Origin of the sequence: Shewanella electrica, from assembly GCF_022321485.1 — a bacterium.
GTDB classification, from domain to species: Bacteria; Pseudomonadota; Gammaproteobacteria; order Enterobacterales; family Shewanellaceae; genus Shewanella; species Shewanella electrica.
Genome location: NZ_JAKOGG010000011.1, coordinates 56,967 through 114,504 on the forward strand (window position 1 = coordinate 56,967; position 57,538 = coordinate 114,504).

46 protein-coding genes, 1 other RNA gene and 1 pseudogene (1 of these 48 running past the window's edge) are annotated in these 57,538 nt (G+C 49.9%); 20 read left to right on the forward strand and 28 right to left on the reverse strand.

Annotated elements, in window-relative coordinates:
- Positions 1–636, forward strand: partial view of an NADH:flavin oxidoreductase/NADH oxidase gene (locus L9G74_RS14460; RefSeq protein ID WP_238897127.1) — the 3' portion only. 462 nt of this gene lie to the left of the window's left edge; the window shows 636 of its 1,098 coding nt (coding positions 463–1,098); the start codon falls outside the window, past its left edge; it ends in the stop codon at positions 634–636.
- Between the two features lie 22 nt (positions 637–658).
- Here the strand turns inward: L9G74_RS14460 and L9G74_RS14465 are convergent, their stop codons facing one another.
- Positions 659–1,249, reverse strand: coding sequence for a TetR/AcrR family transcriptional regulator (locus tag L9G74_RS14465; protein WP_238897128.1), 591 nt, complete (start codon positions 1,247–1,249; stop codon positions 659–661).
- Between the two features lie 180 nt (positions 1,250–1,429).
- On the opposite strand from L9G74_RS14465, the gene L9G74_RS14470 reads away from it, so the two are divergent.
- The gene (locus tag L9G74_RS14470; protein ID WP_238897129.1) at positions 1,430–2,089 is read left to right on the forward strand and encodes a DJ-1/PfpI family protein; all 660 of its coding nucleotides are present in this window, start codon (positions 1,430–1,432) and stop codon (positions 2,087–2,089) included.
- Positions 2,090–2,290: 201 nt separating this feature from the next.
- On the opposite strand, the gene L9G74_RS14475 is transcribed toward L9G74_RS14470, so the two are convergent.
- The gene (locus L9G74_RS14475; RefSeq protein ID WP_238897130.1) at positions 2,291–3,694 is read right to left on the reverse strand and encodes an HD-GYP domain-containing protein; all 1,404 of its coding nucleotides are present in this window, start codon (positions 3,692–3,694) and stop codon (positions 2,291–2,293) included.
- A gap of 521 nt (positions 3,695–4,215) precedes the next feature.
- Between L9G74_RS14475 and L9G74_RS14480 the strand changes: the two are divergent.
- From L9G74_RS14480 to L9G74_RS14490, 3 genes and pseudogenes are all read left to right on the forward strand, one after another.
- Positions 4,216–4,974, forward strand: a pseudogene (locus L9G74_RS14480) (PAS domain-containing protein); the annotation flags it as partial.
- Between the two features lie 138 nt (positions 4,975–5,112).
- Positions 5,113–5,514, forward strand: a complete 402-nt coding sequence (locus L9G74_RS14485) for a methyl-accepting chemotaxis protein (RefSeq protein ID WP_438944577.1) — start codon at positions 5,113–5,115, stop codon at positions 5,512–5,514.
- Between the two features lie 585 nt (positions 5,515–6,099).
- Positions 6,100–7,059: a ribonuclease Z gene (locus L9G74_RS14490; protein ID WP_238897131.1), complete on the forward strand. Its 960-nt coding sequence runs from the start codon at positions 6,100–6,102 to the stop codon at positions 7,057–7,059.
- Between the two features lie 98 nt (positions 7,060–7,157).
- On the opposite strand, the gene L9G74_RS14495 is transcribed toward L9G74_RS14490, so the two are convergent.
- The 3 genes from L9G74_RS14495 to rsmI all read right to left on the reverse strand — a co-directional run bounded on the left by L9G74_RS14495 (position 7,158) and on the right by rsmI (position 9,109).
- The gene (locus tag L9G74_RS14495; RefSeq protein ID WP_238897132.1) at positions 7,158–7,574 is read right to left on the reverse strand and encodes a hypothetical protein; all 417 of its coding nucleotides are present in this window, start codon (positions 7,572–7,574) and stop codon (positions 7,158–7,160) included.
- A gap of 295 nt (positions 7,575–7,869) precedes the next feature.
- An RNA gene (gene rnpB, locus L9G74_RS14500) (RNase P RNA component class A) lies at positions 7,870–8,225 on the reverse strand.
- Between the two features lie 41 nt (positions 8,226–8,266).
- Entirely contained in the window at positions 8,267–9,109 is an 843-nt protein-coding gene (gene rsmI / locus L9G74_RS14505; RefSeq protein WP_238897133.1) for a 16S rRNA (cytidine(1402)-2'-O)-methyltransferase, read from the reverse strand.
- Between the two features lie 88 nt (positions 9,110–9,197).
- Between rsmI and L9G74_RS14510 the strand changes: the two genes are divergently transcribed.
- From L9G74_RS14510 to L9G74_RS14525, 4 genes are read left to right on the forward strand one after another with little or no spacing between them, the layout of a single operon-like run.
- Positions 9,198–11,042, forward strand: a complete 1,845-nt coding sequence (locus tag L9G74_RS14510; protein WP_238897134.1) for a penicillin-binding protein activator — start codon at positions 9,198–9,200, stop codon at positions 11,040–11,042.
- Positions 11,043–11,054: 12 nt separating this feature from the next.
- The gene (locus tag L9G74_RS14515) at positions 11,055–11,381 is read left to right on the forward strand and encodes a YraN family protein (RefSeq protein ID WP_238897135.1); all 327 of its coding nucleotides are present in this window, start codon (positions 11,055–11,057) and stop codon (positions 11,379–11,381) included.
- Between the two features lie 56 nt (positions 11,382–11,437).
- Complete coding sequence (locus L9G74_RS14520; protein ID WP_238897136.1) at positions 11,438–12,031, forward strand: phosphoheptose isomerase; 594 nt, start codon at positions 11,438–11,440, stop codon at positions 12,029–12,031.
- Complete coding sequence (locus L9G74_RS14525; RefSeq protein WP_238897137.1) at positions 12,028–12,603, forward strand: BON domain-containing protein; 576 nt, start codon at positions 12,028–12,030, stop codon at positions 12,601–12,603. The genes L9G74_RS14520 and L9G74_RS14525 overlap by 4 nt, the downstream gene beginning before the upstream one ends.
- A gap of 65 nt (positions 12,604–12,668) precedes the next feature.
- Here the strand turns inward: L9G74_RS14525 and trpS are convergent, their stop codons facing one another.
- Genes trpS through rpe form a run of 3 tightly spaced genes read right to left on the reverse strand, consistent with a single transcriptional unit; the run spans position 12,669 to position 15,048 of the window.
- Positions 12,669–13,676: a tryptophan--tRNA ligase gene (trpS, locus tag L9G74_RS14530; RefSeq protein ID WP_238897138.1), complete on the reverse strand. Its 1,008-nt coding sequence runs from the start codon at positions 13,674–13,676 to the stop codon at positions 12,669–12,671.
- Positions 13,673–14,377 (reverse strand): phosphoglycolate phosphatase, encoded by a 705-nt coding sequence (locus L9G74_RS14535; protein WP_238897139.1) that lies wholly within the window; start codon positions 14,375–14,377, stop codon positions 13,673–13,675. Before L9G74_RS14535 ends, trpS begins: the two co-directional genes overlap by 4 nt.
- Positions 14,377–15,048, reverse strand: a complete 672-nt coding sequence (gene rpe / locus L9G74_RS14540) for a ribulose-phosphate 3-epimerase (RefSeq protein ID WP_238897140.1) — start codon at positions 15,046–15,048, stop codon at positions 14,377–14,379. The genes L9G74_RS14535 and rpe overlap by 1 nt, the downstream gene beginning before the upstream one ends.
- A gap of 255 nt (positions 15,049–15,303) precedes the next feature.
- On the opposite strand from rpe, the gene L9G74_RS14545 reads away from it, so the two are divergent.
- Complete coding sequence (locus L9G74_RS14545; RefSeq protein ID WP_238897141.1) at positions 15,304–15,657, forward strand: hypothetical protein; 354 nt, start codon at positions 15,304–15,306, stop codon at positions 15,655–15,657.
- 4 nt (positions 15,658–15,661) lie between these two features.
- Here L9G74_RS14545 and L9G74_RS14550 read toward each other — a convergent pair whose 3' ends face one another.
- From L9G74_RS14550 to L9G74_RS14590, 9 genes are all read right to left on the reverse strand, one after another.
- The gene (locus tag L9G74_RS14550) at positions 15,662–16,525 is read right to left on the reverse strand and encodes a Dam family site-specific DNA-(adenine-N6)-methyltransferase (protein ID WP_238897142.1); all 864 of its coding nucleotides are present in this window, start codon (positions 16,523–16,525) and stop codon (positions 15,662–15,664) included.
- A 45-nt stretch (positions 16,526–16,570) separates the two neighbouring features.
- Positions 16,571–17,962 carry an AAA family ATPase gene (locus tag L9G74_RS14555; RefSeq protein WP_238897143.1) on the reverse strand — a complete coding sequence of 464 codons (1,392 nt, stop codon included), beginning with the start codon at positions 17,960–17,962 and terminating at the stop codon, positions 16,571–16,573.
- A 15-nt stretch (positions 17,963–17,977) separates the two neighbouring features.
- Positions 17,978–19,060, reverse strand: a complete 1,083-nt coding sequence (aroB, locus tag L9G74_RS14560; protein ID WP_238897144.1) for a 3-dehydroquinate synthase — start codon at positions 19,058–19,060, stop codon at positions 17,978–17,980.
- A complete protein-coding gene (aroK, locus tag L9G74_RS14565; RefSeq protein WP_238897145.1) occupies positions 19,060–19,575 on the reverse strand; it encodes a shikimate kinase AroK in 516 nt (171 codons plus the stop codon). Before aroK ends, aroB begins: the two co-directional genes overlap by 1 nt.
- 196 nt (positions 19,576–19,771) lie before the next feature.
- Positions 19,772–21,823 (reverse strand): type IV pilus secretin PilQ, encoded by a 2,052-nt coding sequence (locus L9G74_RS14570; protein WP_238897146.1) that lies wholly within the window; start codon positions 21,821–21,823, stop codon positions 19,772–19,774.
- 20 nt (positions 21,824–21,843) lie between these two features.
- Positions 21,844–22,359: a pilus assembly protein PilP gene (locus L9G74_RS14575; protein ID WP_238897147.1), complete on the reverse strand. Its 516-nt coding sequence runs from the start codon at positions 22,357–22,359 to the stop codon at positions 21,844–21,846.
- Positions 22,356–22,979, reverse strand: coding sequence for a type IV pilus inner membrane component PilO (locus L9G74_RS14580; RefSeq protein ID WP_238897148.1), 624 nt, complete (start codon positions 22,977–22,979; stop codon positions 22,356–22,358). Before L9G74_RS14580 ends, L9G74_RS14575 begins: the two co-directional genes overlap by 4 nt.
- The gene (locus L9G74_RS14585; protein ID WP_238897149.1) at positions 22,979–23,566 is read right to left on the reverse strand and encodes a PilN domain-containing protein; all 588 of its coding nucleotides are present in this window, start codon (positions 23,564–23,566) and stop codon (positions 22,979–22,981) included. The genes L9G74_RS14580 and L9G74_RS14585 overlap by 1 nt, the downstream gene beginning before the upstream one ends.
- Entirely contained in the window at positions 23,554–24,636 is a 1,083-nt protein-coding gene (locus L9G74_RS14590; protein ID WP_238897150.1) for a pilus assembly protein PilM, read from the reverse strand. The genes L9G74_RS14585 and L9G74_RS14590 overlap by 13 nt, the downstream gene beginning before the upstream one ends.
- 178 nt (positions 24,637–24,814) lie before the next feature.
- Between L9G74_RS14590 and L9G74_RS14595 the strand changes: the two genes are divergently transcribed.
- Positions 24,815–27,334 (forward strand): penicillin-binding protein 1A, encoded by a 2,520-nt coding sequence (locus L9G74_RS14595; protein ID WP_238897151.1) that lies wholly within the window; start codon positions 24,815–24,817, stop codon positions 27,332–27,334.
- 281 nt (positions 27,335–27,615) lie between these two features.
- On the opposite strand, the gene acnB is transcribed toward L9G74_RS14595, so the two are convergent.
- A complete protein-coding gene (gene acnB, locus L9G74_RS14600) occupies positions 27,616–30,213 on the reverse strand; it encodes a bifunctional aconitate hydratase 2/2-methylisocitrate dehydratase (protein ID WP_238897152.1) in 2,598 nt (865 codons plus the stop codon).
- Between the two features lie 340 nt (positions 30,214–30,553).
- Here acnB and hxpB point away from each other — a divergent pair, with 340 nt between their 5' ends.
- Positions 30,554–31,219, forward strand: a complete 666-nt coding sequence (hxpB, locus tag L9G74_RS14605; protein WP_238897173.1) for a hexitol phosphatase HxpB — start codon at positions 30,554–30,556, stop codon at positions 31,217–31,219.
- A gap of 73 nt (positions 31,220–31,292) precedes the next feature.
- Here the strand turns inward: hxpB and L9G74_RS14610 are convergent, their stop codons facing one another.
- The 9 genes from L9G74_RS14610 to ampD form a co-directional block, all read right to left on the reverse strand.
- Complete coding sequence (locus L9G74_RS14610) at positions 31,293–33,350, reverse strand: M13 family metallopeptidase (protein ID WP_238897153.1); 2,058 nt, start codon at positions 33,348–33,350, stop codon at positions 31,293–31,295.
- Positions 33,351–33,719: 369 nt separating this feature from the next.
- Positions 33,720–35,936, reverse strand: coding sequence for a patatin-like phospholipase family protein (locus L9G74_RS14615; protein ID WP_238897154.1), 2,217 nt, complete (start codon positions 35,934–35,936; stop codon positions 33,720–33,722).
- Positions 35,937–36,008: 72 nt separating this feature from the next.
- A complete protein-coding gene (locus L9G74_RS22395) occupies positions 36,009–40,361 on the reverse strand; it encodes an EAL domain-containing protein (protein WP_238897155.1) in 4,353 nt (1,450 codons plus the stop codon).
- A 332-nt stretch (positions 40,362–40,693) separates the two neighbouring features.
- A complete protein-coding gene (gene lpdA / locus L9G74_RS14625; protein WP_238897156.1) occupies positions 40,694–42,124 on the reverse strand; it encodes a dihydrolipoyl dehydrogenase in 1,431 nt (476 codons plus the stop codon).
- Positions 42,125–42,270: 146 nt separating this feature from the next.
- Positions 42,271–44,241 (reverse strand): dihydrolipoyllysine-residue acetyltransferase, encoded by a 1,971-nt coding sequence (gene aceF, locus L9G74_RS14630; RefSeq protein WP_238897157.1) that lies wholly within the window; start codon positions 44,239–44,241, stop codon positions 42,271–42,273.
- 12 nt (positions 44,242–44,253) lie between these two features.
- Positions 44,254–46,920 carry a pyruvate dehydrogenase (acetyl-transferring), homodimeric type gene (aceE, locus tag L9G74_RS14635; RefSeq protein ID WP_238897158.1) on the reverse strand — a complete coding sequence of 889 codons (2,667 nt, stop codon included), beginning with the start codon at positions 46,918–46,920 and terminating at the stop codon, positions 44,254–44,256.
- Between the two features lie 62 nt (positions 46,921–46,982).
- Positions 46,983–47,735, reverse strand: coding sequence for a pyruvate dehydrogenase complex transcriptional repressor PdhR (pdhR, locus tag L9G74_RS14640; RefSeq protein WP_238897159.1), 753 nt, complete (start codon positions 47,733–47,735; stop codon positions 46,983–46,985).
- Positions 47,736–48,133: 398 nt separating this feature from the next.
- Positions 48,134–48,979 carry a beta-lactamase regulator AmpE gene (ampE, locus tag L9G74_RS14645; RefSeq protein ID WP_238897160.1) on the reverse strand — a complete coding sequence of 282 codons (846 nt, stop codon included), beginning with the start codon at positions 48,977–48,979 and terminating at the stop codon, positions 48,134–48,136.
- Between the two features lie 22 nt (positions 48,980–49,001).
- Entirely contained in the window at positions 49,002–49,559 is a 558-nt protein-coding gene (ampD, locus tag L9G74_RS14650) for a 1,6-anhydro-N-acetylmuramyl-L-alanine amidase AmpD (RefSeq protein WP_238897161.1), read from the reverse strand.
- A 145-nt stretch (positions 49,560–49,704) separates the two neighbouring features.
- Here ampD and nadC point away from each other — a divergent pair, with 145 nt between their 5' ends.
- Positions 49,705–50,607: a carboxylating nicotinate-nucleotide diphosphorylase gene (gene nadC / locus L9G74_RS14655; protein ID WP_238897162.1), complete on the forward strand. Its 903-nt coding sequence runs from the start codon at positions 49,705–49,707 to the stop codon at positions 50,605–50,607.
- On the opposite strand, the gene L9G74_RS14660 is transcribed toward nadC, so the two are convergent.
- A complete protein-coding gene (locus L9G74_RS14660; RefSeq protein WP_238897163.1) occupies positions 50,555–50,857 on the reverse strand; it encodes a hypothetical protein in 303 nt (100 codons plus the stop codon). The genes nadC and L9G74_RS14660 overlap by 53 nt on opposite strands.
- Before the next feature lie 785 nt (positions 50,858–51,642).
- Here L9G74_RS14660 and L9G74_RS14665 point away from each other — a divergent pair.
- The 7 genes from L9G74_RS14665 to mutT all read left to right on the forward strand — a co-directional run bounded on the left by L9G74_RS14665 (position 51,643) and on the right by mutT (position 57,380).
- Complete coding sequence (locus tag L9G74_RS14665; protein ID WP_275297450.1) at positions 51,643–52,071, forward strand: pilin; 429 nt, start codon at positions 51,643–51,645, stop codon at positions 52,069–52,071.
- 16 nt (positions 52,072–52,087) lie between these two features.
- Entirely contained in the window at positions 52,088–53,794 is a 1,707-nt protein-coding gene (gene pilB / locus L9G74_RS14670; protein WP_238897164.1) for a type IV-A pilus assembly ATPase PilB, read from the forward strand.
- A gap of 70 nt (positions 53,795–53,864) precedes the next feature.
- Complete coding sequence (locus L9G74_RS14675) at positions 53,865–55,133, forward strand: type II secretion system F family protein (RefSeq protein ID WP_238897165.1); 1,269 nt, start codon at positions 53,865–53,867, stop codon at positions 55,131–55,133.
- Positions 55,134–55,176: 43 nt separating this feature from the next.
- Entirely contained in the window at positions 55,177–56,091 is a 915-nt protein-coding gene (locus L9G74_RS14680) for a prepilin peptidase (RefSeq protein ID WP_238897166.1), read from the forward strand.
- On the forward strand, positions 56,091–56,702 hold the full coding sequence (coaE, locus tag L9G74_RS14685) for a dephospho-CoA kinase (RefSeq protein ID WP_238897167.1): 612 nt from the start codon (positions 56,091–56,093) through the stop codon (positions 56,700–56,702). The genes L9G74_RS14680 and coaE overlap by 1 nt, the downstream gene beginning before the upstream one ends.
- Positions 56,703–56,766: 64 nt before the next feature.
- Positions 56,767–56,976: a DNA gyrase inhibitor YacG gene (yacG, locus tag L9G74_RS14690; protein ID WP_238897168.1), complete on the forward strand. Its 210-nt coding sequence runs from the start codon at positions 56,767–56,769 to the stop codon at positions 56,974–56,976.
- 5 nt (positions 56,977–56,981) lie between these two features.
- On the forward strand, positions 56,982–57,380 hold the full coding sequence (gene mutT / locus L9G74_RS14695; RefSeq protein WP_238897169.1) for an 8-oxo-dGTP diphosphatase MutT: 399 nt from the start codon (positions 56,982–56,984) through the stop codon (positions 57,378–57,380).
- Positions 57,381–57,538 lie beyond the last annotated feature (158 nt).

Sequence of the window (57,538 nt, forward strand, 5' to 3'; positions counted from 1 at the left end):
GAACTGGTGCATCAGTTTGTTGCCGCCGCCCAGCGTGTACGTGCTGCTGGGTTTGATGGCATTGAGATCCACGCCGCCCACGGTTATCTACTGCACCAATTTCTGTCGCCCATTAGCAACCATCGCCAAGATGAATATGGCGGCAGCTTAGAAAATCGCATGCGCTTGCTGCTCACCGTATTTGACGCGATCAAAGAAACCTTGCCGCAAGACTTTATGGTGGGCGTACGCATTAGCGCTACCGATTGGATTGAAGGCGGCTGGGACCTAGAACAAAGCTTGGCACTGGCGCAACTGCTGGACCAACGAGGTTGCCATTATCTACACGTGTCTAGCGGTGGTTTGGCGCCACAGCAGCAAATCCCCGTCGGGCCTGACTACCAAGTGCCACTGGCGCAAGCGATTAAAGCCCAAGTCTCTATGCCGGTGATCGCCGTGGGTTTGATTACCGAGCCCGAGCAAGCGGAAGCGATTTTGGCTAACGGTCAAGCCGATGCCATCGCACTGGCACGCGGGATTTTGTACAACCCGCGCTGGCCGTGGCATGCCGCCGCCAAACTCGGCGCCGAAGTGCAAGCTGCACCGCAGTATCTGCGTTGTCAGCCGCACGGGCTTAAAGCATTACTGCACCGCTAATTAGCGAGAAACATAAGCGGCGTTAGCATTCCCCTAACGCCGCTTTTATTTGCGCGCGCGTCAGTAATTGCAAATAACGCGCTTGGTTGGCAGGCGTATCATTCGCGCCGCCAATAATCCCCATGGTAAACAGATTGAAGTACAGGCCGCCGATGGCGCAGCCAAGCGTGTCCGCCGGGATCTGCAATTGCTCACCGAAACAACGCTGTAAACGCTCGCTAATAAACTGCTCCAACTGCTGCCGCAACAGGCGATTGGCTAACGCCATATCACTGCCGAGCTGATACGCCATCGAACGCCGAAACGCACCATTGCTGTTAAAAAAGCTCAGCATCTCCACCAAATGATCCGCAGGTTCAGCCGCTAACCAGTCCGCTGCGCTATCTTTGCCAACAAACAGCTTAGCAAACAGCTGCTCATGGCAAGCCAGTAACACATCTAACTTGCGGTTAAATAGTCGATAAAAACTGGTACGGCCGACCTCGGCCGCTTGCGCCAGTTCGGAGACCGAAATATCACAATAATCTTTGCTTTTAAGTTGGTTTAAAAACTCGCGCATAATGCGCTGTCTGACGGGATTTGGCTGGTCACTAAGATCGCTAATGGTATTCATCACAGGCTGCGATAAAGAGGTGATGGCACACCCTAACCACTCACGCGCGGACGAGCAAGTGCGGTGGAACAATTAGTTTGATCTGTTCCGTCCGGAACAGTTGCCAGCAAGTGTCGCAACCTTCACGACCACGCCATCGCTATGATAGGGCGTACGCCTTTCACTATTTGAGGAATCATCATGGCTACCCCGCTCAATATCGGCATTTTTCTCTATCCCGGCATGACCATGCTCGACGCCTACGGCCCGTTGCAACTCTTGTCATTCGCCGAAGGCTTTCACTGCTTTACCTTTGCCAAAACCGCTGAGCCAGTCCCTTGCGATGCCGGGGTTAACCTACTGCCCAACTACGGTTTTGACGATTGTCCCCACATCGATATTTTGCTGGTCGCCGGTGGAGGCAATCCTCATCAACCGATGCAAGATGCCGCCACCCAAGCCTTTCTGCGCCAAGCAGCGAGCCAAGCTCAATACATCACCTCGGTATGTTCTGGCGCATTAATCCTAGCCAGTGCGGGACTGCTTGATGGTTACCAAACCGCATGCCACTGGGCCTACAAAGACGCATTTAACCGCTTTCCACAAGTGGAAGTGTTGCCGCAGCGCGTGGTCATTGACCGCAACCACATCAGTGGCGGTGGCATTACCGCAGGCTTAGATTTCGCCCTCACCTTAGTGGCCGAGCTGCAAGGTGCCGCCGCAGCACAAACGCTGCAACTATTGTTGGAATACGATCCACAACCACCCTTCAATAGCGGTAGCCCACAAACGGCAGCACCAGAGTTAGTCGCGGGAGTTCAAGCACAAGTGCGCCAGCTAGCAGCAGAGTTATTTGACTAACACGACCTTCGCCCACCGTTTTATGGACACCCAGCGCTGAGCCAAGGGAAATGAATATTTCCCTTGAATTTAATGCGTTAGAAATTTGAAAATTGGTGGGCGTCCTCATTTTTGCCAACTGACATAGATGCCCGTCCCATATTTGCGGTGACCTAATTTTTGCTAAATAAAGATGGCCGTCCGCATATTCTACAAAGCACATTACAATAACGGCGACGATGGTACCGCGTTGCCCCCCAAGCCTTGGGTGTATTTATCCGGCAGTTTGGCTAACGCAGCGGTTAATGCTGCGAAACAATGTGGATCGATGGAGCTGCCAACATTTTCCGCCATGATCTCTAAGGTTTTCGGCACAGGAATGGCACCCCGATACGGTCGCTCGGCGGTGATCGCATCGAAGATGTCGGCGGTGGTAATAATACGGGTCATCAGCGAAATTTCTGCGGCCACCAGCCCATTGGGATAGCCAGTACCATCGAGTTTTTCATGGTGCGCCGCTGCCATTTGGGCAAATTTTTTCAGTGGTGAGATGTGCGCGAGGATGTCATGAGTAAAGGTTGCATGCTGCTGCACATGGAGCCATTCGTCATCATCGAGTTTGCCTGGCTTATCTAAAATACTGTTACTCACACCCAACTTGCCGAGGTCGTGTAGTAATGCCGCCCGCTTAAGCCACAATATGTCAATATCATCCAGCCCTAGTTCTTCGGCAATTAGGCCACTAAACAGCGCAACACGGGAACTGTGACCGGCAGTAAATGGGCTTTTGGCGTCAACTATTTTGCCAAAGGCGCTAATGATGCAATCAAAGTACTCATCAGTCAGCGCATATTTCGCCTGTGCTGGCGACATCTGCAACACATGAGGCATAACCGATGGTGCCGTTAAAACAGCCACAAATTCACTATCATGAGCTAATTGCTGTGCCAGCTCGACTAAGTTCGGATCCAACCACTGCCCCGCGCGGTGATCTAACTCGATACAAGCTTGCTGCAACGAATGTTCATGCTGAAATACATCCATGATCTGCGCCAGCAAAGCAATACGGGCATATAGCGGAATCGCTTCCCCCTGCAACCCTAGCGGCCTACCAGAGCCATCCCAATGCTCATCTAGATTCTGAATACCTTGGGCAACGTCCTCACTAAAACGCAGCTCGCGCGCCACCTCTGCGCCTTGTGTGCAACGTGTTTGAATCAACTCCTGCGCGTAGGTATCGCCATTTTTCAAAATATCCACAGCCGTAGCTAAACGTTTGCGCCAATTCTCGCCCGCTCCGGCGTTTTTCAGTACAAAATTGATGACGCTGGTAAGGCTAGTGCCGACGGTTTTATAACGGCGCTTAAACTGTAAATCATCGGTGGCGTACAGCTCACAAATACGTGCGGCATTGCTGCTACAGCCAGCGTCTTTGAGCAGCAAGGTAAAGTACAAATCGTGCAGTTGCGCGTCACTCAGTTGCAGCGCCTTACCAATGTGCATGCCAATCCAGCAGCAGCGCATACTGTGCTCAGGTGGCTGACCTTCGGTCATATCTAAGGCAACGGTTAATGAAGCAATTAACTCTGCTAGAGGCAGCTCTGTTTCAGGAATAGAAAAGGGCATTGTTTGGCGTAAACCACATGGTTCAAAATAGTCTTAAGCATAGTGAAGCTACGGCACTTTCGCCGATAAATCTAGATCGATAAGAGTATGAGGACATCCATTAATTTAGCTGCCACTACGCAGTCAACTGACATGGCAAGAGTATGAGGACATCCACCAATTTATAAGCTCGCTAAGCAGTCAACTGACATAGATGCCCGTCCGATATTTGCGCCAGCTAGCAGCAGAGTTATTTGATTAACACGACCTTCGCCCGCCGCCTGATGGACACCCAGCGCGGCACCAAGGGAATTTAATATTTCCTTTTAATTTAATGCGTTAGCAATTTGAGAATTGGTGGGTGTCCTCATTTTTGCTCAGGTGTCCTCATTTTTGCTCATTTTTGCTTTGAAAATTGGTGGGTGTCCTCATTTTGCTCATTTTTGGCCACTACTCATTTCGAGTTCTAGACTAAAGACAGTCCAGCATTCCGCATCGGCTAGACTAATATTTGTAACAAATTGATTGATCTTGGGGGTGTTATGCTATTTGGCAAAAAATCCGACACCAACAAGGAAGTTAACGACGCTAACCAAAGAGCTGCAAACGTTCTTGCGTCCATCAAGGACTGTGTTGCAGTGATAGAATTTGATACGTCTGGCAACATTGTGCAGGCCAACGATTTGTTTCTTGCGGCAATGGGCTATCGACGCGAAGAACTCACAGGCCAACATCACCGCATCTTCTGCTCCGAAGAAGATGTCGTATCCCCATCTTATCGTAAGCACTGGAATGAACTGGCCGAGGGCAAAACAAAGAGCGGCACGTTTAAGCGATACGATAAAAATGGCGAATTAGTGATTATTGAAGCAACTTATTTCCCAATCAAAGAATCTGGGATAGTGACGGGAGTAATGAAAATTGCATCTGTTATCACTAAACAATTTATGGAGGCAGAAAGGGAAAAAGATATTTCCACCGCTTTAAATAAGGTGTTCGCCGTTATCGAATTCACCACTGACGGCACAGTTATCTCTGCCAACAAAAACTTTCTACAGACTCTAGATTACTCTTCGACGGATATCGTTGGTAAACATCATCGCATGTTCTGTGATGCGGCTTTTTACCAAGAGTTTCCAACATTTTGGCAAGATTTAGCCTCCGGTAAGGCTAATTCTGGGCGCTTTAAAAGAATTTCCAGAAATGGGCACGAGGTATGGATCCGTGCGTCATATTGCCCCATCGTTAACAATCAAGGCCAAGTCTATAAAATTGTTAAGTTTGCCACGGACATTACCGAGTTTGTATTGAAGGAAAGAGACGTCGCTGATGCAGCTCATATTGCTTACAGTACCGCTGTAGAAACCGCACAGGTTGCGGAACAGGGCAACAAATCGCTAAAAAGTTGCGTTGAGCTATCGAATAAGATGGAACAAGGCATGCTGTCATCCTCGCAAACACTTGAAAGTTTAGAAAAGCAATCTGGTGAGGTGTCCAATATTGTTAAGACCATTCGAGCAATTGCCGATCAAACCAATTTATTAGCCTTGAATGCGGCGATCGAAGCCGCAAGGGCTGGAGAGCAAGGGCGTGGATTCGCTGTGGTGGCTGACGAAGTAAGGCAGCTCGCCTCTAGGACAACCGATTCGACTAAGCAGATTGGCAGTGTGGTCGAAAAGAATATATCGCTGACAATGGATGTGATGACCACCATTAAAGGTATTTCACATCTCGCAACGCAAACCAACGAACATATTACGGAGGTATCTGCAATTATGGATGAAATTCATAAGGGTGCTGAAGATGTGTCCAACGCGGTCAGTCAGCTTCAACTTAGCTAACGAAGGTGCGAAAAAGTCCTGTACAGGTTCGGCATTGGCATACAGCTTTCAAAAACAAGGCGCTGTTTACCGCAATTAGGCCCTTTGCAAAAAGATGAGGCTGTCTGCCATGCCCTACAGGGGATTTGTAAGCGAACACATGGCTTCGTTGCTAACGAAGCCATACAACGGTATATCAGCTGTAAACTGCTATAGCTTACAAATCCAGAATGTCGCGAAGGTTTACTGATACCTTCCCTAAGCAAGATTGGGTGAAGGTTGTGATCAGTGAAGTGTGAGGACATCCACCAATTTATAAGCTCGCTAAGCAGTCAACTGACATAGATGCCCGTCCCCTATTTACCGTACAATTTGCGCCACCGTATGGTAATTGCATAATGATAATCTTTGCTGAGCGCCGCCAGCGATGACACCGCCCTTGATGGTTTTCCTTCCTTCGCTTGATAGAATGGCGCTTAACCATCATGCGTTTGATGCCTGATTTACCACATGGCACACTCATTTAAGCTTGCTTCCACCAGCCACATAATTGGTGAAGTAAAGCTCACACATACTCCCATGCGAATGACTAAGGGATGAGATATTTTGAAACTACAGTTTCTGGGAACTTCTGCTGGCGTTCCTACCAAACAACGTAACGTCACCGGTTTAGCGCTCAGTGAAAGTGAAGGGAAAGGCTGGTATCTGATCGACTGTGGTGAAGCTACGCAACATCAGCTATTGCATACACATCTCACCCTCAACACGCTAAAAGCTATTTTTATCACTCACGTGCACGGTGACCATAGCTATGGCTTACCGGGCATTTTAGCCAGTGCGGCGATGAATGGCCGTAAAAACCCACTGACTATTGTGGCGCCTGCGGCGATTCAACAGTGGCTGGCGGCAACGGTGTTACATACCCAATTGTACTTGCCATATGAGCTGGAATTTATTGATGCCGACACCCTGCCTGACGTTAAATTTGAGCAGTTAACAGTATCGACCACGGCGTTATCACATCGAGTGCCTTGTTACGGCTACAGTTTTCAAGAGATTGCTGCGAGTACCAACCTCAATATTGTCAAACTGCAACAAGATGGCATTCCGCGTGGGCCGCTGTGGGGCCAAATAAAGCAGGGGTTAGACGTCGAAGTTAACGGGGTGAAGGTCAGCGCCCAACACTATCTACAACAAGGACATCCACCACAAAAGATCGTGGTGGCGGGTGATAATGATTCGCCGCAGTTACTGGCGGAGACCTGCCGCGATGGCTCAGTACTGGTGCATGAGGCTACTTACACCAAAGCGATTGCCGATAAGGTAGGCAGCGGGCCGATGCACAGCTATGCCGCCCAAATCGCCGCGTTTGCTGAATCCATCAACATACCGCACCTCGTGTTAACGCACTTTAGCTCTCGCTATCAGGACAACGGTCCTACGACGGTGATGGAGATTTATGATGAGGCGAAGACGCAATATCATGGTCAACTGTACCTTGCGCGCGATTTTGCCGAGTTTCAGCTGCAAAGAAATGGCGATTTTGCCGAGGTCATAGCAGAATAAGTGCGCTGATTTATCGCAGCCGCATCGCACCATGATGGATATGCGTAAGAAAGATGGCACCGGCTGAGTGCCATCTTTTCATGACCGATTGATAGTCACTATTTATCAGTCACATAAATGGCGCGACCAAACACCGTTTTGGGCTTCTCGTCATCGGTCACCACCACACCACCGCCGGTAAACGTGTTATATACCACGCGATCAGGCATATCGGTTTCCCCCGCCATGCTGTAAATCAGTACACCGTTAGCGCCCATGGCGGCAGCGCGCGCTTTCAGCTGTGCAATCGCTTGCTGTTTGCGCTCTTCACTGGCTCCGATGTTCTCAGTCGAACGAGCTGAGATCATCGCCAGAATACGGTAATTGACTGGCGCGGTTTCATACAAAATCACTTGGTCAGTGTCGATACTGTCACGTCGCTCTCCTGTGACAATCTGTGCACTGTCCATGGAGGAGCAACCAGCCACCGATGCCAACATTAATACGGGTAGCGTGAGTTTTAGGCGTTTATTCATTACAGTCTCCCTCTGCAAGAGTTGGTTGTTACACTCTTAAAATCCAACGTGATCAAGCTGTTCGGCATTCCGTGGTGCGTAAACCATGGCCTCAGCACAACATATCACTCAGCCATCGAACCCCGTAGAACAGCCGCAGCTGTAATCATTGTAGGCAACTGTCAGGCAATGACAGCATTAGTTACTATCTTAGTGGACGAGCGAAACTGTTCAACCGCAAAGCGAAAGCGTCGAATTAACCCTGCTAGCGCACAAAGAAAAAGCCCAGCTAATGATTAGCTGGGCTTTGTTGAATAAGGTGAGTTGGCCTGTAAGCCGGGTCCTGTTCTCCCGAAGGAGCGGCAGCCATTCCTCTAGGCCTGCAATCGCTCGCAGGCTCAAGCAATCTACCCGGTTCCAACGCGAGCCACGCCATAAGGAACCCTATTTGATCTTGCTCCGGGTGGAGTTTACCTTGCCACGCACTGTTGCCAGCCGCGCGGTGCGCTCTTACCGCACCGTTTCACCCTTACCGACCCGAAGGTCGGCGGTCTATTCTCTGTTGCACTTGTCGTCAGCTCACGCTGCCCAGACGTTATCTGGCACCCTGCTCTATGGAGCCCGGACTTTCCTCCCCGTTCTTGCGAACGCAGCGACTGCCCGGCCAACTCGGCGCGGATTATAGCGTAGCTGGCCACAAGCACCAAACTTTTCTACCAACCTTGCTCGAGGCCGTATTTGTAGAGGGCGTTTTTCTTCAAACCGAAGATCTCGGCGGTAATGGCCGATGCTTTTTTCAATGGCAGTTCACCACACAGCAGTTGCAGCGTTTCCAGCGATTTGGGCGGAAACTCGTCGTCATCTTGGCTAACAAAGCCGTGACACATCAGCACAATTTCACCTTTCTGCTGATTGGCATCACTTTCAACGATGGCGCGCACTTCGCTAATGGTGCCAGTGAGGAAGGTTTCAAAGGTTTTGGTCAGTTCACGTGCCATCACCATTTGGCGCTCACTGCCAAATACCTGCTCCAATGAGGCGAGGCTTGGCACAATGCGGTGCGGTGATTCATAAAAAATCAGTGTGCGCGGGTCTTCGCGCAGTTCGGTGAGCTTGTCGATACGGCCCTTTTCTTTGGCGGGCAGGAAGCCTTCAAATGAAAACCGATCTGATGGCAAGCCCGAGGCGGACAACGCAGTAATTGCGGCACAGGCTCCCGGTAATGGGCTGACATTAAAGCCCGCTTCACGCACTTGCGATACCAGATGATAGCCGGGATCGGAAATCAGCGGCGTACCAGCGTCACTGATCAACGCCACCGCTTCGCCCGCAGCTAATTTCTCAATAAACCACTGCGCTTTTGCGCGTTCGTTATGGTCATGTAACGCGACTGTGCGCGTCGTAATTCCAAAGTGACTCAACAATTTACCGCTGTGGCGAGTGTCTTCGCAGGCAATCAACGTCACCTCGGCAAGCACCTGTTGCGCTCTCGGCGTGAGATCCGCCAAGTTGCCGATCGGTGTAGGAACTATGTAAAGGGCGACGGGTAACGTCATATTTACCTCTAGGACAAATGTTAACGGCCTTTCACTCGCCAACATGTAAGGTTAAACTAGGGCCAGCATCTTACCAGAGTACCGTCCTGTGTTAAAAAGACAGAATAGCATTAAGTTCGTGTTAGCAGTGTCGCTGATGGCGGCACTTTGGGGTTGTGGCACTCAACCGCGTTCAGCCTCCCAAGCACCGCAACCGCTATCCAGCACCGCATTACAAAGCAGCCAACAGTCACCGACTTTCTATTTGGATGCCGCCGCTAAAGCCACCGATGCCGAAACGCGTCAGCGTTATCTGTTGCAGGCGGCGCAAGCGTATATCAATACCAACCAATTGAAAGCCGCGAGCGAGATCCTTGATGCGCTGCGTGGGTCTTTAGTCAATGTGCCCGAGTTACAAGCGCAGCATCGTTACCTGCAAGCATTAGTGCTAGAGCAAAAAGGCATGCTGGCCGATGCCTTGTATCAGCTTAAATATGTGAGCAGTTGGCCGCTGGCCGATTGGCAATGGCGCGACTATTACCAACTACGCGCTTCACTCTACGCCAAAACCAAGCGTCCAGCGGAGCAAGTACGAGAGTTGTGCCAGCTGTCACAGTACCTGTCGAGTGACGAAAACACTGAGTTAAATCGGCAGATCTGGTCACTGTTGAACGGCTTACAGGAAGAAACCTTAGAGTATTACATTCAGCAAGGTGGTGAAGCGACCTACCTTGGCTGGTTGAAACTGGCCTATCTTGCCAAGCACTATGCTGTTGATCCTAGCTCGTTGGTCAGTCAGTTAGGCCGTTGGCAGAGCGCCAACCCGGGCCACCCAGCGGCAATGCAGTTACCGCAAGATCTGCAAGGAGCGCTGAGCACTAAGCCGTATCATCCACAAAAGATTGCTGTGTTGCTGCCTTTGACCGGCGAACGCGCCAAAGTGGCAGAGCCACTGAAAAATGGCATCACAGCCAACTATTTGGATGACCCAGATAGCAATGTCGAGCTGCAATTTTACGATACTGCCACTGGCGCCGCGGCCGCTTATCAAGCCGCATTAACCGCTGGAGCAGATTTTGTTATCGGTCCTTTGCTACAAAATAGCGTACAGCAAGTGATTGAATTCAAAGCCACCCATAATAGCCAACCCAATGCTGCACCGTTGCCGCCGCAGTTGTTCCTCAACAACGCCGATGTGCTGAGCAACAATCAAGATGATTTCTATTTTGCGCTATCGCCAGTACAAGAAGCGATAGATGCCGTACAACGCATGTATCAAGATGGCATTGAGCAACCACTGCTGCTTGCCAGTGATGACGCCATTGGGCATCGCATGGCAGAAAGCTTTAATCTCAATTGGCAACAACTGACCAATAAGCCTGCCGAGATCCACTACTTCACCAACGATAAGATGCGTCAGACCGTACAAGACTCGCTCGGCGTGACCGACAGTGAGGCCCGTATCGACGCGGTGAAAAAACTGCTCGGCACCCACGTTAAAGCGGATTTCCGCTCGCGCAGTGATATCGACGCGATTTATATGATCTGTAGCGCCCACGACTTAACGCTACTGAAATCGTTCATCGATGTGAATTTCAGCGTGTTTGCTGAACCCGCCAAGCTGTACACCAGCAGCCGCGCACGCCAAGACGACAGTCGTCAAATCGTGCAAGAGCTGAATAAGATCACCATCAGCGATATTCCATGGTTGATGGAATCCAACGGTAGCAGTAATTTGGCGTCGCTGTGGCCAAGCTGGGGTAACCCGCAAAAACGCTTGTATGCCATGGGCTTCGATGCACTGTCGCTGGTAAATAAACTGGCGCAGATGCGGGCTTTCCCCGGCTATCAGTTGAGTGGTCATACTGGCTTGTTGTCGGTCAGTAAAGATGGCGTGATCAATCGTCAGCTCAAGTGGGGCCAATATAACCACGGGGTGCTACGTTCAAACTAAGGGAATGATTTCATGGACATCGGCAAGGATGCTGAGCAACGCGCCAGAACCTACTTAGCCCAGCACGGGCTAACATTTGTCGCGGCCAATGTACGCTACAGTTTTGGTGAATTGGACTTAGTCATGCGGGACGGCAAGCACTGGGTCTTTGTGGAAGTGAAATATCGTTCCAATCGGCAGTTTGGTGGGGCAGTACAGGCGCTTGGTGCCGCGCAAGTACAGCGACTTCGTCAAGCTGCCGCGTGTTATATACAACAGCATCGAATTGATGCTCCCTGCCGTTTTGATTTAGTTGCCATTGATAAGCAACAAATAGATTGGGTACGCGGGGCGTTTTAGCCAAGATTTTTTGTCTCGTGCCATGCCAAACGAGCCGTGTTTTTGAGGATATGTGAATGTTAGAAAATATTAAAGCCAGTTTCACTGAATCGATTCAGACCAAAATCGATGCAGCCGAAGCGTTGCCAGACTCTATCGCCAAAGCGGCTGAGATGATGGTGAGCTGTTTATTGGGCGGCCACAAAATTTTGGCTTGCGGCAACGGGGGGAGCGCGGGCGATGCCCAGCACTTTTCTGCTGAACTGCTCAACCGCTTTGAGATTGAACGTCCACCACTGCCAGCATTGGCACTGACTACCGACAGTTCAACACTGACCGCTATTGCTAACGATTACAGCTATGACGAAGTGTTTTCTAAGCAAGTATTAGCACTGGGCCAACCAGGTGACATCCTGCTGGCGATCTCTACCAGCGGTAACTCACGCAACGTGATTAAAGCGATGGAAGCGGCCTTAAGCCGTGACATGACCATTGTCGCCCTGACCGGTAAAGATGGCGGCGCGATGGCCGGTTTGCTCAGCAGCAATGACGTGGAAGTGCGCGTGCCATCTAACATCACCGCACGTATTCAAGAGGTTCACCTCTTGGTTATTCACTGCCTTTGTGACAACATTGATAAGACACTGTTTCCGCAGGATGATGCTCAATGAAGTTTTGGATGTTGCTGAGTTTTATGGTTTTTACCCTCACAGGTTGTGCTGGCGCTATGATGGCGAGCACCGTGGGCGGTGCGGTAATGCTCAACGACGAACGCTCCATATCAACCCAGCTGGACGACACCAATGCCGACTTCTCCATTGATAGCGCGCTACGCTCCAACAACGAGTTGCGTGAAAACAGCAATGTGACGGGCATTTCAATGAACGGCAATGTGCTGCTGATTGGTCAAGCACCTAGCTCACGCTTACGTGATTTAGCGGTTAGCACCATACAGAATTTGAAACTCGGCGGTAAAATTCACAACCAAATCCGCGTTGGCAACCCGATATCCTTCACCACACGTAGCAACGATAGTTGGATCACCACTAAGGTGAAGGGACGCATGCTCAACGACAAAAACTTGGATATGACCAGAATTAAAGTGGTCACTGAGAATGGTGAAGTGTTTCTGCTCGGTCTCGTCAGTCGTGCACAAGCCGATTTAGCGGTCGATATTGCTCGCAACACCTCAGGTGTGCGTAAAGTGATTAAGGTGTTTGAATACACTGATGCCGCCAACTAAAACGGCATTGGCCCATAAAAAAACCGGTCTATTGAAGGACCGGTTTTTTGTTATCTGGTATTGAATTACACCAAAAAGCCAACTCTTTCGTAGACTTTCTTCAGTGTGACTTCGGCGCGCGCTTGGGCTTTTTCAGCGCCTTCACGCATGATGGTATCAAGAAATGCGCGGTCTTCACGGAATTCGCGATAACGCTGTTGCAGCGGCTCCAACATCGCCACTACCGCTTCACCGGCAGCACCTTTCAGATGACCATACATTTTGCCTTCAAACTGTGCTTCCAGTGAGCTGATGCTCTCGCCTGTCACACCTGACATCAAACTCAACAGGTTAGAAACACCAGGTTTGTTGTCGATATCAAAACGTACGACGGGTGGCTCTTCACTGTCGGTCATGGCTTTTTTCAGCTTTTTCATCACCGCTTTAGGATCTTCCAGCAGACCAATCACGTTATTACGGTTTTCGTCAGACTTGGACATCTTCTTGGTTGGATCTTGCAAAGACATCACCTTAGCGCCCAACTCAGGGATAAACGGTTCTGGTACGGTGAAGGTGTCGCCATAAGCGTTGTTGAAACGGATAGCGATATCGCGGGTCAGCTCCAAGTGTTGCTTCTGATCTTGTCCAACTGGGACTTCATTTGCTTGATACAGCAAAATGTCAGCCGCCATCAGCACTGGATAGCCAAACAAACCGACGTTGATGTTGTTGGCATACTTTTGCGATTTATCTTTGTATTGCGTCATGCGATTCAACTCACCCATTTGGGTGTAGCAGTTCAACACCCAAGACAGCTGAGTATGTTGTGGCACCTGTGATTGGATAAACACCGTGCTCTTTTTCGGATCAACACCACACGCCAGATACAAAGCCAAGGTATCTAAGCAGGCTTGGCGCAGTTTTTCTGCATCTTGGCGTACCGTGATCGCATGCAAATCAACCACGCAGTAAAGACAATCATGGCTGTCTTGCATATTCACCCACTGACGCAGTGCACCCAAGTAGTTGCCAATGGTCAACTCGCCGGAAGGCTGAGCACCGCTCAATACAATGGGTTTACCGTTACTGCTCATTTGTTTTTTTGCTCCGCTGATTGATTGACGCCAAGTAACGCCAATATTTGTTCAAAAGATTCGCAGACCGCATCAGGGCTACTGAGGCCGATATCTTCACCGTAGTTGTAACCGTAGGTCAAGCCAATCGAGGCAATCCCCGCCGCTTTCGCTGCCTTAATATCATTTTTTGAGTCGCCAACCATCAACAATTGCTGTGGTTGTAGTTGCCATTGCTCGCGTAAGTGGTTGAGCGGTAGAGGATCAGGCTTCATTTTTTCCAAGCTATCACCGCCCAAGATCGGGTCGAACAATTGCCCAATACCAAAGGAGTTTAACAGCGGCACACTAAACTTATGTGGTTTGTTGGTCACAACTGCTAATAAATAACCGGCTTGGTGTAATTGAGTTAATACCTGCTCAACGCCTTGATACATCGAGCTGTAATGCTCTAAACAGTCAGCATAGTGGCGCATAAACACCGGCATCGCCTCATCCATTTGTGTCACATTTGGGGTAGACCCCGTCACCGCGGTGATGGCGCGTTCCATCAATTTGGCGGCCCCATTACCCACCCAATTGCGCACCTGCGCCTCGGTCACGCTGGCGAGCCCTAGCTCTGCAAGGCTGCGCTGAGTGGCTACCGCTAGATCTGGCACGCTGTCGATCAATGTGCCATCTAAATCAAATGCAATTCCTTTAATCTGACTGAAGTTATTCATTAGGCTCCCTTTGCGAGTTCATTCCTCATTTGTTGGATCACCGCCGCATAGTCTGGTTGACCAAAAATAGCCGAACCAGCAACAAACATGTCAGCCCCTGCGGCTGCGATCTCAGCGATATTATCGACTTTAACGCCACCGTCGACTTCCAAGCGAATATCAAAACCACTTTGGTCAATCAACTGACGCACTTGCTGGAGCTTGCGTAAGGTTTCAGGAATAAACGACTGACCGCCGAAACCAGGGTTGACCGACATCAACATAATCACATCCAGCTTATCCATCACATAGTCGAGATAACTCAACGGGGTGGCGGGGTTAAATACTAAGCCCGCTTTACAGCCGTGCTCGCGGATCAGTTGCAAGCTACGGTCAACATGTTCAGACGCTTCGGGATGAAAGGTGATAATGGATGCGCCCGCTTTGGCAAAGTCCGGGATCAAACTATCGACAGGCTTGGTCATCAGATGCACATCAATCTCGGCGGTGACCCCATGCTTACGCAGTGCGCTACAGATCATCGGCCCAAAGGTCAGATTAGGAACATAGTGATTGTCCATTACATCAAAGTGCACAACATCAGCACCCGCGGCCAGCACATTATCAACCTCTTCACCCAGTCGGGCGAAATCAGCAGCTAGAATGGAAGGGGCAATTAAATATGGACGCATAATGTTCTCACGAGCTATCAGAAAGTGGTCTATTCTACCCGCCCACTGAGGCGGTCTCTAGGGGCTGTTTATCTTTATTGTTTAGCTTTTATGCAAATTAAAGGTGTGATGCACGAGGCACGGCCAGTGACAGCGCGGAATTTATGCCGCTGAGCTTGACGTTAACACCTTGCTGAAAGTTGATATCAAAAAAGGTGTTTAATTTATCAACGCGTTTGATATACTCCAAAAGTCGTAACAATTTGTGAACCGATAATGGACGTCAAACCGCAAACATTATTACCTAACTTTAGATCTGTTGCAGTCATGTTGACCGCGGCAGGCGTAGTGGTAACTGCGGCGTTTGTTATTGAACGGATCACCATGCAAAACGACCAATTGGCGTTGAACTGTAGCGCACAAAATGAATATAACGCCGCGCTCCCTAGCAGCCATCCCAACAACCGCTGTGCTAACCAGCAACAAGAGCTAACTTGGCGTAGTTGGTTTAGTGGCAAGAGCCGCTCAGGCCAATTCCACTTCATCGATTTGATGGAGTTACTCAACGGCCATCAAAGTAAACCGCTAGATTCAGTCACACCTAACAGCAGCCGCAACTCACAAAGCTAAACGTTTATTTAACCTGCCGAAACGGTAGCACTTGCCCTGTTTGCTGTTGCTCCGCCGCATATAACGCAATCAACTCATCAACTTTCTTACGTGAAGAACCTTTTTGGCTGATATTACGTTGTACGCTGATCACCTCAAATGTCGCACCATGATATAGCTCGCGCGTTAACGGAATGTCGTGATTACTGATCACCACCGGAATACCACGCTCTTGCGCGGTTTGGCGGGAGCGACGGGCCAAAATGGCTTGGTCATCTAAGCTAAAACCCGCGCCAACGTAAGTCGTGAAGCTGGCGGTCGTCGATAACGGCGCATAGGGCGGGTCACAATAGACCACATCGCCATCGCTCAACATATCAAAGGCTTGTTCGTAACCGATACAGACAAATTCCGCCTGCTGCGATTTTTGCGAGAAACCACGGATCTCTTTTTCTGGGAAATACGGTTTTTTATAGGAACCAAACGGCACGTTAAACGAGCCCTTACGGTTATAGCGGCATAAACCATTGAAACCATGGCGATTGAGGTAGAGAAAACCTAAGGCGCGATCAAGGCTATCGGTCGCATGATTAAACCGTTGACGGGTGTTGTAGTAAAAATCGGCATCGTTGTTGGCATCAATAAACAGCTCGCCCGCAAGACCGATAAAATGCTCCGGATCACGCTGAATGATGCGGTACATCTCAATCAGATCACGGTTAATATCACACAACAAATAGTTGTCGTAATCGGTATTGAGGAACACCGAGCCAGCACCAACAAACGGCTCAACTAAACGATTGCCAGCAGGCAAATGACGGACAATGGCATCAACAAGCTTAAACTTTCCTCCCGCCCATTTCAGGAACGCCCGCTGTTTTTTCATCATTAATTAATGCCAGACAGAAATTGTAAAAGGCAGATTCTACCTGTTTCAAAGCGGAATTTCATCGCCAATCCTTGGTTGTGGCTGATAATCCTGAATATCCTTCCACGCCCGTAACCATGGCTCGCTAAAGCCTTTGGCAGTCAACTGTTTCATGGCTGCCATGGCATCTTGGCGCCGCGGATAATTCCCAATCAGCACCACCCACCACTGCCGGTGACGGCAGATAATGAGCGGCTCACCCGCCAGCTGCGCCAATATTGGCTGCAATGATTCACGGCTTTTCACACTGGCGAGTTGCAGGGTGTAACCGGTATGTGGCAACACCGCGCGATTAGCTGTGTTATCCACCGTAGCAGTTGCCTTGGTTGGCGCTTCGTTGCCAACAATCGTGGCGGCGACAGTAGGCTTAGCATTGGTGACTGCAGCGGTAGTTACCTCAGCCACACTGCGAGCATCTTTTAATAAGTCGCTATCATCCTCACTCATTGGCGCGCTATCGGCTGATGGCCCAGTCGTGCTGAGGTCTGCGACGAGCAGCGGTTGCATTTCCAGTAATGCTAACCCCGTCAAGGGCGGCACAACATCAGGATGCAGCATGCGCTCGGCATAACTGATTAATGGTGAGACTTGCGGTAATACGGGCTGTGACTGTGGCACGGCTGGCAATGGCACACTTGCCCGCAACGCATACCATACGAGTAAGCCACCGAGCAGTAACACACCGAAACCACTGAACAACCACTTTTGCCATGGCAACCGACGAGGTTCCGCAGGTGTGCCATGCAGTGCTAACTCCAATAGTGCTAGCACTTCCGCAGGCGTGCCCGACTGTGCAGCCAGCTTAGGTCCAATAATCTTACGCGGGGTAAAAGTATGCTGCTGCGAACGCGTTAATAAGGTTTGGTATAAACCTTCACGCTCCGCCATATTCAAGGCTGGGACAGTGATAGCCAAAACTGATGCGCGTTGTGCGGCGGGCAGTTGTTGCTGTAACTGCTGCGCAAAACTGGGGGAAACCGAGGCAGTAATGGTAATCGGGTAGCCAGCACAGTGGATCTGCGTTAGCAGTAACAATTCCGCCCATAACGGCAGCGGTAAGTTGTCGGCATCGTCCAGCAGAATATGGATGGGCTGCTGTAAATTAGCGGTGAAACGCAGCAAGGTATCGGCGAGCGACACTTCATCATCAAACAGCGGATCAGGCAGTAACTGCATGATGATTTTGCGACGGATTTCTTGTTCGGAAACATGTTGTGGACAACCGACTAACGACAGATTGCGATCATCCAACTCATTCGCCAATGCGGTCAGCAAACTGGTTTTGCCACTGCCTTGGGCACCACGCAACAGCACCAATTGCTGGCCGTAGCTAGCAAGGTGAGTCAGTCGCTGGATCAGCGCTTCTTGAGAGGGTAACAGCAGTTCGTCGTGTGCCACAGGCTCACCCGTAGGTTACTTGCGGCTAATGACCTGCTCCAGCAAAGTATCGGTAACTTCGCTAAAGACGGCAGCACTTCCGAGACTGGTAGGTAACACCAAACGGATTTGACCAGAAAGCACTTTTTTATCACGCCGCATATGTTTGATAAATGCGTCAAAACCCATGCTATCAGGCGCAGCAATTGGCAAATCAAATGCTGCTAATAGCGCTGTAATGCGACGGACGATTGACGCATCAATCAATCCCATGAGTTCCGCAGTTTGCGCAGCAAGGACTGTGCCAGCGGCCACGGCTTCACCGTGCAGCCATACACCATAGCCCATTTCCGCTTCAATGGCGTGACCAAAGGTATGCCCAAGGTTTAACAAGGCGCGCACGCCCTGCTCGGTTTCATCTTCTGCCACAACGGTGGCTTTGATTTCACAGCAACGTTGAATGGCATAAGTCAACGCCGCAGGCTGCAGTGATTGCAAGGCAGCAACGTTTTGTTCCAGCCAAGCAAAAAACTCGCTGTCCCAAATGATGCCGTATTTGATCACTTCCGCCATACCCGCAGCAAACTCTCGGGCCGGCAAGGTGGTTAAACATTGGGTGTCGATCAATACGTTTTGCGGTTGGTAAAACGCACCAATCATATTTTTGCCGAGTGGATGGTTAACCGCAGTTTTGCCACCAACGGAGGAATCGACTTGCGATAATAACGTGGTGGGGATTTGCACAAACTGCACCCCACGCTGGTAACTGGCAGCGGCAAAGCCAGCCATATCACCAATCACACCGCCGCCCAACGCCACAATTACCACATCGCGACCACAGTTGTGCTCTAACAAGGCGGTAAAAATATGATCAAGTTGGTCAAGGGTTTTGAATTGTTCACCGTCAGGCAATACAACTGCCTGCACTGTAGCGATTTGGCTAAGCACATCAGTAACTTGCTGAAGGTATAAGGGCGCCACCACATCATTAGTCACAATGAAGAGGGTGCGCCCTGCTAGATGAGATAAATGGGTACTACTCTGCGCCAACAGACCTTGGCCAATCAGGATGGGATAACTGCGATTTCCTAATTCAACCTGGATCTGAGCCAACGCCATTAGAACTCCAATTTATCGATGATTTGGTTAGCGACAACTTTAGCGCTTTGCTCGTCAGTTTTAACGATGACATCCGCAATCTCTTCATACAGAGGATTACGAACATCCGCTAAATCTTCCAAAACTTCGCGAGGATTATCAACTTGCAGTAGCGGACGACGTTTATCACGCTGGGTACGCGCAACCTGTTTATCAATGGTTGTTTCCAGATAAACCACAATGCCACGAGCAGAAAGATAGTTGCGAATATCTTTGCTCTGAACAGAGCCACCACCCGTTGCCAACACAATACCCTGCTTTTCAGTCAGGTCAGCGATGACCTGAGCTTCACGACGTCGAAAACCTTCCTCACCTTCAACGTCAAACACCCAAGCGATGTCTGCACCAGTGCGGCTTTCAATTTCTTGATCTGAATCGTAAAACTCAAGATGTAGCATTTGCGCCAAGTGACGTCCTATCGTGCTCTTACCGGCACCCATAGGCCCTACTAGAAAAATATTACGTTTTTCAGCCATTTCTTATACGTCTGAATCTTATGAATAGTTTGCAGAAAGTCGATTTGGCAACAAATCGACGGGATTGTTACCTTGCTCTTTAGAGACTTGATTGGGGATTATCTCAGTTAACCCCCTCTGTTAGCAAGTAACCGTTCACACTTAATCGTGAAAAAGCCAGCGACCCTGTCGCTGGCTTTCAGCTTAATAGGCGTTGCTATAAGTTCTCGGTGACGATTTTGGGCGTCACAAAAATCAGCAATTCTCGGCGTTCGTTGGAGTCCGACGTGTTTCTAAACAGCGCCCCAAGTACCGGAATATCACCTAAAACAGGCACTTTGTTGACGCTGTTGATTACTTGTTGTTGATAGATACCGCCCAGCACAATGGTTTCGCCATTATCGACCAACACTTGGGTACCCACTTTTTGAGTATTGATAGACACGGCTTCACCCAATGGCGTTTGTACGGTTTCACCTTGCGAATCTTGGGTGATCTCCAAATCAAGGATCACTTTATTGTCTGGCGTGATTTGTGGCGTGACTCGCAGCGACAATACCGCTTTTTTAAACTGCACCGTGGCCGCGCCACTAGAGGCTGATTCCACATACGGGATCTCAACCCCTTGCTCGATATAAGCCGCTTTTTGGTTAGAGGTGGTAATACGTGGGCTAGCAATAATCTCACCTTTGTTTTCCTGCTCTAACGCGCTCAGCTCCAAATCCAGCAAGGTGCCGTCAGACAGTTTCGCCACACTAAAGGCGATGCTAGCAGCATTGCTGGCGCCGGCGGGCAAGTTAACGTTAAGACGGTCAGCAAGGTCCGGTGTGCCACCAGAGACTAAGCCAGATGAACCTTCCAGCGAACCGGAAGTACCATAATCACCTTGTAGGTCAGTTACGCCCCAACGCACGCCCAAATCCTGCGCCACCGTATCACTGACGGTGACCATGCGCGATTCAATCAATACCTGCTTGATCGGAATATCCAGCGCATCAATCAAACGGTGCACGTTTTCGAGAATATCGGCGGTATCTTTGACTAACAGGGTGTTAGTGCGCTCATCTACCGCCACGCTACCGCGCTCTGACAATAAGCTGGAACCTTCGCCCTTAAGCAGGGTGGCAATATCGGTGGCTTTGGCATAGTTAATCTGCAAATACTCAGAGTACAGCGGCGCTAACTGTGCAACTTCTTGCTTGTTTTTCAACGTTTGGCTTTCGCGGATAGCAATCTCTTCGGCGGGCGCCACCATCAAGATATTGCCTTCGATGCGCTTGTCTAAGCCTTTGGTTTGTAAAATCAAATCCAGCGCTTGATCCCATGGCACATCGTCAAGGCGCAAGGTGATGCTGCCTTCAACGGTGTCACTGGTCACCAAGTTAAAGTTGTTATAGTCAGCGATAATCTGCAATGCGGTACGGACCGAGATTTTTTGGAAATTTAACGAAATGTTTTTGCCAGAGTATTTCTTCTTCGGTTCGATAGACGCCGCTTTTTCAGCTTTGGTCATCACCACTTTAAACTGATTGCCTTCCTGCTGGTAGCTGTAGTCATACATGCCTTTGACGTCGATCATAAAGCGCGTGGTCATGTCATCTCGGAAGGTTTCAAAACTGCTGACTGGCGTGGCAAAGTCCTGAACATCCATCACGTACAACATATCGTCGGGGATTTCAGTATTAAAAAATTTCACTTCCAACTTGGCACCGACTTGCTCGACATTGGCAGCGACCGAAGCGTTACTGAGGTCCACCACCAACTCACCACCGTTACTGCCGCTACGATGGAAATCGATATTTTTGATCTTATTAACAAAGGGGTTGCTGTCTTTTGCTTTCGGGTCCATCACCTCATCATTGATGGTTAAACGATAGGTATTGCCGATGACCTTACCTTGGTACGGTTTCACTTTTTTGAGTGTTAACGCCACTTGCAACGCGCGGTCTTGTTGCTGGGTGGTCATTTCAGTCACGCCAACTTGGTTGATTGGCAGCTCGGATTTATCCAGCTTCGACGAGGTGTCGGCAAACACGAGGCGAATGCCTGCGGGATTGGCATCAAGAGAAATTTTGGGTTCAACAATTGGCTCAGCAAATACCAGTTCCATCTCCAGTTGATGGTCAATAATGGTGTGGTATTTCACATTTAATAGCTGGTTGTCTGCCATTGCATAAGGAATGAGACTAACCGCCAGAATACATCCCCATGCGAGTCGCAACCATGTGCCTGTCGTGTCAGGTCGGCTATGCGCCACAATAGATCTCATTATTTCTCATCCTTCGCCAGTTATTCGCCTGTGAGTTCTAGGCTGCTATTCCGTTCGGTCCAACAACCAGCGCCGTCCGGAATTAACTCTCTAATATTAATACTGTTTGCCGAAATTGCTTCGATACGCCCGTGGTACAGTCCCAAGTAGTCACCTACACCGAGGCGATACACACTACTATCGGCGGTTTCAACCAACGCCCAAATCACTTGGCCTTGACTCAAGGTGCCGCGCATTTTTAGGTTGTCGAGTGCGTAGGTTTCTAAGCGACTCTTTTTACGTTTTAAATCGGGCTGTAAACAATCTCTGGAACTATCCACCACCTCTTCGGTTAACTCCCTCGCAGGCGGTACAAACGGACTGCGTAACGATTCCGCTTGGTAAATAAAGTGTTCAAATTTAGGTGGTTCTTTCAGCGGTGGAATACGCGCAACATGGTTGGCTTTGGTCGATGCCACAAATTGTTCCAGATCGGCGCGGTCGCCAATACAGCCTCCCAGCAACAGCATCATGCAAACAATTGGCAGAAATCTCATTTGGCTTTCCCCTTTGTCGGCGCTGCGGGTTGATCTGCTCCCTCTTTAAAGCGATAAGTTTTTGCCAACACCTCCATGGATAGCTGCTCACCGTTCTCTTCACGCTTGATGATAAAATCATGCAAACTGACAATGCGTGGTAAATCGGCCACCCCAGACACCATGCTGCCTAATTGGTGATATCCCCCCTCCACCGACATGCGAATGGGATATTCAATATAAAATTCGCGCTGAATTTCTGCGTCCCAATCAATACTGCGAATTTTTAGGCCAGAATCGGTGGCAACAAATGTTAAGTCGTCCAATAGTCCTGGCATTTCATTTTGTGACGGCAGCATTTTTAATAATTCGGCAAACTGCGCTTCCATTTCCACCAGCTGTTGACGATATAACTCAAGGTTAGCAGCTAGCTGATACTTGTTTTGGAAATCCTGCCGCAATTGCACTTCTTTGCGTTGTTCTGCGTCATAACTCGCTAATGCGTCACTGATGAAGAAATAATAGCCACCGGCAAAGACTAATATCGCTAAAATAATGGCAAACACGGTTTTGACCTGTGCTGGCCAGCCACCAATGTTTTCCATATCCAGATCATTAAACTGGCTTAGATCGAGTTTCATTATTTGCCAGCTCCCTTGGTTTGGGTGCTCTCCGGCAACGCTTCAACGCTGCCTTTGACTGTCACCTTTAAGCGGAAGCGCTGTAATTCGCGAATATCTTCTTGTTGGGAAACAATCGATTGCATTGCGGGATCTTGCAGCCATTCCGAGGCTTTGATCTTACGCATCATGTTGGCCACGTTGTTATTGGATTCACTACGGCCTTCAATCCAAATTACACTGCCTTTTTTCTCAACACTCGATAAATAAACGCCCGGCGGAATTACCCGCACTAACTCATCTAAAATATGCGTCGGCAGATTGCGTGATTGCTGTAGGTTTAAAATAATCTCGGTGCGTTTTTCAATATCTGCTTTGCGTTCGCGAATTTTTTTAATTTCGGCGATCTGCTGGTCGAGTGTTTGAATCTCATTTTGCAAATAGGCGTTACGCCCACGCTGGTCTTCGGTGAGTAATCCGATAAAACTGATCGTCAGATAAACAGCAAAAGCCGCGGCAATAAACACTAAAGCGAGCACGCCTAAATAGTCGCGTTTCTTTTTCTCGCGCGCTTCTTCCCGCCAAGGTAGCAGGTTTATGTTCGCCATTGACCATAACTCCTTAATGCGAGTCCACAAGCAATCAAGTATTTATTAATATCTTTCTGCAGCAGTTGCCGCACTTTGTCATCAGCTTTCAATGCGCCTTTAAATGGATCAGCAATCACCGCCGGTACATTCAATTCACTCGTCAACACATTGACCATACCTTCAAGTTTAGATGTGCCGCCGCTCAGTAGCAGAAAATCGACTTTATCCTTGCCGCTTGAGGTGCAATAGATTTGTAAGGTGCGCTTGATTTGTTGCAGTAACTGCATCTGAAATGGCGATAACACTTCCAGCAGGTAGTTACGCGGCAGATCGCCGTCTATTTTAGCTTTCTCGGCCTGCTCATGTGGCATGCCATAGTAAGATTGAATGGATTGGGTAAACAGCTCGCCGCCAAAAGCTTGTTCGCGAATGAAGGTGGTTTCACCACGTTCCACTACCGCAATGGTGATCATGTTGGCACCGATGTCCACCAGCACCACCACGCCGTGTTGTTGAATGTTCTCTGGCACTTGTGCTTGCACTAATTGGTAGGCGCGACCGAGGGCATAACCTTCAACATCAACCACCTTGGCTTCCATATCTATGCCATCAAGGGCATCAATACGGGAATCGATATTATCGGTGCGACAGGCGCTGAGCAGCACGTCTACCTTGGTGGCATCGTTCTTGTTGGCGGAGAGAGTTTCGAAATCAATGCTGACTTCATCGAGCGAATAGGGAATGAGGTTATCGGCTTCGATCTCAATTTGCGCCTCCATTTCCGTTTCGCTGAGCGCAGCATCCATGTAGATAACTTTGGTCATCACCGCCGAGCCAGAAACCGACACGGCCGCGAATTTTAATGTTTTTGGCAATAAACGCCGAACAAGGCGCAGCGATTCAATCACCGCGTCTACATCCCTTATTTCATGGTCATTTACTGCGCCTTTTTTAACGGGTACAGCGGCGTGAGCCAGAATTTTATATCCGTCAGCGACCTTTCCCAGCAGAATGGCTTTTACTTCATGGGAGCCTATGTCTATCCCCACCATCTGCGGCGCCTGGCGCCTCCATAAGTTAGAAAGCATAGTCCCGTGCCGTCTTTTAGTTGTTGATTTTTAGCGTAGCACATAGTTTAAAACTATGTGATCAAAATAAGTTTAGTATTAACATTGTTTTGCTGATTTTTAACGCAGCTTTTTACTTCACGCTGACCCCTTGGCCTTATATACTAAGGCGCCAAAACAACGAGCGGAATTTTATCCTGTGAAGTGGTTAAAACGGATTGTCATTGCCTTTTTTAGTTTAATGTTGCTGGGAGTGATCTCAGTGACCGCAATTTATTTCTACGTTTTACCCGATTTACCGGATGTTGCCACCCTAAAAACGGTGCAATTGCAGACACCTCTCAAAATTTATTCCAAAGACGGTAAGTTGATCTCACAATTTGGTGAGAAAAGACGTATTCCAGTGGAATATGAACAAGTACCGCCGCAATTAGTTAATGCTGTATTAGATACTGAAGATGCTCGTTTCTTCGAACATATGGGCATTGACCCCATTGGTATTACACGTGCTGCCTTTATCTTGGTGACGACCGGTAAGAAGAGCCAAGGGGCGAGTACCATTACTCAGCAGGTGGCGCGTGGTTTCTTCCTGTCGCGAGAAAAAACCTACATCCGTAAGATTAAAGAGATCATTCTGGCGCTGAAGATTGAGCAAGTGCTCACCAAGCAAGAGATCCTCACCTTATATTTGAACCGTTCATTTTTGGGCAACCGCGCCTACGGCGTCGGCGCTGCGGCACAAGTCTATTACGGCAAAGATCTCAGTGAACTGACCTTGCCTGAGATGGCGATGATCGCCGGTCTGCCACAGTCGCCTTCAGCGGCAAACCCTATTCGCAATCCAGTGCGGGCAATGAACCGCCGTAACTGGGTGCTGAGCCGCATGTTGGAAAAACGCAGCATCAATCAGCAAGAGTACCAAGCTGCGATTCAAGCACCGATTACCGCCAGTTATCATGGCGCGGAAATCGACCTCTACTCGCCTTATATTTCCGAAATGGTGCGTGACTATATGGTGCAAAAATATGGCGAAGAGGAAGCTTACACCGGCGGTTATAACGTCTATACCACTATCGACTCGCGCCTACAGAATGAAGCGCAGCAAGCGGTACGTGACAACGTATTTGCCTACGATGAACGCCACGGCTATCGCGGTCCAATTAGCACCATCTGGACCGATACCGCGCCAGATAAATCGCAGATTTTAGCTGCCTTGGCGAAAACCAGTGCCGTCGATGATATTCAACCGGCGGCGGTGATGCAGCTTGGCCCACAAAACGCCACGGTGATGTTAACCAATGGCAAGCAGGTTGAACTGGGCTGGGATGGCATCAAGTGGGCACGTAAGTTCATTTCTGATCGCCGCCAAGGTGCCGCACCGAAAAGCGCTGCGGATGTCCTTAAAGTCGGCGAGATGGTATGGGTGCGTCCAACTAACGAGACATGGCAGTTATCGCAGGTGCCAGAGGTTGCCAGTGCCATGGTGTCATTAGCACCCCATGATGGCGCCATTCAAACACTGGTTGGCGGCTTTAGCTTCAGCATGAGCCAGTACAACCGCGTGACTCAAGCCAAGCGCCAGCTAGGTTCCAATATCAAACCGTTGATCTATACCACCGCGCTGGAAAAGGGCTACACCTTAGCCACGCTGATCAACAACGCGCCGATCAACAAGCCTGATTTGCGCCAAGGTACGGCATGGCGCCCTAAAAACTCACCAGACGTTTACGGCGGCCCAACCCGCTTAAAAGTCGGCTTAGCACAATCCGTTAACGTGATGGCGGTACGCGCACTGCGTTATGTCGGTGTCGATAACGCCATTGATAAGTTAGTCGAATTCGGTTTCGACCGTGAAGACTTAAGCCGTAACGAGTCGTTAGCGCTAGGTTCACCATCAGTCACCCCGTTACAGGTCGTTGCTGCGTTTACCACCTTTGCCAACGGCGGCTATTTGATCGAACCTTACTATATCGACCATATCGAAGATGGTTACGGTAAAACGATTGAACAAGCGCAACCAGCATTGGCCTGTGATGATGCCGAGCTGCCGCGCAGCAATGATATTGCACCACGGCCAGCGTTTGATGATAACGCCAGCGCCCCGATGCCATATAACTGTGCCAATCCGACGGCACGCCATGCCAAACGCATCGTGTCCAAGCAAGTGGCGTTCCTGATCACTGAAGCATTGAAGAGTGTTATTTGGGGTGGTGGCGATTGGAACCAAGGTACCGGCTGGAATGGCACCGCATGGCGTGCAGCGCGTTTGATCCAACGCCATGATATCGCAGGTAAAACCGGTACCACCAACGAAGCTCGTGATACTTGGTTTAGTGGTTTTAACCCAAGCTTGGTCACTACCGCATGGGTTGGCTTTGATGATCACGGTCGTCAACTCGGCCGTACCGCATGGAACGCTAATGCGCCGAAAGATCAAATTACTGGTGGTGAGTCTGGTGCAAAAACCGCAGGACCGGCGTGGAACCAGTTTATGTACCACGCGCTGAAAGGCACCCCAGAACAACCGATCCAACCACCAGCAGGAATTGTGTCGGTACGCATCGATCTAGCAACTGGGCTGTTGTCACGTAAAACTGACTATACCAGCGAGTTTGAGTACTTTATCAGAGGTACTGAGCCGACCCAGTACGCGCAAGAGAACAGCGAAGACAGCAACATCTTTATCGATAACAAAGCGGCACAAGAGCTGTTCCAATAGCTCCACGACGCCGATGTTACCTCAGCAGCCTCCTATTTTAGGGGGCTTCTTTTTTCTGCCAGAACCATATGGAACGATGCACACTGCCCGCGGATGACCGCCTGTTCAGCGTGGTATCTTGGTCGAATTGGTCGCGCCAGCACGTGCGATACAGCACTGGACAGCAGGCGAACGCCCGAGCAACCGAACGGCTTGAATACACCACTTACTACGCTGCTGAGCGCGGTACTGAAACAGAAAAGCCAGCGCAAAGCGCTGGCTTTTCGAAGACGGATTGCGGTTTAAACTGCAGTCTGGAAGATCACAGTATCTGCTTTATCAGTGTAAGCAGGCAGTTGATCGAAGTTCAGGTAACGGTAGGTATCCGCTGCGGTCGCATCAATCTCTTTAGCGTATTCCAGATATTCATCTACCGATGGCAGATGACCGAGCAACGCTGCTACCGCGGCTAACTCAGCAGATGCCAAGTAAACGTTGGCACCAGTACCCAAACGGTTCGGGAAGTTACGAGTTGAGGTAGATACCACAGTCGCACCTTCAGCCACACGTGCTTGGTTACCCATACACAGTGAACAACCTGGGATTTCGATACGCGCACCAGCTTTACCAAAGATGCTGTAATAGCCTTCTTCAGTCAGTTGATCGCGGTCCATCTTAGTTGGCGGAGCGATCCACAAGCGGGTTGGCAGTGTCGTGGCAAACTTGTCGAGCACTTTACCGGTCGCGCGGAAGTGACCGATGTTAGTCATACATGAACCAACAAATACTTCGTCAATCTTGGTGTTAGCCACTTCAGACAACAAGCGTGCATCATCAGGATCGTTCGGCGCACATAGAATAGGCTCTTTGATTTCATCCAGGTTGATGTCGATAATCGCTTCATATTCTGCGTCTTTATCTGCTTCCATCAACTCTGGGTTAGCCAACCACTGTTCCATACCTTGAATACGACGTTCCAAGGTACGACGGTCGCCGTAGCCTTCAGAGATCATCCACTTCAACATCACGATGTTAGAGTTCAGGTATTCGATGATTGGTTCTTTATCCAGCTTGATGGTACAACCGGCAGCACTACGTTCAGCCGAGGCATCTGACAGCTCAAACGCTTGCTCAACTTTCAGGTGTTCCAGACCTTCAATCTCAAGGATGCGGCCAGAGAACACGTTTTTCTTACCTTTCTTCTCAACGGTCAGCAGACCCATTTCGATCGCTTTGTGTGGAATCGCATGTACCAAGTCACGCAGGGTGATACCCGGTTGCATCTTACCGCTAAAGCGCACCAATACTGATTCCGGCATATCCAGTGGCATTACGCCAGTGGCCGCAGCAAACGCTACCAGACCAGAACCCGCAGGGAATGAAATACCGATAGGGAAACGAGTATGAGAGTCACCACCAGTACCTACGGTATCCGGCAGCAGCATACGGTTCAGCCATGAGTGGATCACACCGTCACCTGGGCGCAGTGATACACCACCACGGTTCATGATGAAATCAGGCAGCGTGTGGTGCGTGTTCACGTCCACAGGTTTTGGATAGGCTGCGGTGTGACAGAATGACTGCATCACCAAATCAGCACTAAAGCCCAAACATGCCAAGTCTTTCAGCTCGTCACGGGTCATTGGGCCGGTAGTATCTTGCGAGCCTACAGAAGTCATCTTAGGTTCGCAGTATTGGTTTGGACGAATGCCTGCAACACCGCAAGCTTTACCGACCATTTTCTGCGCTAAGGTAAAACCTTTGGTTGACTGTTGTACCGCACCTGGGCGCACAAACACATCAGAAGCTGGCAGACCCAAGACTTCACGTGCTTTGTCAGTCAGACCACGGCCGATGATCAATGGAATACGGCCACCAGCACGGACTTCATCCAGAATCACTTTGGTTTTCAGTGTGAATTCAGAGATAACTTCGTCGCTATCGTGACGGGTCACTTTGCCTTCATATGGGTAAACGTCGATCACGTCGCCCATTTCCATCATGCCAACGTCCAGCTCAACGGGCAGCGCACCCGCATCTTCCATGGTGTTGAAGAAGATTGGCGCGATTTTACCGCCGAAGCAGAAACCGCCAGCGCGTTTGTTTGGCACGTATGGGATATCATCGCCCATCAACCACAATACAGAGTTGGTGGCTGATTTACGTGAAGAACCAGTACCGACTACGTCACCCACATACACCAGTGGGAAGCCTTTTTCTTTCAGGCTGTCGATAGTTTTGATTGGACCCACATTGCCTGGCTCATCAGGTTCGATGCCATCACGTGGGTTTTTCAACATCGCCAAGGCGTGCAATGGGATATCAGGACGAGACCAAGCATCTGGGGCTGGAGACAAGTCATCGGTGTTAGTTTCACCGGGGACTTTAAATACGGTCAGGGAGATTTTTTCTGCCAGTTTTGGACGGCCAAGGAACCAATCGGCGTTAGCCCAAGCTTCCACAATGCGCTTGGCAAATTCGTTGCCCGCTTGCATTTTTTCCACCACGTCGTGGAAAGCATCAAACATCAACAAGGTGTGTGACAGCGCTTTTTCAGCAATGCCAGCCAGCTTGTCGTTGTCGAGGGTTTTGATCAGTGGCTCAATGTTGTAGCCACCTTGCATGGTACCTAACAACTCAACTGCGCGTTCGGCAGAGATAATAGGAGATGTTACCGTACCTTGCGCGAGGGCATCCAAGAAGCCCGCTTTCACATAAGCGGCCTCATCCACACCCGGTGGAATGCGGTTTTCTAACAAATCTACAATGAATTCTTCTTCACCGGCAGGTGGATTTTTGACTAATTCGACCAGTTCGGCGACTTGTTGGGCATCTAGCGGCTTAGGGACGACGCCCTCTGCAGCACGCTCTGCGACGTGTTTACGATATGCTTCTAGCACGGCAACATTCCTCTTTGTTTGGCGCTTGGCGCTCTGACGACCACCCTTCTGTCGTTCCTGGGGCAGCCCTACAGGTTTAGACCCGTAATTTCCGGGCTGAATTATACAACATCTTTGCAAAAGTATGAATCAGATCACACAAGAATGAAGGGGGTTTTATGGTAGACCTTCTGTCGCGCACAACACTAAGTACTTCACCTGCATAAAGATATTAGACGATAGTGGGAAAATTATACATCTATTTGCATTACAAAGAATTAGCATTCCATGAGCTTTGATTTTCGCCCAAGAAATCCGCTAATCTACCCCATTAATTCGACAATAAGTGGTTGTCTGTATGATGCATCATGTTTCGCTGCAAGCCGTCATTTTCGACATGGACGGTGTACTGATTGATTCCGAACCCGCTTGGCAACAAGCCGAGTTTGAAGTGCTGACCGGCTTTGGTTTACCTGTAACGCGGGCCGAAATTGTGCAAACCACCGGGTTACGCATTGATGAGCTAGTTAACTTTTGGGCAGAACGTTTTCCAGCGCAGCCATTTGATCGGCAACAGATGATGCAGTTTATTCTGGCGCGCGTAGTGGAGTTCATTGCGCAAGATGGGCAAGCAATGGCTGGCGTGTTTACCGCGTTGCAGTTATGTCGTGATGCTGGGCTAAAGGTGGGTCTTGCCACCTCATCGCCGCAACAGATTCTGGATGCAGTGCTGACCAAACTCGACATCGGCCACTATTTTGATGTCACCCAATCTGCTGAGCACTTGCCTTACGGCAAACCCCATCCCGAAGTTTATCTGCAATGCGCCAAGCAACTGGGTGTGTCACCAACCCGTTGTTTAGCCGTGGAGGACTCCTTTAACGGTATCATTGCCGCCCGCGCCGCCAGTATGCAAACGTTAGTGATCCCCGCGCCAGAGCATCAAGGTGAAGCACGCTGGCATGCGGCACATCTGCAAGCCCGAGCACTCACTGAGTTTGAACAGGTACTGCGGCAATTTGCGTAATCACCTGCATTGTCAGCCATAACAAAGGCCACCGCAATGGGTGGCCTTATTGTTAGTTAGCTAACTAACTGGATTACCAGATTTTTACGCGTTTATCTTCTGGCAGATACTGCTTGTCGCCAGGTTTAAGATCAAACGCCTTGTAGAAACCTTCAATGTTGCGTGGTGTTCCCATAGCACGGTAGTGGCTTGGAGCATGTGGGTCAGTCAGCAAACGACGCACCAGCTCTTCATCACGATAGTTGCGACGCCATACTTGTGACCAACCAACGAAGAAACGTTGATCACCTGTCAGGCCATCCATCACTGGGGCTTGTTGTCCATTGAGGCTCAAATGATAAGAGCGCAACGCCACGGTCAAACCGCCCAAGTCACCAATGTTTTCACCTAAGGTCAAATCACCGTTAACGTGTTTGCCCGGCAGAGGTTCAAAGGCACTGTATTGAGCCGACAAGGCTTTACCACGTTTTTCAAACTCTAAGCGGTCTTTGTCTGTCCACCAGTTACGCAGGTTACCGTCACCATCATATTTAGCGCCTTGGTCGTCAAAACCATGGCTGATTTCGTGGCCGATTACCGCACCGATACCGCCGTAGTTCACCGCGTCATCGGCTTCCATGTTGAAGAACGGTGGTTGCAAAATCGCAGCAGGGAACACAATTTCGTTACCCACAGGGCTGAAGTAGGCGTTCACCGTTTGCGGGGTCATGTGCCATTCAGTGCGATCCACTGGCTTGCCGATTTTGTTCAGCATGTCGCTATATTCAAACGCCGCTGAACGTTGATAGTTACCCACCAATTCGCCCGCTTTGATGGTCAGCTTCGAATAATCGCGCCATTTGTCTGGATAGCCAATTTTGTAAGTGAACTTAGACAGCTTTTCTTGCGCGGCTTTCTTGGTTTCTGGTGTCATCCATTCCAGCTCATTGATGCTGACTTCAAACCCTTTGATCAGGTTTTTGATCATCTGCTCCATGCGCTGTTTGGCTTCTGGCTTAAAGTTACGCGCAACGTACTCTTTACCAACCAACTCACCAATCACGTCATCAGCGCCATCCACCGCTTGCTTCCAACGCGGTTGCTGCTCTTGAATGCCCATCAGCGTTTTGCTGTGGAAATCAAAGCTCAGATCCGCAAACTGCTTGCTCAGCAACTTCGCGTAGCTATCCACCAGATGGAACGCCAAGTAGTCTTTCCACGCCGACACGGAGATTTGGTTAAACTGCGCGCCCATTTTTTCAAAGTACGAAGGCTGACGTACGATAATGTCGTTGGTTTTACCCGCCAAGCCAGTACCCGCCGCAAAGGCGTTAAAATCAAAGCCAGCAGTCAGCTTTTGCACATCGGCAACGGTCATCTTGTTGTAGGCTTTGTTGGCATCGCGTGATTCAACGCGGCTCCATTGGTTTTTGGCAATCGCCAGCTCAATGTTTGCCACGTTAGCTGCCGCTTCATCCGCATGGGCATAACCCGCCGCGCTCATCAGCGCTTGAACGTAGTTACGCATGGCCGCGCGGTTAGCCACCATCTTTTCATCGTCTTTGAGATAGTAGTCGCGGTCTGGCAGGGTCAAACCGGCTTGATACAGGTAAACACCGTATTGTGATGAGTTTTTCGCGTCGTTGTTGACGTAGAACCCCAGTGGCATTGACACACCGCTGGTCAACAGCTGGCCCATCAGGTTGGCCACGCCGTTATGATCAGACAAGGCAGCGATTTGTTCGAGTTGGCTTTTCAGCGGGGTGATCCCCAGTTGCTCAACCTTAGCGGTATTCATGTAGGCGCTATAGAAATCACCGATTTTTTGTTCTACTGAACCCGCCGCTTTGTTTGGTTTAGCAGCGGCAGCTTCAATGATCTCTTTCAAAGAGGCCTGACTTTGATCGTACAGCACCGAGAAGGCGCCGTAGTTAGATTTGTCAGCCGGAATTGGCGTATTAGCTAACCATTTGCCGTTAACGCTGTAATACAGGTCATCCTGAAAACGCACTGCTGGATCGAAGTTTTCTTGCTCGATACCAGAGACTTTGTTGACTGCTGCTTGCGTTTGCGGAACTTGTTGTTGGCTGCTACACGCGGCCAGTCCGAGGCTGAGGGCAATGCCAACAGCCAAAGTGCTTAGCTTTTTCATGTGGGTTCCGTTCTCTATGTTAAAGGTGTAACACCGATTTTCAGTGCCACACCTTAGCATTAGCGTCACCCGCTCAGAAGGCTATTTTTGTAAGATTGTTTACAATTAGGGGCGGTTTATCTTTGCTGATTGTTTTTGCAGCAGGCAGCGCGTGATTTAGGCAAGACAGGCGATGTGCCGTGTAGTTATTCTCCACCAACAGCGCCTAACGCTGAATAAATTGCGCGCTGTCGCTGCCCGAAGGGTTCATTTAAACGCACTCTGAACTTTGTTGCGCCCAGCTTGCTTAGTTGACTAAGCAAGCTGGTCTCGCCTCGTTCATAACGCGTTTAATTTGAACAAAAATTAAACACTAAAGATAAACAGCCCCTAGAAATTCTTGCCGATAAACAGGTACATAGATTCTTCACCGTCATCGGTAAGGCCGATACCAAAGGCGGCAGGGCCAAATGCGGTGGTGGTGCCAAGATACAAGCTGCCGCCATAAATCAGGTCACCCATATCCATTTTTTCGGACGATCCCCAAACATTCCCGGCCTCAACACTCGCGCCCAAATACAGCGGATAATCTTGCAACCCCAGCGCATCTCGGCCCAGATCATATTGGTAGATAAAGGCGCCAAACAGTTTCTTGGCCCCTGCTAGCGAATTTTTACGGTAACCCGACAAGTTCAAGAACCCACCCAAATCCACCACATTGACACTGAAATCACTGTCATTGCTGATCGTCTCATAGGCCGCTTTGCCCACAAATGAGTGGCTGCGCACACTGACTACCCCTTTCCAATCCGCTTCTATTTGGAAGGTTCGCCCCGGATCTTCCATACCGGAGTAATTTTCATCTCGCAAAGACAGATTGACGCGGAAGCGATTACCCGACGTCGGGAAACTGATGTTATTTAACGTGTCGAAGCCATAACGCAGATACACGCCGTAACTGGTAAAGTCGACATCTTCAATCAAGGCACGGTTAGTCAAACGGCCCGCGTCACCGCTAATCCCCAACTCCAACATGCTTTTATTGGTGAAGTTGAGCCCGACACCAAACTCGGCCGAATGGATCTCCCGCTCTAACTCGTAATACTTTGCTTGTCCTTTAAAAATATCCCATTCGTTGACGCGATAACGGTACTGGGCACGGCTAAACACATGCTGGTCTGCATCTAATGGCTGGTAAAATTCGGTGGATAACATCTTTTCAAAGCCCATACGCGCTTCGTTACGCCATTCACCACCATTGCTGGTGAGATCGGTCATGGTCATGGCGAGATCAATGGTCAAGGCCGAGTCGAGCGACAGGTCATCTTCCCAGTTAAAGCCAAATTGCAGATAGTTAGGCCCCCAAGATTTGGCCTTGGCGTCCACATTCAACATGCGACCTTCAGGCGTATCTTCAAACTCGGCGGTGACCCGCTCAAACTTGTTCAGCGAATACAGACGGCTTACCGCTTCATTGAGCTGCTCTTTATCAATCACATCGCCTTTATGCACGTCGAACACTTTAGCAATCAAGCGATTATCTACAGTAGAGTTGTTGGTAAAGTTCACCGCAATCAGGGGTTGCTTGGCTTCATCACGCCAGCGCACTGCTACCTGCTTTTTATGCTGTTGATAGGCAGCATATTGCTGCGGCGGCAACGCCAACGGCAACAGTTGATCTAACTGTTCATTGGCCGCCTTTTCACCGGCCGCCAACGCATCAGGCATAATAGAAAAATCGGTGGTGCTGAGCGTATCCACATCGGGGCGGATCAGAATATCGTCTTCGGTCAGCAGTCGTTTCTGTCGTTCGGTGCTGGCGTTGGTCAACATGGTCGACAGCTGGTTCAAAATCGCAATCGCGCCATTCAGTTCTTTCTTTTTCACCAAACCGGAACCGATGTCGATGGCGATAACGACGTCTGCCCCCATGGATTTCACCACATCAACGGGCATGTTATTGGCGATGCCGCCATCCACCAGCAATTTGCCATCAATCACCGCTGGCTGTAACGCACCGGGCACGGTGGCAGAAGCCTGCATGGCTTGCACTAAGCTGCCCTTGGTAAGCACTACGGCGCGGCTAGTTTCCAAGTCAGTCGCCACGGCACGAAACGGAATTGATAGTTCATTAAAACTGGTAAATTCTGGGATAAGCCCAGCCGTGGTGCGGTACAACCGCGACATGGTTTGCCCCAGCAGCACCCCTTGCGGCGTCATCACTTCGCCGTCACGCAGGCCCATATTGAGTGGAATATTAAAACGGTCACGCTGCTGTTTCTCGCGATAACCGAGCGCTTCGCGCGGAATCGTATCGGAATAGCCGCTATCCCAGTCTTGGTCCATCATCAGCTGTTCAATTTCGGCAGCGCTGTAACCAAGCGCATACAAACCGCCCACATAGGCGCCGATACTGGTACCCGCGACGTAATCCACTGGAATATGATGTTGTTCCAGAATCTTAATCACGCCCACATGGGCGGCGCCTTTGGCCCCGCCGCCACTGAGCACTAAGCCAACTTTTAGCCGATCAGCGCAGGCGAAACCGGCGACTGACAGCCCCATTATCAGCAAAAGAAGTCGAGAAATTAACATCATGCGGCACATTGAACTCAAAGATAAGTTGGCGAATATAGTAGCAGAAGTGTGCCAACAAAATTCAACAAAATCGGCCGCAAATTACTTCTGCAGCGAAGCCTGCTGCTGTAGCTGTAATTCGAGGTTTTCTGCCGAAACAGGTTTGCCAAAGTAGTAGCCCTGGATCAGGTAACAGCCTCGACTAAACACTTGTTCTAACTGTTCTTTCGTTTCAACGCCTTCGGCTACCACCTTTAATTTCAAGTTACGAGCAATCTCGATAATACTGCTCACAATCGCTTGGTCGGCGCTGTTGCTGGCGATGTCGATCAAAAATGAACGGTCAATTTTTAGCGTGTTCACGGCAAAATGCCGCAGATACGCGAGTGATGAGTAACCCGTGCCGAAATCGTCAATCGCGACTTCAATTCCCATGCTGCGCAGCTGTTGCAGATGTTCACACGCCACGTGTAGCTCTTTCATTAACACCCCTTCGGTGATCTCTAATGTGAGCTGCGCTGCTGGCATGCCGGTGTCGTGCAGAATTTGCGACACCACCTCGATAAAATCTGGCTGACGGAAATGCACCGCACTGATGTTGACCGACATGCGGAACAGCGGCATCGATGCGCACCAGATGGCCCCGTGACGGCAGGCTTGTTTCAGCACCCAGCGGTCAATATCAACAATCAACCCACAACTCTCGGCCACCTTGATAAAGATATCGGGGCGCACATGACCATCACGCGGGTGCTGCCAGCGTATCAGAGCTTCCACGCCAATGATGCGGTCGTCTTGCAGCAGATCGAACTGGCCTTGGTAGTGCAATTCAAACTGATCTTGCTCCAATGCTTTGCGCAAATCGCCTTCAAGCCGCAGGTGATACAGCGCCTCGGCATTACGCTCGCTGGAATAGTACTGGAAATTGCCACGGCCACGGTCTTTGGCATCGTACATCGCTTGATCGGCATTTTTGATCAACGCTTCGGCTTGGCGGGTATCATCAGGCCAGATACTGATGCCGATGCTGGTAGAGATAAAAAACTCGCGGCCAAACAGTTTGAACGGGCTGGAGATCTGCGCCAGCATCGCTTCACACAGGCGGTTAATATGATCGATATCGCCGCTGTTCACCAAAATCACAAACTCATCACCACCAAAGCGGCACAGTACCGCATCATCATCGAGCACTGACTGGAGCCGATTGGCGGCCTCTACCAGTAAGGCGTCACCCATGCTGTGGCCGTAGTAATCATTCACTTGCTTGAAGCGGTCAAGGTCAAGAAACAGCAACGACAGCTTGTGCTGTTGACTCTCGGCCCGCGCCATAGCGCGCTCCAGCCGCTGCGCAAACAAACTGCGGTTGGGCAAACTGGTCAATACGTCATAATTCGCCAGCTTACGCAGCTCGGCCTCCGACGCCTTGCGCGCACTAATATCAGAAAATACCAACACATAGTATTGCAGTTGTTGCCGCGCATTTTTAATGGTGGACACGTTCAACCAAATCGGCAATTTATCCATCTGTGGCGAATATAGCTGACTCTCCCCCGCCCAAGAATCTTGGTCTTTCAGCAACTCAGCCATCGGCGCCGCTAGTGTTACAATAAAACGGCTGATTGGCTGACCGATAAGTTGACTGGCGGTAACGCCTAACAGGTTTTCCGCCGCCAAATTACTCACTTCAATATGCTCTGCGGCATCAACAATGAACATGCCTTCACTGGTATTTTCAAACGCCCGCGCCAGCAGATGCGCCTCTTTTTCTAACAAGCGCGTCTGCGTGCACTCGCTATAAATACCCGAGGCCTTGATAATCTGCCCGTTAGCATCAAACGCGGTCGGTCGTCCACGAATGCGCAACCACCCCCAACTTCCGTCTAACCGTTGATAGCGATATTCACACTCAAAGTTGTCTACCTCGCCAGCTAACATCTGTAACCAGCGTTCCATCACATAGGGTCGATCATCGGGATGAATCGGCAAGTCAGCCAGCGACATGATGATTTCGTGCCGTTCGCCGCCCAGCACATTGCCATGATTTTGCAGCGACAGCCGATCGCCTTGTCGATGCCACTCCCACAGATCTGAATCACTACCACGCAGAGATTGCCGTAAGCGTTCATCACTAAACACTAAGGCGGCGTTGATATGCTTGAAGCTTTTAACTTGGCGTTGTCGATAAACGATGATCCCCAGCAGACCCAACAGCAGCAATGACAAAAAGGCCAGTTTTACCCAAGTATTTTGCCACCAGTAAAGTTGTACGTTGAAACGAAACACCAGCGGCGCGCGCTCCCACACGCCATCATTTTGACCCAGCACTTCCAAGCGATAACTGCCCGCATCAAGACCAGAAAGGTTAACTTGAGTTTGGCTATCTAATTGCAGATACGGCGGCACATCCCGGCTCCCCATCTTCAGCAAGCGATACTTAAGTGCGAGTTTCTCTAAGCTCAAGTAGTCAAGATTGGAGAATTGAAATGTCACCAGCTTGGCGCCGGGCTTGATGGTCATGCCATTTTGAGGGACTAGGCTCAGTTCAATCGCATCATCATAATAAACGGTGGCCGACTCGAGCAGCGTGTGCTGATAAGGAATACGTTTACGCATCGCGGCGACATCCAGCTTCATCGCCCCTTTGGGCGAGCCAACATAAAGATGCTGCTGTTGGTCAAGCCAAAAAGCGTTTTCGTTAAGCTCGCGCGCAATCAATCCATCGGACTGACCAAAAGCTTCAATACTGCCATCCAGTTTACGTTGCCGCACAATTTTGTCTTCACAGGCGATAATGCGGAAATCTGGCGTTTGCGTCAGAAAATACACCGAGTGACACGCTAAACCCCATTGGTTAGTCAACGACAACACCTGCTGCGTGTCGATGTTAAACTGCCATAGCTCATCATTACGGGTAGCCAGCCACAGCACGTTTGGCTCAACTTGCATCACTTGGCTAATCGAAATATCTCGCTGTATCTGCTGCGCAACGGTGTCGTACAGAGACACAAATGGGCGCTCAAGCGTGGGGAAATAACCAAATGTTTGGTCACCAAACATCCACAGTTGCTGCTGGCGATCTTGCCAAACACCAAACATATATCGGCTAGGGCTGGCTTCTGGCGTTTGTGCCGCAGCAACTGGCACAATCGTGGCGGTGTTGGTATCCCAGACAAACATGCCGTTGGCACTTGCTATCCACCAGCGACTATCAATATGCGTCAATGAGAAAATCAACTTGCCACGCAGTAAGTCGCTATTTGTCACCCACGGCGACATATCCACCGTCTGCATCGCAGCAACGTCAAACAGGCGGATGCCATCCACCGTTGCCAATAGCAGGTGGCGGTCATCGAACGCTTCCATATCAAAGATTGAGTCATCCGGCAGGATATCTTGCGGCGCAACATGCACCATCTCATGGGTGTTTTGATCGAATCGATGCATTTGCCCAACACCGCCAAACCACAGCTGATGGTCATCGGCATAGATGGACCAAATGGCGTCGTCATTGAGCGAATGTGGACTATCGGCGACAAAGCTTTCCAATAAAAATGCGGGTTGCGGTGCCAATACGGCTAATGGCTGTGAAGAGCCAGATACCCATAACAAGCCGTTATTATCACGCACGGCAATGCCCACCCGCTCAATGCCCGCTCGGCGGCTCAAGCTCGACTTGTAGCTGGTTATGGCTCCGGTTGACGGTTCAAAACGGTAGAGTACGGAATTGGCTATCAGCCACAGCCCACCATTACCGCCATCAATAACTTGCTGACAAAAATAGCTCAGCTGCGGTACGGCAGACACGCTGCCTTGAGCAACGGACAACTGATATAGCCCTTTAGAGCTACCAATCCACACGCGTTGCAGTTCATCTTTAGCCAGTGAACTAATCGTGCCGTATTGTGTTTGCCATGCATCAGTTGCCAGCGCCACACCACTGTGACTAAAGCGCAGCAATTCATGGTTATTCGCCACGATGATCTGATCATCCAGCAGCAACAGTTGGTTCCACTCAAATTGCCGCGTTGGCAGGGCAAACAGTAATGTTAGCTGCTCGCCACTCTGAGATAACCGCCACAAATTGCCCACTTCCGACAACAGCAATTGATCACCATTGCGCAAAGTGGCCGTCTGAATTAACGCGCCATCTTTGAATGTAGGAAATGTGTCGCCAGAACCAAAGGCTTTAAATTGGCTAGTGTAAGTATCAAAAAAATAGGTATGGTGTTCGGAGCTGACCAATAACAAACGAGGATTCACCACCCGCACTATGGTGAAAAACTGCTCGTCCACCAAATCATGGTCTTCATAGCGATCAACACGCCGGATCAGGTTGCGACTCACGCGATATAAACCGGTCTCAGTCGCCAACCAAGTAAAACCGCGCTCATCCATACTAATATCGTGGATGTTGTAAGAGCCAAGACCGTCTCGAGCCGTAAAGACGCGTTGCACTATGTCCGCAGCATTGGCACTGCTGCAGAGCAAATGACTAAGACAACAACTGAGACAAAGCAGGATCGCGAATACGGCTCTGATCATTGGCAGTTAACCACCTATGTCACTAAAGTTTGCACATATTATCATATCGTTAAATACCATGGTTCACATTTGGTTAACAGATTATAGTGTGCTCCAAGCCTATCAACCTTGTGTGACGGTATTTTGTGGGGATTAAACGCGATTTTTGCATCACCGAAACTGCCCACGGCGAGCAGCAGTGGCGTATTTCAGCCAAAAAATAAGCCTGCACGTGGCAGGCTTATCGAGGCATTAGCGGCGGCTAATTACTTTTTCTTTTTTGCCTTAGGGTTTGGCAAATCAGTAATTGAACCTTCATACATCTCTGCAGCTAAGCCAACAGATTCATGCAAGGTTGGGTGCGCGTGAATGGTCAGTGCGATGTCTTCTGCATCACAGCCCATTTCAATCGCCAAGCCGATTTCACCCAGCAGTTCACCGGCGTTCACACCCACCAGTGCGCCACCGATAATACGATGGGTGTCTTTTTCGAAGATCAGCTTAGTCATACCTTCGCTAGCTTCTGACGCGATAGCACGGCCACTAGCTGCCCATGGGAAAGTGGCAGTTTCGTAGTTGATGCCTTGCTCTTTCGCTTGTTTCTCGGTCAGACCAACCCAAGCCACTTCAGGATCAGTATAAGCAATCGATGGGATCACTTTTGGATCGAAGAAGTGTTTCAGGCCAGAGATCACTTCCGCCGCTACGTGGCCTTCATGCACGCCTTTGTGGGCCAACATAGGTTGGCCGACAATGTCACCCACCGCGAAGATGTGTGGCACGTTGGTGCGCATTTGTTTATCAACATTGATAAAGCCGCGTTCGTCGATTTTCACGCCTGCTTTGTCGGCGTCGATCAGCTTGCCATTTGGGGTACGGCCAATCGCTACCAGTACAGCGTCATAACGCTCTGGTGCTGCTGGTGCTGATTTACCTTCCATGGTCACATAGATGCCATCTTCTTTGGCTTCTACTGCGGTCACTTTGGTTTCCAGCATCAGTTTGAATTTGTTTTTGATCTGTTTGGTGAAGTTCTTCACTACGTCTTTATCAGCCGCAGGGATCACTTGGTCAAACATTTCTACCACTTCGATTTGGCTGCCCAGTGATGAGTACACAGTACCCATTTCCAGACCGATGATACCGCCGCCCATCACCAGCAGTTTGCCTGGGATTTCTTTCAGTGCCAGCGCATCAGTTGAGTCCCAAATACGTGGGTCTTCATGCGGAATAAATGGCAGTTGGATAGGACGAGAACCGGCAGCGATAATCGCGTTATCAAAGTTTACTGTGGTTTTAGTGCCGTCTTCGGCTGTCACTTCAATGCTGTTCGGGCCAGTGAATTTACCCAGACCGTTAACCACGTTCACTTTACGCATTTTGGACATGCCGCCCAAACCGCCAGTCAACTGGCCGATAACTTTCTCTTTAAAACCACGCAGCTTGTCTAAGTCGATAGTTGGTTCGCCAAAAGTCACGCCGTTAGCTGACATGTGTTTGGCTTCTTCAATCACTTTAGCTACGTGCAGCAGTGCTTTTGAAGGGATACACCCCACGTTCAAACAAACACCACCTAAGGTGCTGTAACGTTCAACAATCACGGTGTCCAGACCCAGATCCGCTGCACGGAACGCAGCAGAGTAACCTGCAGGGCCCGCACCCAATACCACGACTTGTGCTTTAATTTCGTTACTCATGTTTTCCTCTGATTTATTTCATTCCATGTGGACACTTGGCCCATGCTGGACGTTCGAGCAGGCTCAGCTTCAATGCTGGCATTTTACCCCGCTCGACCGGGATCACAATTAAACATAAGGCTGACCTTATCGGTCAGCCTTAGCGCTTACATAATCAATGTGCGAATGTCTGACAGGTAGCTAGACAGGGTCACGCTGAAGCGTGCTGCTAGCGCACCGTCGATCACACGGTGGTCGTATGACAGTGACAGTGGGCACATCAGGCGAGGGATAAACTCTTTGCCATTCCACTTAGGTTTGATCTCAGACTTAGACACACCCAAGATGGCCACGTCTGGATAGTTGACGATTGGGGTAAACGCAGTACCACCAATACCACCCAAGCTAGAGATGGTGAAACAGCTACCTTGCATGTCAGCCGCTTTCAGCTTGCCATCACGCGCTTTAGCAGAGATATCCATCAGCTCGAGCGACAGCTCAGTGATCGACTTCTTATCCACATCGCGGAACACTGGCACCACCAATCCGTTAGGCGTATCGACCGCCACACCGATGTGGTAATACTTTTTGCGGATCAGCGATTCACCGTCTGGGCTCAAACTTGAGTTGAAGGTTGGGAATTCTTGCAGCGTTTTCGCCACCGCCTTCATCATGAACACCAGCGGAGTGAACTTGATGGCTTGTTTCTTCTTCGCCGCCAGTTCGTTCTGCTCTTTACGGAAGCTTTCCAACTCAGTGATATCAGCTTCATCAAACTGCGTCACATGCGGAATGGTCACCCAGTTACGATGCAGGTTCGGGCCAGAAATCTTCTGGATACGGCTCAATGGGATCTCTTCCACTTCACCGAATTTGCTAAAGTCAACTTTTGGCGCGTCAATCACTTGCAGGCCATTGCCACCAGCCACCGCAGTCGCTGCGCTCGCTTTTGGACGAGACAGCTCATAACGCACGTAAGCTTGTACGTCTTCTTTCTGAATACGGCCTTTGCGACCAGAGCCTTTAACCAGGCCCAGATCAACACCGAACTCACGCGCTAAACGGCGCACGGAAGGCGACGCATGCACGACACCCGTAGTTTGCACCACACCCGCACTTGGGTGATGTGGCACTGGTGGGCGACTAGCCGCCGGTGCAGCTGCTGCCGGAGCTGCTGCTGGAGCAGGTTCAGCCGCTGGTGCTGGCGCCGCAGCAGGTGCACTACCCGCCACTTCCAGAGTCAGCACTAATGAGCCTTCAGACACTTTATCGCCAACGCTCAGCGCCACAGATTTCACCACGCCGCCTTGCGGTGCTGGTACGTCCATGGTGGCTTTGTCAGTTTCGAGCGTGATCAAACCATCATCAGCATTGATGGTGTCGCCAGCTTTCACCAGCACTTCAATCACGTCGACGTCTTTGGCATCGCCAATATCAGGCACTTTTACTTCAATCGTTTGGCTACCGGTAGCGGCAGGCGCTGCAGGAGCAGCTGCTGGAGCTGGTTCTGCTGCTGGCGCAGGTGCTGCGGCAGGTGCCGCACCACTACCAGCGACTTCTAAGGTCAGCACCAAAGAGCCTTCAGACACTTTGTCGCCCACTTTCACTGCCAGCGACTTCACTATGCCCGCCTGCGGTGCAGGTACGTCCATTGTCGCTTTGTCAGTTTCTAGCGTGATCAAACCATCGTCAGCATTGATGCTGTCGCCAACATTGACCAAAACTTCGATGATATCGACGTCTTTAGCGTCGCCGATATCAGGTACGGTCACTTCAATCACTTGCGAACCACCCGCAGCTGGCGCAGCAGCGGCAGGCGCCGGAGTTGGCGCGGCGGCTGGTGCAGCAGCTGGCTCTGGTGCTTTTTCTGCGGCTGGCGCAGGTGCAGCAGGCGCGGCACCTTCAGCAGCTAGCATAGCAATCAAAGTCCCTTCAGACACTTTGTCACCTACTGCCACTTTCAGCTCTTTCAGTACACCAGCAAACGGCGCTGGAATGTCCATGGTCGCTTTATCACTTTCAACGGTGATAATCGCCTGTTCTTCTTCCAGTGCATCGCCAATATTGGCGCAAATTTCGATGACTTGAACTTCATCCCCGCCGATATCGGGAACCAGAACTTCTTTCAAATCTGCCATTGGTTATCCCTCTTATGCGAACAGTGGGCTGACTTTATCAGCATCAATGCCGTATTCAGCGATGGCTTTAGTCAGCACATCTACTGGCATTTCGCCACGATCAACCAGTGACTTCAGCGCTGCGATAACCACGAAAGTGGCATCCACTTCAAAGTGGTGACGCAAGTTAGCGCGGCTGTCACTGCGGCCGAAACCATCAGTACCCAGCACTTTGTAGTCTGTTGGCACGTAAGCGCGGAGCTGTTCGCCGTACAGTTTCATGTAGTCAGTCGCCACAATTGCTGGTGCATCTTTTGCCAATACAGTAGAGATGTATGGCACTTTTGCTTCAGCTGTTGGGTGCAGCATGTTGTAGCGCTCACATTCTTGGCCGTCACGGGTCAGCTCGTTAAAGCTGGTCACGCTGAAGACATCAGCGGTAACGCCGTAATCTTTCGCCAAGGCTTGGGCGGCTTTACGCACTTCCTCAAGGATGGTGCCACAACCCATCAGCTGTACCTTACCTTTGCCTGAGCCTGCGACAGTCTCAAGTTTGTAGATACCTTTGATGATGCCTTCTTCCGCACCCGCTGGCATTTCTGGCTGAACGTAGTTTTCGTTCATGGTGGTCAGGTAGTAGAAGATATCTTCCTGATTTTCACCGTACATACGGCGAATACCATCTTGAACCACTACAGCGATTTCATAACCGTAAGTTGGGTCGTAAGACACACAGTTTGGAATGGTGTTCGCCAGAATGTGGCTGTGACCATCTTGGTGCTGCAAACCTTCACCGTTCAATGTAGTACGGCCTGAAGTACCGCCGACCAAGAAACCACGCGCACGCATATCACCGGCTGCCCATGCCAAGTCACCAATACGTTGGAAACCGAACATCGAGTAGTAGATGTAGAATGGGATCATCGGTGTATCGTTCACCGAGTAGCTAGTGGCGGCTGATACCCATGAGGACATCGCGCCCAGCTCGTTAATCCCTTCTTGCAGTACCTGACCGGTCTTATCTTCACGATAATAAGCCACTTGGTCTTTATCTTGCGGTACATATTTTTGGCCTTCGTGAGCGTAAATACCCACTTGACGGAACAAGCCTTCCATACCAAAGGTACGGGCTTCATCCGGAATGATCGGCACAATATTTTTACCAATGCCTTTGTCTTTCAGCAGTGCGGTCAGCACGCGAACAAACGCCATGGTGGTAGAGATTTCGCGGCCGTTAGAGCCTTTCAAAATCGCATCAAAGATCTTCAGAGATGGCACATCCAAGTCTTCAGAGAACTGCTGACGACGTGCTGGCAAGTAGCCACCCAACGCTTCGCGACGGGCTTTGAGGTATTTCACCTCTTCTGAATCTTCACCTGGGTGGTAGAAAGGCACTTCTTCCAGCTTGTCGTCTGGAATTGGGATATTGAAACGATCGCGGAAGTAACGGATAGATTCGATATCCATTTTCTTCACGTTGTGCGCGATGTTTTTACCTTCACCTGCGTCACCCAGACCATAACCTTTCACGGTTTTGGCCAGAATAACGGTTGGACGGCCTTTGGTGTTTTTAGCTTGTTGCAGTGCGGCGTAGATCTTCACTGGATCGTGACCACCACGGTTCAAGCGCCAGATGTCATCATCAGACATATTGGCCACCATTTCGGCGGTTTCTGGATACTTACCGAAGAAGTGTTCGCGGGTGTACGCACCACCTTTGGCTTTACAGTTTTGGTATTCACCGTCAACGGTTTCTTCCATCAACTGCAGCAGTTTGCCGCTGGTATCACGCGCCAACAGTGGGTCCCAATAGCGACCCCAAATCACTTTCAGCACTTCCCAGCCTGCGCCACGGAATTCACCTTCCAACTCTTGAATGATTTTGCCGTTACCACGTACCGGACCATCCAAACGCTGCAGATTACAGTTGATGATAAATACTAAGTTATCCAGCTCTTCACGTGCTGCTAAACCGATAGCACCCAGTGCTTCTGGCTCGTCCACTTCACCGTCACCGAGGAAGCAGTAAACCGTTTGCTCTGAGCAATCTTTAATGCCACGGTCGGTCAGGTATTTCAGGAAACGCGCTTGATAGATCGCTTGGATAGGGCCCAAACCCATAGACACGGTTGGGAACTGCCAGTAATCAGACATCAGCTTAGGATGCGGATAAGAAGACAGACCTTTGCCATCCACTTCCTGACGGAAGTTAGCCAGCTGCTCTTCGCTCAAACGGCCTTCAAGGAAAGAACGCGAGTAGATACCTGGGGCGATATGACCTTGGAAATACACCAAGTCGCCGCCATCTTTGGCGTTCGGCGCGCGGAAGAAGTGGTTAAAGCACACATCGTAAATCGTGGCGCTTGAAGCAAAACTCGCAATGTGGCCGCCCAGTTCCAAATCTTTCTTAGAACCACGGATCACCATTGCCAACGCATTCCAACGAATAATGGCGCGAATGCGACGCTCCAGCCCTTGGTCGCCCGGCATAGCAGGCTCTTGACCAGCAGGAATGGTATTCAAATAAGCAGTAGTCGCTTTGTATGGCAGGTAAGTACCGTTACGGCGCGCCTTGTCGATCAGCTTTTCCAGAAGATAATGAGCTCGTTCAGGGCCTTCCTGCTCCAACACAGCTTGCAGGGAGTCTAGCCACTCCTGAGTCTCCAATGGATCCAAGTCTTGTAGCATATTTTCAGACATGACACTGTCCTTATTTATACATGGTAAAGGTTGTCGGTGCGGTATTCGGTCCCATGCCCGTGTTACATACCGCTCTTCATACGGCGCAGGCTACGCTGCAACCGGCTATCTTCCTCCCGGACCGACAGCATCACTTCCTCGATATAACTCAAGTGCTCGTTCGATGCTTCTCGTGCGGCTTCAGGATCACGACGAACGATAGCGGCAAGCAGATCTCGCCGATGCTCGTTAGCCTCAGATGAAGCTTCTTCGCGACGGCTCAGAAGCTCCAAGTTTTGTGCTACGTTTTTATGCAACACAGAAGTTAAACTCAATACCAGATGCAGCATCGCCACATTGTGTGACGCTTCTGCAATGGCACGATAAAAATTCACAATCGCGGTAGCGACCGCATCAACACCGTGGGCTTGTTCCACCTGCTCCAGCATGTTTTCCAAGTTTTCCATATCGGCGTCGGTGCCACGCAAGGCGGCAAAATAGGCCATCATGCCTTCGGTGGCATGGCGGAACTCCAGCAAGTCATATTGGCTCTCTGGGTCGCTCAACATCAACTCCATGATTGGATCAGCCATGCTTTTCCACAGCTGCTCTTTCACATAGGTGCCACCGCCTTGACGGCGCAACAGCAGCCCTTTGGCTTCAAGTTTTTGAATAGCTTCGCGGAGTGATGGGCGGGAGACTTCAAACTGTAATGCCAGCTCCCGTTCTGGAGGAAGCTTTTGACCTGGCTTCAAACTTCCTTCAAGGATCATCTGCTCCAGATTCTCCATGATCACGTCGGAAATTTTCGGCTGACTGATTTTACTGTAGGCCATTTGGCACTCAGCTCCCTTTTTGTAAATTGGTCTTACCAATTATGAGTGAGCGCACTGTAACAAATCACTTTTTTGTTGTCTATAGCGTGACGGACGTCAATTTAATCCGTTTTGTGATGAGTATGCCACTACTTTCTGGCATTTATTTGTATTATTTATACTTTAGTCTTACAGACCAAAGATTAGCTATTTTGCACAAAATTCAAACAAAAACGCCGACATATCCCCTACTACATCGACGCCATGCTCTTGCTTAACCCGCTCTTCGCTCTTATCTCTGCTTTTCGCTCTTATCTCTGCTTTTCGCTTTGCGCTTCGCTTCTTGCTTTTCTCTTACAACTTAAAGCTTATGGCTTAAAGCTACTCTTTTCTCGCAACTCGCAACTCGCAACTCAATCCTATTGCACTATGCCAAAGATGGTAAGCACCGCCAGTATGGTCAAAATCAGTATAAAGTTACGTTTACTCAACGCCAGCAAGGCAATGGTGGAGCGAACACAGATCGGCGCACCACCGCGCTCTGGCAACACCTCTGCCGCCAAGGCCACTTCGGCGATGATCTTTTGTGGTTCGGTATAAATGCCAAACACCAGCTCGCGCCAACGGCTGAATGCAGAGCCAAAGTGACCACTCAGCGCGTAACCTAACGCGACAAATCGGGCGGGCAACCAATCCAGCGCAAACATCAAGTTACTCGGCAGTGGCAGCGGATGTTCTTCATTTAAGCTATTGAAATAGCGCGCAGTACAGTAAAACAGCACGCCAGCGGGACCAAGAATAATCAGATAAAACGCCACCGCTCCGTAATAACGGTAGTTGAGCCATGCCGCTAACTGACCAACACGCGCCCCCATCTCTTCAGAGCTGATGCTATCAAGGCAATGGTCATAGTCCAGATCGGTCGCATGCAGGTAACAGGCTTCTAAATCGCCGCGACAGGCCGCCTGCATATACTTTTTAAATTTATGGCGTACACGCTGATGGCTAAAACACAGCGCCGCTACCACAGTCCACAGCAGCAGCGAAGGTAGGCCAAACATTCGGCCGTGCAACAGCCATTGCAACACCAGAACGCTAGCAGCAGGGAATAACAGCGCCAGCCAGATGCCACCTTTACTGCGCAGTAACTCTTCGGTAAAAAAATGCGCGCGATACCACGCAAACATATTGTCTAGCTGTAACAGCTTAGGCAACAACTTAAGTCGCTCAATCAATACCGCAATCAGTAATGAAAACAATGCCATTTAGCACTCCAGCTTCATTGGGTCAGCTCAATATTGCCGTTAGATAACGTTGCCAGTCAAATCCCACTCCCGGATCTGTCTTGCGTTCGGGCGCAATATCACTATGGCCGACAATCCGTTCCTGCGTGATCAATGGGTATTGCCGCTGCAACGCCTGAGTTAACGCCACCAATTGGGCGTACTGTGCCTCGGTGTAGCCCGAGGTATCGGTACCTTCCAGTTCGATACCCACCGCAAAATCGTTACAGTTGCTACGCCCCGCAAACGTCGACACACCAGCATGCCACGCGCGCTCATCGCAGGATACAAATTGCAGTACCTCGCCAGTGCGTTTGATCAGAAAATGCGCCGACACTGCTAATCCTTGCAAGTCAGCAAAACTGGCATCGGCTTGGCAATCCAACGTGCCACAAAACAGCGCTTCTATATAAGGTAGTCCAAACTGCCCCGCTGGCAGACTAATATTGTGGATCACCAACAAACTCACTTCCGCCGCAGGCCGTTGATTAAAATGCGGCGATGGCACGTGTTTTACATCTGCACACCAACCTGCCTGCCAGTTATCAAAAACACCACTCAAATTATGTTCCTTTTGGGTTAGTTGCGAGTGTCGAGTTGCGAGTTCACTGCTCGAATCCCGCAACTCGTAACTCGTATCTCAAAACACCTTTATGCTAATCTTCGCCTCATAGCTTATTGACTACCGCCACAGCAAGGTTTGCACCATGTTAGAAAACGATATTCGCGTTAGCGTCAAAGCCGCACTGGACGAAGACTTAGGCCATCTTAATGCCCACGATGGCGATATTACCGCACAACTTATCCCTGCAGAGCAACATGGGGAAGCGGTACTGATCACCCGCGAAGAGGGAGTTTTCTGCGGCAAAGCATGGGCGGAACAAGTGTTTAGACAGCTCGGCGGTGAGGTAGCAATCCGCTGGCATGTCGATGATGGTGACTTACTGGTCGCTGGGCAACAACTGTGTGAACTCTCCGGTCCCGCCCGCATTCTGCTCACTGGCGAGCGCACCGCGATGAACTTTATTCAAACGCTCTCAGGTGTGGCAACGCTCACCAAACATTATGTCGATAAGCTAGCGGGCACCCATTGCCAGTTGCTAGACACGCGCAAAACCTTGCCGGGGCTGCGTACCGCACAAAAATATGCGGTAGCCTGTGGCGGCGGTAAAAACCATCGCATCGGTTTGTTCGATGCCTTTCTTATCAAAGAGAACCACATCATGGCTTGTGGTGGTATTGCCGCTGCCGTCAACACCGCCAAACAGCTGCATCCCAACAAACCGGTAGAAGTAGAAGTTGAATCACTCGACGAACTACAGCAAGCACTCACCGCTGGCGCAGATATCATCATGCTAGATAACTTCGACGTCACCATGATGCTGGACGCCGTAGATATCAACCACCAATTCAAAGCCAACAATGGCGGCGCCAAGCTGGAAGTATCAGGCAACGTCACCATCGACACCATCGCCCAATTTGCCAAAACTGGCGTGGATTACATCTCCGTCGGCGCCCTCACCAAACACTTACGCGCCTTGGATCTATCCATGCGGTTTAAGGGGGTAAAGGCAGTTGCGAGAATCGAGCTGCGGGTAGCGAGTGAATAGAGAGCGATAAGCGATAAGCGATAAGCGGTAAGCGATAAGCGGTAAGCGATAAGCGGTAAGCGATAAGCGGTAAGCGATAAGCGGTAAGCGATAAGCGGTAAGCGGTAAGCGATAAGCGATAAGCGGTAAGCGGTAAGCGGTAAGCGGTAAGCGGTAAGCGGTAAGCGGTAAGCGGTAAGCGATAAGCCGTAAGCCGTAAGCCGTAAGCCGTAAGCCGTAAGCCGTAAGCCGTAAGCCGTAAGCCGCGCAAGATACCCAGCCATCAGAGCAAGAACAAGCTTCTTGCTCTTGCTCTTGCTCTTGCTCTTGCTCTTGCTCTTCACTTATAACTTAAAGCTTACGACTTAAAGCTATAAGTCATAACTTAAAGCTTACGGCTTAAAGCTTTTGGCTAGTGTTTTTTTCTCGCTTCTCGCTACTCGCCACTCGCAACTCCATTAACATCCCCTAAACAATATTTTTTGACAACGTTATATCTTTGACAACAACGTTAAACTCGCCAAATAGCTGACGCACACCTATTAAATAAATATGAGTAAAAACGTGCTGTTACGCGAAAAATTCATAAAAAATTTGCATCACCACATTTAAATTCTGTTCACAATAGACTAACGTTTAGGGGTGGCGAGTTGGCCGGTGGTGGCCGACCTCATCGTGATAAACTAATTTAGCGTCATCAACTAGCGCCTTTATGTTAATTAACTTAACACTTGTAAAGCCAATCGTTGCGACGTAGATCACGTTGCGGTTTGCCATAAAACAACACGATAGTGTTCAAACTAACAAATAGTGTTGCAACAACTGCAGTAACAGCATTGCAACAACCGAAGTAACTATTGAATTAACGACTGTTTAATTAACCCCGGGGCTCGGCACCCGTTACAGTAGCGCGGTTTTCGCTTGTGGGCATAAGTTTGCTTGTGTGCATCGTTGGCAACATCACTGATGTTATCCAGCAGACGTCTCAAGCAGCCAACCCGCCACGAGCGCTTCACGTCGCTGTAGTTGGTCAGGGCTAGCTTTTGGAGAGAAAAAATGAAAGGCATGAAACAAAAATCAGCTAAAGGTTTTACCCTGATCGAATTGATGATCGTGGTAGCCATCATCGGTATTCTGGCTGCGATCGCGCTGCCTGCATACCAAACATATACAGACAAGGCTAAATATACTGAAGTAGTTCAAGCTGCTGCTTCTTATAAAACAGCCCTTGAAGTATGTGGACAGGTTGAAGGTACATTAGCAGAAGCTAGTTGTGGAAGTGGGAAAGGTGGAGTTCCTGCCGCTGCTGGTGCATCTGGTTATGTAACATCCGTAACTGTAGGTGGACACGCAGATGACGCTGTGACGATAACTGTTGTCCCAACCGCTTTCGGCGGAGTAACTGCTGGTGACACTTATATTTTGTCGGGCAAGCTGGCTAACGGACAAGTTACTTGGACTGATAACTGTACCAAATTTTGTTAATATAGCTTAGTCTGAAATGCCAACCACTAGCCTCCATTTAGGATTATCCACGCTATTTATCCGCAAAGGCCTGCTTGATGAAAGCAGGCTGACGGAGGCGGTGGCATTAGCACGCAAGAACAAAACGGCACTGGTCACCACCTTGGTGACCAGTCAGTTTTTGTCGGCCCGCACTATTGCTGAACTGTGCTACGAAGAATACGGCACCCCGCTACTGGATCTAGCTGAATTTGATGTCAGCAGTATTCCAGAAGACTTCTTAAATCGTAAGTTAATCGACAAACACCGTTGTCTGCCGCTATTTAAGCGTGGCAATCGGCTCTACATTGCCACCTCAGATCCCACTAACATTTCCGCCCTCGAAGAGTTTCAATTCAGCGCCGGTTTACATGCTGAAGCGATTTTGGTGGAAGAGGACAAGCTCGGCAAAGCGTTAGAGAAAGTGCTTGAAGAGGATATCTCCTCGCTGGATCTCAATGGCATCGACGAGCAAGCGTTAGCTGGCATTGAAGTCGCTGACACCGATAAACGCCAAGATGATGCTAACGAGGGTGCCGACGATGCGCCGATTGTTATCTACATCAATAAAATTCTCACCGATGCCATTCGCCGTGGCGCATCGGACTTACATTTTGAGCCTTACGAAAAACGCTATCGCGTGCGTTTTCGCATTGACGGCATTTTGCATGAAGTCGCCGAACCGCCGGTCAATCTCGCCTCGCGTTTGTCTGCCCGTTTAAAGGTGATGTCCAAACTCGATATCGCTGAGCGCCGCGTGCCACAAGACGGCCGCATTAAAATGAAACTCAGCCGTAACAAGAGCATCGATTTTCGTGTATCTACCCTACCGACACTGTGGGGCGAGAAGATTGTAATGCGTATTTTGGATTCCTCTTCTGCCCAACTCGGCATTGAAAAGCTCGGCTATGAAGAAGACCAAAAACAAGCCTATTTAGAGATGTTGGCGCGGCCGCAAGGCATGATTCTAGTGACTGGCCCAACCGGCTCGGGTAAAACCGTGTCTTTGTACACCGGCCTGAATATTCTCAACACCGAAGAGCGCAATATCTCTACTGCCGAAGACCCGGTGGAAATCAACTTAGAAGGTGTGAACCAAGTTCATATTAACGTTAAAGCCGGGCTCACCTTCGCCTCAGCTTTGCGTTCGTTCTTGCGCCAAGATCCGGATGTGGTGATGGTAGGGGAAATACGTGACCTCGAAACCGCCGAGATAGCTATTAAGGCGGCACAAACTGGCCACTTGGTGCTGTCAACATTGCACACCAACTCCTCATCAGAAACGCTTACACGTTTACTCAATATGGGCGTGCCCGGCTACAACATTGCCAGTTCGGTTAACTTGATCATCGCCCAGCGCTTGGCGCGACGCCTCTGTGCCAATTGTCGCCAGCCAGAAGAGATTCCCGAGCATGAGCTGCTCAAACTCGGCTTTAACCAAACCCAAATCAATGAGGGTTTTACCGTGTATAAGCCGGTAGGCTGCGAACACTGCTCTGGCGGTTACAAAGGCCGGGTGGGGATTTATGAAGTAATGAAAATGTCTGATGAAATCGCACGGGTGATCATGGAAGGCGGCAACTCACTGCAAATAGCTAAAATGGCGAAACAGCAAGGCATGCGTGACTTGCGTGATTCAGGGCTATTAAAAGTGATTCAAGGCGTCACCAGCATTGCGGAAATTAATCGCGTTACCAGTTTTTAAACAACCTTGTTCCTTTTTTAGCCTCAGCAACTACCATTAACAACAGCTAGCCCACAACAAGGATAACTCTATGGCAACGGCATCCTCGTCACGCAGCCGCAGCGCAGCATCAAAGACGGATAAAAAGGCGCCCAAGATCTATACCTATGTATGGAAAGGGGTCAACCGTGACGGCAAGAAAACCGAGGGTGAGCTACGTGGTGCCAGTGTTGCCGAGATCAAAACCCAGCTGAAAAACCAAGGGATTTTACCTAAATCAGTAACGAAAAAATCGGCTGGCTTATTCAGTAGTGAAAACAAAAAAATCAAGCCGATGGATATAGCCATGGTGACGCGCCAGATAGCTACTATGCTGTCAGCCGGTGTGCCCTTGGTGACCTCGATTGAATTGATCGCTCGCGGCCATGAAAAACCGCGTATGCGTACCCTGTTAGGCACTATTCTCGCGGATGTGCAATCCGGTATTCCACTGTCAGACGCGCTACGACCCCATCGGATTTACTTTGATGACCTGTATGTCGACTTAGTCGCTGCCGGTGAGCATTCAGGCTCGTTGGATACCGTATTTGACCGTATCGCCACTTACAAGGAAAAAGCCGAAGCACTTAAATCCAAGATCAAAAAAGCGATGTTTTACCCGGCAGCAGTGATCGTGGTTGCTATCGCGGTAACAACGTTATTGCTGTTGTTTGTTGTGCCCCAATTTGAAGATATTTTCAAAAGTTTTGGTGCTGAACTGCCCGCATTTACCCAACTCATCATCAATATTTCGCGTGCGCTACAAGCCACTTGGTATCTATTCTTCGGCGGCATCATTATTGGTATTTGGTCATTTGTGCGGGCTCACCGTAACTCGCAGAAATTTCGCGATAAAATAGACGAATTGGTACTAAAAATTCCTGTTATTGGTGACATTCTGCACAAAGGTGCGATGGCGCGTTTTGCCCGCACACTAGCCACGACCTTTGCTGCGGGGGTGCCATTGATTGATGGCTTAGAGTCCGCAGGCGGTGCCTCCGGTAATGCCGTCTACCGTAAAGCAATTGCCAACGTACGCACAGAAGTGATGGCCGGGATGCAGATGAACGTGGCTATGCGTACTACTAAGCTATTCCCCGACATGTTGATCCAGATGGTAATGATTGGTGAGGAATCTGGTTCACTGGATAATATGCTCAATAAAATTGCCAACATTTATGAAATGCAGGTAGATGATGCCGTCGATGGTTTGTCTAGCTTGATTGAGCCGATGATGATGGTGGTTATCGGTGGCCTTGTCGGCAGTTTAATTATCGGTATGTACCTACCTATCTTCCAACTTGGTAACGTTGTTGGTTAATATAACCAGCTCACTGGCATTAGTTTAATAAAACCAATTCATTATGCAGTCATTCATTAGTTTAATGGGGCAATACCCCACGGTGTTTATCACCCTCGCCTTTGTCTTTGCTGCGGTGATTGGCAGCTTTATCAATGTGGTGATTTTCCGTCTGCCAGTGATGATGAAACGCGGCTGGCAACAGGAATGCGAGCAGTTTCTTGAAGAATATCAACCCGCGGCATATCAAGCATTGCAGCAACAAAAGCTGCTACAGCCGTTAGATAAATTCCCAGAGCGCTTTAATTTGGTGGTGCCCAACTCCACCTGCCCGAAGTGCAAAACCGCAATCAAGCCTTGGCATAATCTACCGTTAGTTGGCTGGCTGCTGCTCGGCGGCAAATGCGCCGCCTGTAAACAACCGATTTCACCGCGTTATCCACTGTTCGAATTACTTAACGCTGTGCTGGTTGCCGTGCTCGCTTGGCATTTCGGCCCAACGATGCAATTCGCCTTAGCGGCAGTGTTAACTTTCGCCTTAGTGGCGATGTCTGGCATCGACCTTGATGAGATGCTATTGCCAGATCAGCTCACGCTGCCGTTTATGTGGTTAGGTATCATCGCCAGCATGTGGGGCAGTTTTACCACGCTGGAGAGTTCGGTCATCGGCGCTATCGCTGGCTATCTCAGTTTATGGTCGGTGTTTTGGCTATTTAAGTTGCTGACTGGCAAAGAAGGCATGGGTTATGGCGACTTTAAACTCATGGCGTTATTCGGCGCTTGGCTCGGTTGGCAGATGCTGCCACTGATCATCCTGCTTTCGTCCGCCGTTGGCGCGGTCGTAGGGATTTTATTGATGGTGTTTAAGGGTAATGGCCGCAATTATCCGATTCCGTTTGGCCCTTACATCGCCATTGCTGGTTGGGTAGCCCTGTGTTGGGGTAATGACATCGTTAATTGGTACTTGAGTACATTGTAATGAGTAACGTCATTATTGGCCTAACAGGCGGCATAGGCAGCGGTAAAAGCACCGTGGCGAACCTGTTTGCGGAGTATGGTATTGCCATCGTGGACGCCGATATCATCGCCCGTGACGTTGTGGCACTTGGTACAGCGGGATTGGCCGCAATCGTCCGCCATTTTGGTGATGCGGTACTAACATCGACTGGTGAGCTAGACCGTGCTCAGTTGCGAGAACGCATCTTCCAACAACCAGCGGAGCGTGAATGGCTCAACGGGCTGCTGCACCCGCTGATCCGCACTGAAATGCTACAGCAATGCAATGCCGCCACCTCACCATATGTGCTGATGGTCGTACCGCTGCTGTTTGAAAATAATTTAGATAGCTTGGTGGACCGCAGTCTGGTGGTAGATGTTTCACCAAGTACCCAGCTAGCCCGTACAACCAGCCGTGATAATGTCAGCGCAACGCAAGTACAAAACATCATCAACAGCCAAATTGGCCGCGAGCAGCGTCTAGCACGTGCGGATGATATCATCGAAAACCAAGGCGACATCGAACAGCTTAGGCAGCATGTGGCGCAACTACATCAACGCTATCTGCAACTTGCGTTAACGAAACTCAGCTGAACTTGCCAGCATCACCTACGAGCCGTTACCATGAGCGCCATATTGTGATTACCCGAGGGCGCTTATGCCTCATATTGTTAAATGCCCCATCTGCCAGAAAGAGGTGGTTTGGTCGGCAGAATCCAAATTCCGCCCATTTTGCTCCGAACGCTGTAAATTGATCGACCTTGGTGACTGGGCGTCAGAGAAGCACGCTATTCCGGTTAAACCAACAATCGACGGAGAGTTGTTAGACGAACTCGGCTACGATGAGCCAGACTTTTTTAAAGAGTAATCAAAGTGAATAAACGAGTACATGTTGCCGTTGGGGTGATTATTCGCAACCAGCAAATCTTACTAGCCAAACGCCACGGACACTTGCACCAAGGTGGTAAATGGGAATTCCCAGGTGGCAAGGTAGAGCCAAATGAGCCAGTGACCGAAGCGCTCACGCGTGAGTTACAAGAAGAACTCAATATCAATGTGACCGCTAGCAGCCCATTCATGACCTTGAGTTATGACTACCCGGAAAAGCAGGTATTGCTCGATATCCATCTGGTCACAGAATTTACCGGGACAGAGTCTGGTGCTGAAGGACAAGAGATCCGCTGGGTGGACATTAAAGAACTCGCTAGCCTGCCGTTCCCAGATGCTAATCAGCCGATCATTGATAGACTGCTGACAGAGCTAGCTCACTAAGCTATACACCTAAAGCCACTCTTCGAGTGGTTTTTCTTTATCCTTAAAACAGCCATATCAAACTCCATTACGGCGCTTACGGCTTACGGCTTACGGCTTACGGCTTACGGCTTACGGCTTACGGCTTACGGCTTACGGCTTACGGCTTACGGCTTACG

Excerpts from the sequence above, each read along its gene's own strand:
- L9G74_RS14465 (WP_238897128.1), bottom strand. The coding sequence starts at position 1,249 with ATGAATACCATTAGCGATCTTAGTGACCAGCCAAATCCCGTCAGACAG.
- L9G74_RS14470 (WP_238897129.1), top strand. The coding sequence starts at position 1,430 with ATGGCTACCCCGCTCAATATCGGCATTTTTCTCTATCCCGGCATGACC.
- L9G74_RS14475 (WP_238897130.1), bottom strand. The coding sequence starts at position 3,694 with ATGCCCTTTTCTATTCCTGAAACAGAGCTGCCTCTAGCAGAGTTAATT.
- L9G74_RS14485 (WP_438944577.1), top strand. The coding sequence starts at position 5,113 with ATGCTGTCATCCTCGCAAACACTTGAAAGTTTAGAAAAGCAATCTGGT.
- L9G74_RS14495 (WP_238897132.1), bottom strand. The coding sequence starts at position 7,574 with ATGAATAAACGCCTAAAACTCACGCTACCCGTATTAATGTTGGCATCG.
- rsmI (WP_238897133.1), bottom strand. The coding sequence starts at position 9,109 with ATGACGTTACCCGTCGCCCTTTACATAGTTCCTACACCGATCGGCAAC.
- L9G74_RS14515 (WP_238897135.1), top strand. The coding sequence starts at position 11,055 with ATGGACATCGGCAAGGATGCTGAGCAACGCGCCAGAACCTACTTAGCC.
- L9G74_RS14520 (WP_238897136.1), top strand. The coding sequence starts at position 11,438 with ATGTTAGAAAATATTAAAGCCAGTTTCACTGAATCGATTCAGACCAAA.
- L9G74_RS14525 (WP_238897137.1), top strand. The coding sequence starts at position 12,028 with ATGAAGTTTTGGATGTTGCTGAGTTTTATGGTTTTTACCCTCACAGGT.
- trpS (WP_238897138.1), bottom strand. The coding sequence starts at position 13,676 with ATGAGCAGTAACGGTAAACCCATTGTATTGAGCGGTGCTCAGCCTTCC.
- L9G74_RS14535 (WP_238897139.1), bottom strand. The coding sequence starts at position 14,377 with ATGAATAACTTCAGTCAGATTAAAGGAATTGCATTTGATTTAGATGGC.
- rpe (WP_238897140.1), bottom strand. The coding sequence starts at position 15,048 with ATGCGTCCATATTTAATTGCCCCTTCCATTCTAGCTGCTGATTTCGCC.
- L9G74_RS14545 (WP_238897141.1), top strand. The coding sequence starts at position 15,304 with ATGGACGTCAAACCGCAAACATTATTACCTAACTTTAGATCTGTTGCA.
- L9G74_RS14550 (WP_238897142.1), bottom strand. The coding sequence starts at position 16,525 with ATGATGAAAAAACAGCGGGCGTTCCTGAAATGGGCGGGAGGAAAGTTT.
- aroB (WP_238897144.1), bottom strand. The coding sequence starts at position 19,060 with ATGGCGTTGGCTCAGATCCAGGTTGAATTAGGAAATCGCAGTTATCCC.
- aroK (WP_238897145.1), bottom strand. The coding sequence starts at position 19,575 with ATGGCTGAAAAACGTAATATTTTTCTAGTAGGGCCTATGGGTGCCGGT.
- L9G74_RS14570 (WP_238897146.1), bottom strand. The coding sequence starts at position 21,823 with ATGAGATCTATTGTGGCGCATAGCCGACCTGACACGACAGGCACATGG.
- L9G74_RS14575 (WP_238897147.1), bottom strand. The coding sequence starts at position 22,359 with ATGAGATTTCTGCCAATTGTTTGCATGATGCTGTTGCTGGGAGGCTGT.
- L9G74_RS14580 (WP_238897148.1), bottom strand. The coding sequence starts at position 22,979 with ATGAAACTCGATCTAAGCCAGTTTAATGATCTGGATATGGAAAACATT.
- L9G74_RS14585 (WP_238897149.1), bottom strand. The coding sequence starts at position 23,566 with ATGGCGAACATAAACCTGCTACCTTGGCGGGAAGAAGCGCGCGAGAAA.
- L9G74_RS14590 (WP_238897150.1), bottom strand. The coding sequence starts at position 24,636 with ATGCTTTCTAACTTATGGAGGCGCCAGGCGCCGCAGATGGTGGGGATA.
- hxpB (WP_238897173.1), top strand. The coding sequence starts at position 30,554 with ATGCATCATGTTTCGCTGCAAGCCGTCATTTTCGACATGGACGGTGTA.
- L9G74_RS14610 (WP_238897153.1), bottom strand. The coding sequence starts at position 33,350 with ATGAAAAAGCTAAGCACTTTGGCTGTTGGCATTGCCCTCAGCCTCGGA.
- L9G74_RS14615 (WP_238897154.1), bottom strand. The coding sequence starts at position 35,936 with ATGTGCCGCATGATGTTAATTTCTCGACTTCTTTTGCTGATAATGGGG.
- lpdA (WP_238897156.1), bottom strand. The coding sequence starts at position 42,124 with ATGAGTAACGAAATTAAAGCACAAGTCGTGGTATTGGGTGCGGGCCCT.
- aceF (WP_238897157.1), bottom strand. The coding sequence starts at position 44,241 with ATGGCAGATTTGAAAGAAGTTCTGGTTCCCGATATCGGCGGGGATGAA.
- aceE (WP_238897158.1), bottom strand. The coding sequence starts at position 46,920 with ATGTCTGAAAATATGCTACAAGACTTGGATCCATTGGAGACTCAGGAG.
- pdhR (WP_238897159.1), bottom strand. The coding sequence starts at position 47,735 with ATGGCCTACAGTAAAATCAGTCAGCCGAAAATTTCCGACGTGATCATG.
- ampE (WP_238897160.1), bottom strand. The coding sequence starts at position 48,979 with ATGGCATTGTTTTCATTACTGATTGCGGTATTGATTGAGCGACTTAAG.
- nadC (WP_238897162.1), top strand. The coding sequence starts at position 49,705 with ATGTTAGAAAACGATATTCGCGTTAGCGTCAAAGCCGCACTGGACGAA.
- L9G74_RS14665 (WP_275297450.1), top strand. The coding sequence starts at position 51,643 with ATGAAAGGCATGAAACAAAAATCAGCTAAAGGTTTTACCCTGATCGAA.
- pilB (WP_238897164.1), top strand. The coding sequence starts at position 52,088 with ATGCCAACCACTAGCCTCCATTTAGGATTATCCACGCTATTTATCCGC.
- L9G74_RS14675 (WP_238897165.1), top strand. The coding sequence starts at position 53,865 with ATGGCAACGGCATCCTCGTCACGCAGCCGCAGCGCAGCATCAAAGACG.
- L9G74_RS14680 (WP_238897166.1), top strand. The coding sequence starts at position 55,177 with ATGCAGTCATTCATTAGTTTAATGGGGCAATACCCCACGGTGTTTATC.
- coaE (WP_238897167.1), top strand. The coding sequence starts at position 56,091 with ATGAGTAACGTCATTATTGGCCTAACAGGCGGCATAGGCAGCGGTAAA.
- yacG (WP_238897168.1), top strand. The coding sequence starts at position 56,767 with ATGCCTCATATTGTTAAATGCCCCATCTGCCAGAAAGAGGTGGTTTGG.